Below are 57,671 nucleotides of genomic sequence, written 5' to 3' on the forward strand. Positions count from 1 at the left end.
CCTTGGCCCACTGACCGAGCGTTTCCACGTGCTTGACCTGAACATCGCCGTTGAAGGTAAGTTCGGTATCAACTCCGGCAAAACCGTTCTCTTGCGAAGCGAAGGGAACATTGTGATAGGCGGAGAGGTTCTCGAGATGAATCCAGCTCTGCCATGCAGTGGTCAGCGGGCACTTGTTGCCAGATGCCTTTAGCGCGTCGAGTGCGGTTCCGACCTTGTCCCAGGTCGACAGATCCATTTCCGGATCAAGACCGGCAGCCTTCAGCGCGTCCTTGTTGACGTAAAGGACAGGCGTCGACGAGTTGTAGGGCAGCGAAAGCATCTGGCCTTCGGTGGTGGTGTAGTAACCGGCAACGGCAGCCAGATAGGCTGACTGATCAAACGGCAGGCCTGATTCGGCCATGACTTCATAGACGGGCTTGATGGCACCCTTGGCGGCCATCATTGTGGCGGTACCGACTTCGAAAACCTGAAGAATGTCAGGCTGTTCGCCTGCGCGGAATGCGGCGATGCCGGCATTGAGCGTTTCGGAGTAGTTGCCCTTGTTGGTGGCGACAACGGTGTAGTCGGTCTGGGACGCGTTGAACTTTGCGACCTGCTCGTCGAGAAGCTCTCCGAGGCGTCCGGTAAAGGCATGCCAGAAATCGATCTGAGTGGCGGCGCTGGCTGGCGCGACGCCAGACATGAGTGCAGCGACAACGCCGGCGGCGATGAATTTTTTCATGTGAACTTCCTCCCTTGATGGGAAACGCGTGAAAACGAACGTAACCCGAAAGGGAAACGTAACTCCGGAGCGTCTACCGCGCAAATGAAAACAGTTTTGTGACAGGAAGTGTGGAAAACGAAACCGCGAGCGCACTTTCTCTGCATTGCAAGGCAATCAACTGGATTATCAGAAAAATCCTGCAACTGATTAATTCCCGGCGAGGCGAAAGCGGGCTTTCCATTCCGCTTCGCATTGCGCATCATGTGCACTGCAAAATAAACGCGAAGTGCGAGGGGCACCGATGTACGATTATCCGCTTTTGTGGGAATGGCTGAGCTTTGCCGTTCGCTGGCTGCATGTGATCACGGCAATCGCCTGGATCGGGTCCTCGTTTTACTTCATCGCGCTCGATCTGGGGCTGGTGCAGCGGCCCGGGCTGCCGGAAGGCGCTTACGGCGAAGAGTGGCAAGTCCACGGCGGCGGGTTTTATCACGTCCAGAAATATCTGGTGGCGCCGCCCAATCTGCCGGAGCATCTAACCTGGTTCAAATGGGAAAGCTATGTCACATGGCTGTCCGGCTTCGCGATGCTGTGCGTGGTCTATTATGCCGGTGCGGAGCTCTACCTGATCGATGCCAATGTGCTCGATGTCTCGGCCCCGATCGCAATTTCCATCTCGCTCGCCTCGATCGTGTTGGGCTGGATCATCTATGACACGCTGTGCAAATCGCCGATCGGGCAAAGCACCACGGGGCTGATGCTGGTGCTGTTCGCGGTGCTGGTGGCAATGGCCTGGGCCTATACGCAGGTGTTTTCAGGTCGCGCTGCGCTGTTGCATCTGGGCGCCTTCACCGCGACCATCATGAGCGCCAATGTGGCGATGATCATCATCCCGAACCAGAAGATCGTGGTGGCGGACCTCAAGGCGGGACGGACGCCGGATCCGAAATATGGCCGCATCGCAAAACAGCGCTCGCTGCACAACAACTATCTCACCCTGCCGGTCATCTTCCTGATGCTGTCCAACCACTATCCGCTGGCGTTTGCCACGCAGTGGAACTGGCTGATTGCGGCGCTGGTGTTCCTGATGGGCGTCACCATCCGTCACTGGTTCAACACGGTTCATGCGCGCAAGGGAAAGCCGCACTGGACATGGGCTGCGACTGTCGCGCTGTTTCTTGCCGTGATCTGGCTGTCGAGCCTGCCGCGCGCGGATGAGGTGGTGGAAGAAGCTTCGCTTGCACCGGTGCATGAGCGGTTCGTCACAAACGCACATTTCGAGGCGGTCACCGACATGGTGATGGGCCGTTGTTCGATGTGCCACGCCGCAGAACCCGCATGGGACGGGATCGCCCATGCGCCGAAGAATGTGCGGCTTGATACGGTGGAAGATATCGCCCGCCACGCGCGCGAGATCTACATCCAAGCCGGACGCAGCCACGCCATGCCGCCAGGCAATATCACCTATGTCGAACCGGAAGAACGGGCACTGATCGTCGCCTGGTATGAATCCACCATCGCCGGCGAGACCAAAGCTGGTGAGACAGGGCAATGACAACAAAACTGCTGCGCGGACGGACGCTGAGTTTCAAGTCCCGCCCGCAGGCGCGCGACGATCATGCAAGCTATGTGTATGAGGCCGACGGTGCGCTGCTTGTCGAGAACGGATTGATCACGGCGGCGGGTGCTTATGAAGATGTAAGATCCAAGGCCCCGGCAGATATCGAGATCATCGATCACCGGCCGCACCTGTTGATGGCCGGCTTCATCGATCCGCATATTCACTTCCCGCAGATGCAGGTGACCGCAAGCTACGCCGCCAATCTTCTCGAATGGCTCAACACCTACACATTCGTCGAGGAACAGCGCTTTGCCGATGCGGCGCATTCCGAACGCTTCGCCACACTGTTCTTTGACGAATTGCTTCGGCACGGCACGACCACTGCCGCGGCCTATTGTTCCGTTCACAAGGGCTCGGCTGATGCCTATTTCACTGAGGCCGCACGCCGCAACCTGCTGATGGTTGGCGGCAAGGTGATGATGGACCGCAATGCGCCCGAAGCGCTGACCGACACGGCGCAATCGGGCTACGATGACACCAAGGCGGTGATCGCGGCCTGGCACGGCAAGGGACGCAATCACGTGGCGATCACACCGCGTTTTGCCATCACCTCTACACCGGCGCAGCTTGAAGCCGCAGGAACTCTGGCGCGCGAGCATCCCGACCTTCTGATCCAGACGCATTTGTCCGAAAATGACGCGGAGATTGCCTATACGCTCGAGCTCTATCCCGAGGCCAAGGATTACACCGATGTCTATGCCCGTTACGGCCTCCTGACGGACAAGATGCTGCTCGGTCATGCCATCCACCTGTCGGACAGGGAAATCGGCGCGATAGCCGAAGCCGGTGCCGTTGCGGTGCATTGCCCGACCTCGAACCTTTTTCTCGGATCAGGTCTTTTCGATCTCAAGCGGCTCAAGGAGCACGGCGTTCGAACTGCGATTGCCACCGACATCGGCGGCGGATCGAGCTACTCGCTGTTGAGAACCCTCGACGAAGCCTACAAGATCCAGCAATTGCGCGGCCACCGCCTGCCCCCGATTGAAAACTACTGGCAAGCCACGCGCGGCAATGCCGAGGCGCTTGGGCTTGTGGACCGGATCGGGACACTTGAGCCCGGGAGTGATGCCGACATCATCGCGCTTGACGCCCGCGCAACGCCCGCCATGCAGATCCGGATGGAGACCGTTCAAACGCTGGAAGAAGAACTCTTCCTCATGCAAACAATGGGCGACGACAGGGCTGTCCGGCAGGTCTATGTTGCTGGAGAGGCTACCCAGCAATAGTTCCAGGCGGGCCAATAGATATTATTTTCGCCACTGTCATAATTCCGTCTTAACCCTTCGTTAACACTCTTCATGCAAGCTGTTAGTCAGCAGCGGTCTTTTAGAAGATTGCTTATAAAGTCGCGTGAGCACGGATGTACTGCCACGCGGCTTTTGCTTTTTCCGGAACAGCCGGAGCACTCCCCCCGATACCATTGACTGGCGCGACACCATGATTTGGCATGCCGTTTATGGGACGCGCATCAGACACACTGTGCGTCCATCAATGGCTACAAGACTGAGCGTGCGCCTCAACTGCCGCGGTAGGTGGAGTAGCCATACGCCGAAATCAACAGCGGCACATGGTAGTGGGAACCGGTATCAGCAATACCAAAGCGGATCGGGATCACATCGAGAAACGCAGGATCGGGCAGTTTGTCGCCGGTTGAGCGCAGATAATCTCCTGCATGAAACCGCAGCTCATAAACGCCGCGCTCAAGGTCCAGACCGACAAGAAGCGGAGCGTCGACCCGGCCATCGGCATTTGTGCTGACGGTCTTGAGCAGATGATGATCAAGCCCTTCGATCCGGATGAGTTCGATCACCATGCCGGCTGCCGGGCTGCCACGGGCGGTATCGAGCACATGTGTGGTCAGGCGTCCGGTGGGGATTGGTTGGGCGGACATCGGCGTCTCCTTGGTCACTTTGGTGCAGCGCGCCTTGAACGAGCTGCAGGATTGTTCAGATCGTTGCCGGTTTGTGGAGTCAGGCAGTTTCTATCAGATAAGCCGTATCATAGCTGACTTCTTCAAGATTGGTGCCGCCACCTTCGCGGTCCATGACCAGAAAATCACTTGGTTTGTCGACAGCAATCAGCGGGTGATGCCAGACATTGCGGGCGTATTGCACGCCGACATGACCGGGAACACGGAAAGCGCGTGGTTGACCGGGCCTGCCACCGGCATCAGGAGCAACCACTGCAATCCAGTCGCCTTGCGTGACCGGAAAGAACGCCTGACTGCCAAGCGGATGACGCTCCATCATGTCGACCGCGTAGGGAAACTCTCGCGGCTGGCCACGAAACAGCGAAAGAATGGTTTTCCCGCCCTCCGTGTGTGTATCCGCCATGGCAAGTCCATGAAAGCGTTCGGTGGTGCCGCCGTTGATCATTCGCAATTCTGCCGCCGCGGTATCCAGCACGTTGCCGAACGGCGCAAAAGCCTCAGCAGTCAGCGGCTCAAGTTGAAGCTTTTCCATCGGCTGCTCACGCTTCCGTCAAGATCGACGCAATGCGAAACCCGGCGATTTTTTCCACCTGGCCACAGGCGGTCGCGAATTCCGTTTCCGCATCGTTGTCGACGCGGGTCTCAAAGGCGGCGAGAATGCTGTCCTTGTCGTGCCCCTTGACCGCGATGATGAAGGGAAAACCGAAATCCCTCATGTAGCGCGTGTTGAGTTCCGTGAACCTGGCGTGTTCCTCCGCACTCAGCCGGTCAAGCCCGGCGCCTGCCTGCTCGGATTTGGATTCCTCGGTCAGCCCGCCGGCGATTGCCAGCTTGCCTGCGAGATCGGGGTGCGCGCAGAGCACGCCCATGCGCTCGTCATGACTGGCGGCATTGAACTCCGCACAAAGTGCTTCATGCACCGGGCCCGCCTGCAAAGGAGTGACAATACGACCATTGTCAAAAGCACGTTCAGCGATCCAGGGCGAATGCTCGAACACGCCCCCAAGAAGGCTGACAAAGTCATCACGGCTGCTCATGCCTTCTTCTCCGGATGATGACTGGCATGCCAATGATTGGCGATGTCGATGCGGCGGGTGACCCACGCCTTGTCGTGAGACCTGACGTAATCAAGGAACCTTGCAAGTGCTGCGGCGCGGCCGGGACGTCCGACCAGGCGGCAGTGCAGGCCGATCGACATCATCTTCGGACTGCCCGCAGCACCTTCCGCCATCAGGACGTCGAACGTATCCTTGAGATAGGTGAAGAACTGGTCGCCCGAGTTGAAACCCTGCGGCGTGGCAAACCGCATGTCGTTGGCGTCAAGTGTGTAGGGCACGATCAGATGCGGGCCTTTTGGCCCCTCGACCCAATAGGGCAGATCATCGGCGTAGGAATCAGCTGAATAGACGAAGCCCCCCTCCTCCATGACCAGCTGCAATGTATTAACCGAGGGCTTGCCCTGATAGATCCCGAGGGGACGCGAGCCGGTCACTTCGGTGTGGATCCGGACGCATTCGGCGATGTGGCGGCGTTCTTCTTCCTCTGAGAAATCCTTGTATTCGAGCCAGCGCAGTCCGTGGCTGGCGATCTCCCAGCCAGCTTCGTTCATGGCGGCGACAGCTTCCGGATTGCGCTGCATGGCGAGCGCCACACCATAGACGGTGACCGGCATGTTGCGCTCGGTGAACATCCGCCAGAGCCGCCAGAAGCCTGCGCGGGAGCCGTATTCGTAGAGCGATTCCATGTTGGTATTGCGCTGACCCGGCCAGGGCTGGGCGCCTACGATCTCTGAAAGCAGGCTCTCGGATGCCGGATCTCCATCAAGAATCGAGCTTTCGCCGCCCTCTTCGTAGTTGACGACGAACTGAACGGCGCAATGCGCACCTGTCGGCCATTTCGGGTCAGGCGGTGTCCGGCCATAGCCAATCAGGTCGCGGGGATAAGGTGTAGTGTTCATTGGTCAGCCCATCTCTCGGTTCAGCGAACGGTAGCAGCCCAGCACCAAATGTCGAGACCAGGACTTTGAAGAAAAGCCGCAAACTGTTGCGGCGATTTCAACAGGTTGAGGGCGCGCAGTACCCTAGTGATCAGCTTAAGCTTTAGCCGCCTTGGCTGCGTGGTTGGCAACAGAAAAACTCAAGGGCGTCTCCGGCCCCTCCTCACCGGTGATTTCGGCCACAAGACAGTCAGCCATGCGGTGGGCAATACCGAAGCTGATCTTGAAGCCTCCCGCCATCGCAAGAACACCGGACGCACCTGGGATGGGCCCCAGCATCGGATCACGGCCGACTGCGCGTGGGCGCACGCCGGCCCAACGACGGATGATCGGGGCATGCTTGATCATGGGGCAAAGCTTGCGGGCTCTTTCGACGATCTGATCCAGCCTGTCATCAGTCCCATGCGGGTCATCGAACTTGTTTTCGCTGGTTGAGCCGATGGCGACATGGCCGTTTTCGTGCGCGATCACATAGACGCCGTCATCATAGACAAGCGGCAAGCCTGGCGGGGCCTTTGCATCGAGAAGCGCCGCCTGGCCCTTCACGCCACCGCCCAGCGACGGCGCCTGCAGGCCCATGAGACGCGCGATCAGGGGAAACGCGTCTACTCCGTTGGCCAGCGCCATATGGCCAAAACCGATTGCAGATCCGTCCGAGAGCTTCGCCACCTTGTCGCCCGGGATTATGTCCACGACTGCTGTGCCCAGTCGCAGATCGATTTTCGGCATGACCGCAAGGCTCGACAAGAGTGCAACGAGCAGGCCTGGAGGCGACACGCGTGCCGACAGCGTCTCGTGAACAATGCCGTGTGGAGCGTGCAGGATATTCGGCCAGTCTCCCCTGTCCGCAGTATGGTTTACCTCGTAGCTGAAGCGCCCGCCCCAATTGGCCTTGGCATCCGAGATCCGCTCACTCGCCGTTGCCCGACCGCGTTCGGATGTCACCGGCAACAGCCGACCGACCCGGCGATAGGCGCAATACTCTCCCGTTTCCGATTCCAGCCGTGCGATCTCGTCTTCAAGATCGATCAGGGCGCGGAACTGGAAGTCTTTCTTTCCATTCCAGCGCTCGGGGCTGTGTGGCATGAGCGCGCCCAGAAACCCGCCGCTGGCACCATCGCCCGGGTTGCCGCGTTCGACCAGTGTGACCGACAGACCGGCACGCGCCGCTTTCACCGCGAGCCACAATCCTGCCACCCCGGCTCCAGCGATCAAAAGATCAGGCACAGCTTGACCGCTGCGCGGTGCACCTCTATCGGCAACAGCCATGATCGATCCCCCTGAACCAGATGACGACACTGCCCGTGAGCGCATAGCTCTGTCCTGGCATGAGGGCGATATGCCTTATTCGGAGGAATTTGGCGACTTCTATTATTCCAAGGCGGATGGCCGGGCTGAATGCCGGCACGTCTTTCTGGCCGGAAACGGCCTTCCCGATCGCTTTGCCGGCAGAGAGCAGTTCATCATAGCTGAGCTTGGATTTGGCACAGGGCTCAACTTCATTGAAACGTGGTCAGCCTGGGAAACAGATGCGCCGGAAGGTGCCCGGCTGGAGTACCACTCTTTCGAATTGCGACTGCTTGACCGCGATGACATCGAGCGCGCGCTTGCGGCGTGGCCGGATCTGGGCATCAAGGCTCAAGAGCTTGCGGCTCGATGGCCAGGCCATCCCGATGACGATGTTCGGATCGAGCTCGAGAGCCAGAACAGATTGATCTGCCTGCAGATCCATGCCGGGCTTGCGCTGGAGCAAATGACAGAAGCGAGGTTCTCCGCGGACGCCTGGTATCTTGACGGGTTCTCGCCGGCCCGCAATCCCGACATGTGGTCAGCCGAGTTGATGGGCGCTGTCGCCGACCGGACAAGCGAAGGCGGGACATTTGCCACCTACTCCGCAGCCGGCTGGGTGCGGCGGAACCTGCAGGCGGCGGGCTTCGCGGTGGAGAAGCGTCCGGGCCACACAGGCAAACGCGACATGAGCGTGGGCACTCTCGATCGCGCGCCACGCAGGCTGGTCGAAACTCAACCGTCAAACTGAGCGTTTGCCAACCTGTCAGATGCTCCTGGCGCCCAAGCGGAAACCATTTGCAACGTCCGGCTCAGCTGTCGGTGATTTTTGCAACGATGTCCGCAGGCAACCATTCACGGATCTTTGCTTCGAGTTTTTCAGGGCTGATCGGCTTGGAAAGGTAGTCGTCCATCCCCGCTTCCAGACAGCGTTCCTTGTCACCTGTCAACGCGTGGGCGGTAACCCCCACGATCGGCGTATGGCCAAGTCCGGGATCTTCAGCTTCCGCCTTGCGGATCGCCTGCGTCGCCTGATGCCCGTTCATGACGGGCATCGAAACATCCATCAGCACCAGCGCCGGGCGGTGGCTTTTCCATATGTCAAAGGCGCTGCCTCCATTGTCGACGATCTGGTAGTGCAATCCCAGCTCATCCAGAATTTGGGTAAAGACGATCTGATTGACTTCATTGTCCTCAGCGACAAGCAGTTCAAGGTGGGTGCCTTTAGATGGCTTTGAAGCGGCCCTTGACGCCTGGACCATCGGTTTCGAGGGTGCTGCAACCTTATGCGGAACGGTGCCTTGATCAGCCGAAGGGACTGGCAAGGCCACAGCTTCTGTTTTTCCCCCTGGCTTCGCCTGCGCGGCGACCTGCAAGACCCTTACAATTGTCTCAAGCAGCAGCGAGGAGCGAGCTGGTTTCATCAGTGTGGCCTGCACTGCGCTCTTGCGGAAGTCTGCATCCGTTGACTTGAGGTCCATCGAAGTCAGCATCACGATCGCCGGTTGGTCAGGACCAAACGCCTCCCGGATCGCGCGGGCAGTCATCACGCCGTCCATATCAGGCATGTGGTAGTCGAGAATGATCACATCGACAGGAACGCCATAGTTTTTCGCCGCAGCAAGCACGTCGAGGCCTTCACGGCCTGAAACCGCAGCGCAGGAATCGAAGCCCCAGGCGGTCAATTGTTCAATCAGGATGGAGCGGTTGACGGGATTGTCATCGATGGCGAGAACCCTGGCCCCGGTTACATCGATCGGTGCAATCCGGGCCGGCACGGCACTGGTGCGGTCCACTGGCATATTCAATTCGATCGTAAAAACAGACCCCTGTCCAGCCTCGCTGTCGGCGCGGATGCTGCCCTCCATCAGACTGACCAACCGCGAGGTAATCGCCAGTCCCAGCCCGGTGCCCTCGTGCCTGCGGGTGGACGAGTTATCGACCTGGGAGAATTTGTCGAACACCGCTTCCAGTTTGTCCGGTGGAATACCAATACCGGTGTCGTGCACCCGAACCGTCAGATCAAGGCTGTCTGCTGCGGTGACAGAACCGGTTACCTCGATCAGGACATGACCCGATTCGGTGAACTTGATGGCATTGCCGGCAAGGTTGGTGACAATCTGGCGGAAGCGCCCCATGTCTCCGATCACCCGCGTCGGCATTGCCGGGTCAACGCGGACAATCAGTTCGATGTCCTTTTCCGCGGCGCGGCTCGATATAAGGGATGCAACGTCCTCGACTGTCTCGGAAAAATCGAAGGACGCCTGATCAAGAACGAGCTGGCCTGCGTCAATCTTCGAGAAATCCAGAATGTCGTTGATAATGGTAAGCAGTGCATTACCTGACTTGACGATGACATCGGTGAACGTGCGCTGTCGTGTATCAAGCTCAGTCCGCGCCAGAAGCTCGGCCATGCCAAGAACGCCATTCATCGGCGTCCTTATTTCATGGCTCATATTTGCCAGGAATTCTGATTTCGCGCGATCGGCGGTTTCCGCCTTGACCAGCAGTTCCTGCAGCTCAGTTTCGCGGTGTTTTGCGTCGGTGACATCCGTATAGGTCATGATCATCGCGCCGTTATTGGTCGGCTTCGCGTCAATCCGAAGCCAGCGACCGGACGCAGTCTGTCGCTCGATCGTGTGAGCAATCAGCCTTTCATGGCAATCATTGACCTTCGCGCGAGTAACGGTGGCCGTTTCATCGCTTCCGTAATCTCCGCGGGCCTCGCAAAAATCAAGAAACTCATTGAGGTCTTTGCCCACCACCGCAATTTCCTGCGGGACCTCGAGCATCTCGAAGAATGCGTCATTGGCGAACTCGATCACCCTTCTGTTCGTCACCATCAGGCCCTGCGCCATGGCCCCGGCTGCTCCCCTGAGCAATTCGCTGGCCCGCTCAACTTCGGCTCTGGCAAGGTCCCGTTCCTGCTCGCGCTGTTTGAGTTCGGTGACATCGAAATACGATATCATCCTCTTGCCTTCCGACAGCGCCCGAACGGAGTAGATCATGGTCCGGCCATCGGCGCGGGAGAATTCACGGGGCTCAACAAAACCGCCGCGAATTTCCACCAGCCTGTCCTCAACGTACTTTTCGAAATCGGCTTCGGCGACCTGATAGATGCCGTTATGCCGATTGACGTCGATGAGCTTGCGGAAGGAGGCACCGATAAAATCGGTTTCCGGCGCTATTTTCCAGATCCGGAAGAACGCGCCGTTGATCAGTTCGATATTGGTATCACGGTCGACCACGACCATACCCAGGTGCATGGCCTCAATGACGCTTTCGAGGTCAGACTTGTGAAGCTCAGAGCGCCTTTTTGCGTCTTGGACTTCCCGCTCGCGACGCTTGATCTCACTGATGTCGATCGTCGTTCCCAGTAAGTAGCGTCGACCACCGGGGCCGGTGAAACCAATCTTGCGGTCATTCAGCCTGAGCGTTTCACCTTTTGCGCTGTCCAGCTCGATTTCGCCCTCTATCAAGCTGTGACCGTTCATCACTTCTGCGTCGGCCTTGCGCAGCACTCCGCCCTGCTCGCCGAATATCTGGAAATCATCCCGGCCAATCATGTCTTGTTTGGAAAGACCGGTCAGTTCGCCATGAGCCCGGTTGACGTAGATATAACGGTAGTCCTCATCCTTGACGAAGCTCGAGATGGGCATTTCGTCGAGGATTGCGCGGAACAACTGGTTTTCCGCAGCCTTGGTCTCAAGCGCAGTCTCGCGTTCCTTGAGCTCGGTGACATCGATCCTCAGACCCAGAGTGTAGCCATCTTTAAGGGCGCGGTTGATGAGCCGGATCCAGCGACCATTCTTGAGACGCTCGACAGTGGCTTTGCCATAGTCACGATGGATCGAAATACGATGTTCGATCCAGGCCTTGCGAGCTTCGGGGTCCTCTTCCGCGCTGAAGCTGCAACTGACTTCCAGAACAGCACGGACGGATTGGCCGACCTGCATCGCGTAGTCGGGAGCGGTAAGGGAATCCATCTCAGGATTGACATAAATGAGAACATCGTTCGGATCGTAGAGCACGATACCGACGTCCATGCAGTCAAAGATCTCGTTGAAGCGGTCCAGAAGAGATTTGTCGGCTGAATTGTCGCGTTCATCGGCCTGGTGCCGGTCTTGAAGCCGGACGGCGTCCACTTTATCCGCAGATTGATCCCGCTGAGCATCCGCGTCGACAACCGGCGTTTCATGAGCCGATTTTTTCGCATCCAGCGCATGGTCAGATGCGGGAACGCCTTTCGGCGTGTTTACAGGTGCTGCAACTGACTGATCCCGGTTTGTATGCCCGGTTTCGAACCTCACGCCCGCGATCGGCTCGAAATGACCGATGATGAAGGTCTTGCCGGAATCCTGGCGCTCCCGATGGATGCGGATCCGGTAGCGGCCACCCTTGAGTGGATGAGCGAACAAGGCCACCTGATCCTTGCCGAAAACAAGGCTGCGGCGCTCTTTCTCATCACGATCATTCTGCTCGACAGATTCAAAATGCTGATGGCTTTGCTGGCCGATCAGGGAAGCCGGCGAGCAATCCCACAATTCTGCATAGGCCGAATTGACGGCAAGATAGCGCAGTTCAGAATCCTTGACGAACGCCGGATTAGGGTCGCTCGACACCTGCGCACAGGCATTTGCAAGCGAATCTTCGCTATTGTTGTTGTCAACTTCATCCACCCGGCAGTCCCCATCGATGCAAGCATTCGCCTGATTCTGCATTTACCAAGTTGCACACTGGCCTTGAATAAAGCGTTAACCATCAATTACGGAGTAGCCCCCCCGGCTTTCGCGAAACTGTATCTCGCTTTCAGGTTGCGTGAAGGAGCCCAGTAAATATGCATCTCAGACCGTCTTGCCGGATTGCCCAGTCCGGCATAGCGTCGTGGCTTGAGGCGCCTTTGGCCAATTGCTTGCGGCCAGGCGAGGCAATTTACTGGAACCAGACAGGGCGCACCCAAATGAGCAAGATCGAGGACATCGTTGCCACTGCAATAGAGAATACGGCAGGTGCTCCGGAAAGGCGCAGGCGTGCTGGCGGCGGACGTGGTGGAGACCGCGGCAAAGGCAGGAAAGGTCCTGCCACTCTTCGCTACCGTTCCATCCTCAACACCCAGGATCCGTCGCTCATTCTGTCAGAAGAAGGGCTGGAGGCCATCCATGAAGCCTCACTGACTGTGCTTGAGCAGATCGGGATGGATTTCATGCTCAAGGAAGCGCGTGACCGTCTTGAAGCTGCTGGCGCTCATGTTGTCGCCGGAACAGAGCGGGTACGGCTGGATCGCGACTTTATCATGGATCTGGTTGCCAAGGCGCCGGGGCCATTCACGCTGCATGCCCGCAATCCGGAGCGCAATATTGAAATCGGCGGGCAAAACATCGCTTTTGCCCAGGTCGCCTCCGCACCTTATTGCTCGGACCGCGACAATGGCCGGAGAACAGGAACCCAGGAAGACTTCCGCAATCTGATCAAGCTGGCTCAATCCTACGACATCATCCACATGACCGGCGGCTACCCTGTAGAACCGACCGATATCCATGCCTCGATTCGCCATCTGGATTGCCTGTCTGATCTGGTCAAACTGACAGACAAGCCGTTCCATGCCTATTCCCTGGGCAGGGAGCGCAATCTTGATGCACTCGAGATCGTGCGCATCGGCCGAGGCGTTACCGCTGAGCAGCTCGAAGCCGAGCCGTCCCTGTTCACGATCATCAATGCATCTTCTCCGCTTCGATACGACGCTCCGATGTTGCAGGGCATCATCGAGATGTCGGCGCGCAATCAGGTGGTGGTGATCACGCCGTTCACGCTGGCCGGCGCGATGGCTCCGGTTACCATAGCCGGCGCACTGGTGCAGCAGAATGCAGAGGCGCTTGCAGGCATCGCCTTTACGCAGCTCGTCCGGCCCGGCGCGCCGGTGGTCTATGGCGGGTTCACCTCCAATGTAGACATGAAATCTGGCGCGCCAGCCTTCGGAACACCCGAATACATGAAAGCAGTGATGGCCGGCGGGCAACTGGCCCGGCGGTACGGGGTGCCCTACCGCACATCCAACACCTGCGCGGCCAATACGCTCGACGCCCAATCAGCCTATGAATCGATGATGTCGCTTTGGGGCGTAGTTCAGGGCGGCGGAAACTTCATCATGCATGCGGCTGGCTGGATGGAAGGTGGACTGACTGCATCGTTCGAGAAATTCGTGATGGATGTCGACATGCTGCAAATGGTCGCCGAGTTTCTGGCACCGCTCGACACCAGCCCGGATGCACTTGCCATGGATGCAATTTCGGAAGTCGGCCCTGGCGGGCACTACTTCGGCACGGCACATACGCTGTCGCGCTACGAGAGCGCGTTTTATTCACCCATCCTTTCGGACTGGCGCAATTTCGAAAGCTGGAGCCTTGCGGGTCAACCGACGACCTACGACCACGCCAACCGGGTCTGGAAGGAAACACTGGCGAATTATGAGGCACCACCGCTGGATGAGGCAATCTCAGACGAACTCGACGCCTTTGTCGCAAAGCGCAAAGAAGAAGGCGGCGTGCCGACGGACTTCTGATCAGGCGATCACGCGTGTTTTCCGATTGGTCAGCCAGACCCCAATCACGACAATCAGGGTGCCGATGATCATCGGCACCGTCAGCGCCTCGCCAAAGAGAAACCAGCTTTCAATGGCAACTGCGGGCGGCACCAGATAGGTCAGCGACGCGGCGCGCGACACCTGACCGCGGCGGATAAGATACAACAGGAGCATGATCGAGACGAGAGATAAGCCAAGCACAGACCATGCCATGGCCAGCACAAACTCCATGGTCCAGTCTATCCGCAGCGGCTCGATCAACAGCGCCAGCGGCATGACCACCAGGAACCCTCCGACATACTGGAGCGCGGCGATGGCGCGCAGGTCGCCTTCCTGGAGATAGCGTTTCTGATAGATGGTTCCTGCCGTGACCGAGGCCATGGCGAACACATTGACCAGCAACGGCACAAGCGCAATTTGCAACATCGAGGAATCGAGCGCCAAGAGTCTCGGCAGGATCGCAACGCTCAGACCTGCAAAACCAAGGATGACGCCGAATTGTTGAGGCCGCGTCAGACGCTCTCCCACGATGAGCGGTGCGGCAAGCGCGGTCAGAAGAGGCTGCAGGGCGGCGATAAGACCCGAAACCGACGACGGTACCCCTTGCGAGATCGCCCACCAGACGCCGCCAAGATAGATGCCATGCAGGAAAACGCCGGAAACGATTCCATGCAGCCAGCCGGAACGGGTCGAAGGCCAGGCTGCACGGCTTGCAAAGGTGATCAAGCCAAACAGAAGTGCAGCAAGCGTGAAACGCATACTCAGGAACGTGAGAGGATCTGCGTGCGGGCTCGCATATTTGGCTACAATCCATCCGGTGGACCAGAGCAAAACGAAAAGAGCCGGCGCAATACGGTCGAGAGTCATGAGAGGTTCAGCCTCTTTGCAAGCGACGCCATCCGCTGAGGAAAGCACGTTGCGGAGCGATAAACCCGGCCCAGCAGAGAAGCAAGCCAACAGTCCGGTAATGTGTACGACTGAAGCTCAATTGCAACATCGCCCGAAAAAATGCATCCACACCCGGAACAAAGAGAAATCCTGCATCGTTCTTGCTTTCTGTCCAATGATGCGATCTTATGATCTCAAAAAGGGGAGCACCAAACACGTGCCTTTCGATGAAATGCTGAATGCGGAGAGCCTTCCGAGAGCACCCTACAATGGGTACTTCAACTGGCATTCGGAACAGAAGACGTCGGAGCTGATCAAGAAGTCCCGCGACGCGGAAAACATCTTTCGGAAGACCGGCATCACCTTTGCGGTCTATGGAAAGAACGATTCGTCGGAACGGCTCATTCCATTCGACATTGTGCCTCGCATCATCTCCGGCTCCGAATGGCGCAAGCTGGCGCAAGGCATTGAACAGCGCGTTATGGCGCTGAACTCGTTTCTTGATGACATCTATCACAAGCAGGAGATCATTAAGGCGGGCCGCGTGCCACGCGCATTGATCGAGCAGAATGATGCATTCCTGCCCGAAATGATCGGGATGCGTCCTCCCGGAGGCGTTTACACGCACATCATCGGCACGGACATCGTCCGCACTGGCGAAGGCCAGTTCTATGTTCTGGAAGACAATGCACGGACACCATCGGGCGTATCCTACATGCTCGAAAACCGTGAAACGATGATGCAGATGTTTCCCGAACTGTTTCATCTCAACAGGGTCCGGCCGGTCGAGAACTACCCGAAACTCCTGCGCCAGAGTCTTGCTGCAGTGGCGCCGCCCGGCTGCGCTGGCAAGCCGCGGATCGCGGTATTGACCCCAGGCATCTTCAATTCCGCTTACTATGAGCACGCCTACCTCGCCGACCAGATGGGCGCCGAACTGGTTGAAGGCTCGGACCTGCGCGTGGTCAACGGCAAGGTCGCGATGCGAACCGTTCAGGGCTATGAGGCAATTGACGTCCTCTACCGTCGGGTCGATGATGATTATCTGGACCCGCTGACGTTCCGCCCGGATTCGACGCTTGGCGTGCCCGGCATCATGGATGTCTATCGTGCTGGCAACATCACAATCGCAAATGCGCCAGGCACGGGGATCGCGGACGACAAGGCGATCTATTCCTACATGCCGGAAATTGTAGAGTTCTACACCGGCCGCAAACCGATGTTGGAGAATGTGCCAACATACCGCTGTTCCGAACCTGATACACTGAAATATGTGCTGGAAAATCTGGCTGAACTTGTGGTCAAGGAAGTCCATGGATCAGGCGGCTACGGCATGCTGGTGGGACCGGCTGCGAGCAAGCGCGAACTGAGCGAATTCGCAGCCAAACTCAAAACAAGGCCAAGCAATTACATCGCCCAGCCGACGCTGTCGCTGTCAACGGTGCCGATCCTCACCAAGAAAGGCCTCGCACCACGACATGTCGATTTGCGGCCCTATGTTCTGGTTTCCAATAAAGTTCAGATCATTCCAGGCGGGTTGACCCGGGTGGCTTTGAAAGAAGGATCTCTTGTGGTCAATTCCAGCCAGGGAGGCGGCACCAAGGATACATGGGTGCTGGAGGATTGAACATGCTGGGAAGAACTGCAAACGGCCTGTTCTGGATGTTTCGCTATATCGAGCGCGCGGAAAATACCGCACGCCTGATTGATGCCGGCCTGAGAATGTCCCTCACCCGTATGGACGGCCAGGAAGAAGACTGGGAATCTGTGCTGCGGAGCTCGGGCGTGTACAGCGCCTATTGTGCTTCAAATTCCGAAGTCACCAGTGCGGATGCGGTCAATTACCTGCTGCGCGACAAGTCCAATCCATCGAGCATTCTGTCGGCGATCGAAGCTGCCCGAAACAACGGCCGCATGGTGCGAACGGCGCTGACACGGGAGGCATGGGAAGCGACCAACGAATGTTATCTCGACATCAAGGCGCAGCTTGCCCGGAAGGTCTCGAGTGCAGACATGCCGGCGGTTATCGATAACATCAAGCAGCGAACGGGCCTTATCCGTGGTGCGTTTCACGGCACCATGCTGCGAACCGAACGATACAATTTTTCACGCATCGGAACCTTCATTGAGCGCGCTGACAACACCTCGCGTATTCTTGATGTGAAATATTATGTCTTGCTGCCTGCGAGTTCATATGTCGGCTCGTCGCTGGACAATGTGCAGTGGGAATCGATCCTGAGATCCGTTTCAGCACACAGGTCCTACGGTTGGGTCTATGATGACGATTACAAGCCTTCAAATATCGCAGACTTTCTGATCCTGAACGGCCGCATGCCGCGATCGCTGGCTTACTGCTACGACAAGATCAATGCCAACCTGTCTTACCTCGAAAGGCAATACGGCACGCGGCCATCCTGCCACGATACTGCGGCTGCGACGCAAGGGATGCTGCGGGAGCGGGAAATCAAGGAAATTATGGATACAGGCCTGCACGAATTTCTCCAGGATTTCATCAGCCAGAACAGCCGGGTTGCTGCCGAAATCGCCGAAGACTACCGGTTCTATCAGGACTGATTTCATGCAGCTCAAAATTTCCCACGTGACCGAATATGCCTATGCACAGCCTGTGCGATATGCACTGCAACGCCTGAGGTTAACGCCGCAGAACAGCCCGCTGCAAACAGTCAATTCATGGGCCATGGAAGTCGAGGGCGGAACAGTCGAGGCTCAATATACCGATCATTTCGGCAATGTGGTTGAATTGGTCAAGGCCAGCCGTGACACCAAGGCTATCAGGGTTGTCGCATCCGGCGTTGTGGAAACCTTTGACAAGATCGGCGTTTCCGGCCCGCATAAGAGCTACATGCCGTTGTGGCTGTATCAGAGGGAATCGGCGCTCACCAAACCGGGCAAGATGATCCGCGAACTCGCCCGTGGCATCGGAAAGGGTGAACCGCTTGACCAGCTTCACAGCCTGAAAACCGCTTTGCATAAAGCCATGGCCTATGTTCCAGGTGCAACACAGACACAGACTGTAGCAGAGGATGCGCTGGCCTCCGGAAAAGGTGTTTGCCAGGATCACGCCCAGACATTTGCAGCAGCAGCTCGCGTAATGGGATTTCCAGCGCGGTACGTCTCGGGCTACCTGATGATGGAAGAGACGCCCGATCAGGCGGCGAGCCACGCATGGGCTGAAGCCCATGTCGACGGGCTGGGCTGGGTAGGGTTTGATCCCGCCAACGACATCTCGCCTGATGAGCGCTATGTCCACATCGCCTACGGCCTTGACTACAAGGACGCCGCGCCGATTTCCGGAATCCGCACCGGAACCGGTGAAGAACTGCTTGCAGTTCGCATAACAGTAGAGCAATAAGAATCGATCAGCATCTTTCAGAGGTCGATTCGCGAATCATGACTTATTGTGTCGGGCTTCGCCTGAACAAAGGCCTCATCTTTATGTCCGACACCCGGACAAACGCTGGCGTCGACAACATTTCAACCTTCCGCAAGATGTACACCTGGTGCAAACCCGGTAACCGCTTGATTACGCTCATGTCTGCCGGAAATTTGGCGACCACGCAGACAGTGGTCAGCATGCTTGAAGAGCACAGCAAGGCCGCCGAAGACCGGCATCCGGACATCATGGAAGCGCCATCGATGTTTGAAGTGGCGCGTCTGGTCGGCGAGACTGTGCGCGATGTGATCAAGACCGCATCGGATGGCGGACACCAGAGCGAGTCCACTTTCAGCGCCACGTTCATTCTTGGAGGTCAGGTCGCGGGCGGCGCCATGCGGATGTTCCTGGTCTATCCGGAAGGCAATTTCATCGAAGCCACCGATGACAATCCGTTCTTCCAGATCGGCGAGCACAAATACGGCAAGCCAATTCTGGTGCGCGCTTACGATCCAGACATGAGCTTCGAGATGGCGACAAAGCTGCTCTACGTCTCGTTCGATTCGACATTGAAATCGAACCTTTCGGTGGGTCTGCCGCTCGATCTGCAATTTTACGATCGCGACAGCCTGACCAAAGGCTACGAGAAACGCATCCAGGCCAGCGACCCCTATTACCGCAAGATATCGGACGGTTGGTCGGACGCATTGCGCTCGGCGTTCAACAGTCTGCCGGATTTCGCCCGCGACTAAGTTGCGGCTGGATCGACCCGGGTTATTGCGCCGCCGTGGCTGCTCGAAGTCCGCCGGTTTCCTCGATGAATGCCACCACATCCTCGATACCGGCACCACGCCGCATGTCGGTAAACAGGTGTGGTCGGCCTTTCCGGCCAGCGGACGCATCGCGTTCCATGACTGCAAGATCCGCGCCGACATGGGGTGCGAGATCCATCTTGTTGATCAGCAGAAGATCCGACCGGGTGATCGCCGGCCCGCCCTTGCGCGGGATCTCCTCGCCCTGACAGACCGAAATCACATAGATCGTCAGATCGGCGAGATCAGGCGAAAACGTTGCGGCAAGATTGTCCCCGCCGGATTCGATGAAGATGATGTCCAGATCAGGATGACGCTCGTTGAGCGCATCGATGGCGCGCAGATTGAGCGACGCGTCCTCGCGGATTGCCGTATGCGGACATCCGCCGGTCTCGACACCGATCACCCGGTCGGACGGCAACGCCTGCATGCGGACCAGCGCCTCGGCGTCCTCCCGGGTGTAGATGTCATTGGTGATCACGCCGATGGAATAGGTGTCGCGCATCGCCTTGCACAGCTTGTCGGTCAGCGCGGTCTTGCCGGAGCCAACCGGACCGCCGATGCCGATGCGGAGAGGGCCATTCGATGAAGTCATGACAGAAACAACCGTGGCTGGAGGATCTCGTGGTTCATGGAGGCAATATCGGCGATAAAGGCCGCGCCGCCAAGATCTTCCAGTGTCGAGCGGGCGGCGCGCTCAGCGGTCTGCTCGACACTGATCTCAAGGCCGGCAAGGGCTTTTGCAGCGCCATCCTGACCGACCACTGACAGCCTTATGGCACATTGCAGCTGATTGGATACAAAGGCGTGCAGATAGGCGCCGACAGTCAGGCGCGGGGCGATCCCGTCAATTCCGGCAGCAACGCCAACGGCCACCGGCAGCGGCGTTGCCCTGCCCGGAAAGTGACCGGGTTCGACCCAATGCGAAACGGCCTGAACAAACGAAGTCCCCTGCCCCACCGTTTCGTTAAGCCGTTCCTGGCCAACACACAGAGCCTTGCAGAGCGAGGACAGCTCGGCGAGTTGCCCCCTGTCGTCCTTGCAGCGGTGCGCCTCCACCAAAATGACAGCGTCGTTCCACTGTGCCCCTTGGGTCAGCTGCACGTTGATCCAGTCCGAAAGCGAGGTGCTTTCAATGACGTGGCCGGCGTGGACCGCTTGTTCCAGGCCTGCGGAATAGGCAAATCCGCCAATCGGGAAAACCGGAGACAGCCAACTCATGAGCCGCAGAAGTGCTGTTGCATCGCTCATTTCGCAGCCTCGCGGCGCAGCCACTCCGCCACAGCGTCCGCCATGGTTGAACCCGCATGGGCTTTCATCCACGCCATGAAGGAGCGGTTGAACTTGAAGCGTTCGCCAATGGCCGCATTAAAAAAGCGGCGCACATTCTGGGTGTTGCGATAGTCGGCGTCGATCACGGTATCACCCGTGATCGGATCGCTGTGCCAGTCGCGTCTTTCAGTCATGACTATGACCATGATCGTGGTCGTCATGGTGGTGGCTGGCATGCACACCGCCGTAGGCACCGCCTTCAGGCACAAACGGCGCCTCTATGTCTTGGACCGTTGCACCCAGGCCAATGAGCATGTCGCGGATCACATGATCACGCCTCAGCCGGATCATCGTTTCGGTGATTTCCGCCGCAAGATGGCGGTTGCCGATCTGCCAGGCGAGCGACAGCAGATGCCGGGCGTCACTGCCCCGCACCTCCATCAATGGCTCAGGTTCAGCGCGGACCTCGATGATACGGCCATCATCAAGCACCAATCCGTCACCATGGCACAACAGCCGCGCCTGCGGCAGATCGAGCAGGAAGGTGATCGTTGACCCATTCTCCAGCCGGTCTGAAACCATGCGCATGCGCCGGCGATGGCGCGCAGTCTCATCCAGCGTGATGGTGGCGGCGGGCGTATCAAAACCCCTTCTGACCGAATTGGCTGAAGGAAGCGTCATGCAGTTCCCCCCAGCTCGATCAAAACAGGAAATACCGTTGCGCCATCGGCAACACGGTTGCCGGTTCACAGGTCAGCAGTTCACCATCGGCCCGAACTTCATAGGTTTCCGGATCAACTTCGATATGGGGCAGCGCGCTGTTGAGCAGCATCGAGGATTTGGAGATGCCGCCGCGGGTGTTTTCGACGGCGCACATCTGCTTGGCCGTGCCCAGCTTGTGGGACAGTCCGTCCTCGATTGCCGCCTGGCTGACGAAGGTGACGGACGATTCGGTCCGCGCCCTGCCGTAAGCACCGAACATGTTGCGATAGTGCACCGGCTGCGGCGTTGGAATCGAGGCGTTCGGGTCGCCCATGGGTGCAGCCGCGATCATGCCGCCCAGCAACACCATGTCAGGTTTGACGCCGAAGAAGGCCGGGTTCCACATCACCAGATCGGCGCGCTTGCCGACTTCGATAGAGCCGATGTGCTTGGAAACGCCCTGCGCAATGGCCGGGTTGATAGTGTATTTGGCGATGTAACGGCGGACGCGGAAATTGTCGTTGTCGCCATTCTCTTCCGGCAAGGGCCCACGCTGGCGCTTCATCTTGTCGGCGGTCTGCCATGTGCGGATGATGACCTCGCCGACGCGGCCCATGGCCTGACTGTCCGACGCGATGATCGAGAACGCGCCGATATCGTGCAGAATGTCTTCGGCCGCGATCGTTTCCTTGCGGATGCGGCTTTCGGCGAAAGCAATGTCCTCGGGGATCGAGCTGTCGAGATGATGGCAGACCATCAGCATGTCGAGATGCTCGGCGATGGTGTTGACCGTGTAGGGCCGGGTCGGGTTGGTCGAGGACGGGATGACGTTCTTGAGCCCGCAGACCTTGATGATGTCGGGTGCATGGCCGCCACCGGCGCCTTCTGTGTGGAAGGCGTGAATGGTACGGCCCTTGATGGCATCGACCGTGCTTTCTACAAAGCCGCTCTCGTTGAGCGTGTCGGTGTGGATCATCACCTGGACGTCGTACTGATCGGCAACTGAAAGACAATTGTCGATGGCCGCCGGCGTGGTGCCCCAGTCCTCATGCAGTTTGAGCGCACAAGCGCCGCCAAGGATCATTTCCTCAAGGGCTGCAGGCTTCGAGGCATTGCCCTTGCCCGACAACCCGATGTTCATCGGAAACGCATCCATGGCCTGGATCATGCGACCAATGTGCCAAGGACCCGGGGTGCAGGTGGTGGCCAGCGTGCCGTGCGCCGGGCCTGTGCCGCCGCCAAGCATGGTGGTCAACCCGCTCATCAGCGCTTCCTCGATCTGCTGCGGGCAGATGAAATGAATATGGCTGTCAAAACCGCCGGCGGTGAGGATCTTGCCCTCTCCGGCGATAACTTCGGTTCCTGGTCCGACGATGATGTCGACGCCTGGCTGGGTGTCGGGATTGCCAGCCTTGCCGATGGCTGCAATGCGGCCGTCGCGCAGGCCAATGTCAGCCTTGAAGATGCCGGTATGATCCACCACCAGCGCATTGGTGATCACCGTATCGACTGCACCGTCAGCGCGGGTCACCTGGCTTTGACCCATGCCGTCGCGGATCACCTTGCCACCGCCAAACTTGACCTCTTCACCGTAGGTGGTGAAATCCTTCTCGACCTCGATGAAAAGTTCAGTGTCGGCAAGCCTAACCTTGTCGCCAACGGTCGGGCCATACATGGCGGCATAGGAGGCGCGGGTGATCTTGGCGGGCATAGGCGATCCTCGTTTCGTTTAACAGGCACTCGTCTGAACAAGCAAAAGACGGGCCATCAGCGCGTGACAAGCGCCTGCTTGAGCACTTCGATGCGTTCGCGGGTCAGTCGGGCAAGGCAGAGGCTGCCGACCATTGGCTGGGCGGTTCCACCGAAAACTTCGTAGGCCTCGTATTCGCATTGCGCATCACGGAACGTGATCCAGGCACGCTGGGCCGTGCGAAGCGCTTCGAGCGTCGTTGGGACGCCGCGCTCACGCGCCATTTCGGCAACGTATTCGTCATTCTCTTTTGCTTCAGCCACGATCTTTGGCCAGATCTCATTGAGGTCCGCATCCGCCTGCTCATAGTCAACGCCGGCGCAGTAGGTCATTTCCATCTGCGTCTGCGGATCGATGCAGTCCGGCTTGTCATCGGCGAGCGCAGAACCACCCCAAAGCGTGCAGACAAGCACCAACGGCAACAATCGCGCCCGGCGCGGTGTGGTACCATTCATGGTGCGATCCTTTTTGCCAGCCGCTTGCGGTTGGACCGCGCCTTGGTGGTGAGAGATTTGGTGGCAGCAGAGACAATCTGGTCTGCACGCCCGCCCGTCAATGCAGCACTCGTGGCTGCGCTAGCCGCTTTGGCAAAGGCCGGAAGCTTTTCCGAAAGCATGCGTTTGTTTTCCGATTTTGTCACCGGCCAGAGACCGGCTATTCCCATCATGCGCATGGTGACAACGGCCTGCGTCTCAAGCGCCAGAGAGCCCATTTCCATACTGGTTTTCCAGATATCGAACGGATTTGACTTGTGCTTTGCCATCAGAGTTTGCCCATGATCTCCTGGCGAAAGCCATAAACCTCGCGACCGCCCGAGAGCGGCACCAGCGTGACATCGCGTTCCTGGCCGGGCTCAAACCGCACGGCGGTACCGGCAGCGATATCAAGTCTTTGACCGCGCGCCTTGGCGCGGTCAAAGCTCAGGGACGGATTGGCTTCGAAGAAATGGTAATGGCTGCCGACCTGAACCGGGCGGTCGCCAGTGTTGGCGACCTTCAGCGTTAACGTTGCAGCACCCGTGTTGAGTTCAATGTCGCCTTCCGGCGTCAAAATTTCACCTGGGATCATCTGCGTTTTCTCCGTATCCGATTGCAATCAGCCAGCAAAAGCCAGCGCCAAACCTGCGACGGCGGTTGCGACACCTGCCGAGCGGGTCAAAAGTGATTTTCCATGTCCCGCCTGAAGACGAGCGAAGCCAACGCCAAGCGCAATGCCGGTGGCGTGCAGAACCGCGGTTGCAAGCATGAAGCCGACGGCAAAGCTCATAGCCCCTGCCTGCCCCAATTCGCCGCCGTGGGCATGACCATGAAAGAATGCAAAGAAAGCCACGCTGGCTGCCATGCCGGCAACGGAAAACGGCAGCGCCATAGCCACCATCAGACCGATGAAGATGATCGAGGCCAGGATCACCGGCTCGACGAAGGGAAGCGGCATGCCAGCGATGGCTGCGGCAAATCCAAGGCCCATCGCGCCGACGAAGGCTGCAGGGACAATCAGCATCTTGCGTCCACCAAGCGATGCCGCCCAGAGGCCAACCGCCACCATCACCAGAACATGGTCGAGGCCAAACAGGGGATGCGAGAACCCGGCAGCAAGCGAGCCATGTTCGGCAGGATTGAGGTGGGCGAAAGCTGGTGCCGTAACGGCGGCAATTGCTGCTATGGCAATGAATATGCGTTTGATCATCTTGAAAGTCCTTCTTTAGTCAACACGGCGCCCTCGATTGGTCACGCCGACAGGATGAATGCACGAAGCGTGCGGACTGATATTTCCCATTCGCGATGCGCGATGTCGAGGGGGCAAATTCTGCTCACTGCAAACTCCCCTCACCTTATCGGTTCGTGTACGGTCACCAGTTTGGTGCCGTCGGGGAACGTGGCCTCGACCTGGATGTCATGGATCATTTCGGCGATACCCTCCATCACCTGGTCGCGGGTGATCACATGAGCGCCGGCTTCCATGAGATCGGACACCGCGCGACCATCACGTGCCCCTTCGACAACGAAATCGGTGATCAGCGCGATGGCTTCGGGATGGTTGAGCTTGACGCCCCGCTCCAGCCTCTTGCGCGCCACGATGGCGGCCATCGCGATGAGCAGTTTGTCTTTTTCCCTTGGTGTCAGGTTCATGGCGTCTCTTTCATATCGACCAGACTTTCGGCATGCCGCCCAGCGGATTAAGCAGGCGAATTAATGGTACAAGGACTTTGCGCAATTCATAGCTGTCTCTGGCTACAATCCGAGCAAGAAGCTTGCCAGTTTCAGGCTTTTTGCCGTCAGGACTGCTGGACAGCAGAAAGCTCGCACCGCCAAGATCGCCGATCAGCTTGCGGGCATCCGCCAGCCTGCCTTCGGCTTCCGGCGCGATCATAAGCACCGTCGCCATAGCCAACCCGCCTCCGGCCACAGCCATGCGCGCCAGGGTACCGGCGATATCGGGACCGAGGCGCATATCCTCGGCATGAAGCAAATGCCCTTCCTTCACGATACGCCAGCGATCACGGAAATGCCCCTCGGTAACGGATTCCTTCATGGCAAGGCGGCCAAAGACCACCGGCTCGACCATCAGGAGCCGCGATCCCTCAGCCATATCCACGTCTATGGACCGCGTGAGCCGTGCGCGATCAAACAGGATGGTTTCCTGCGGCAGCCAGGCCAGGGAACTTTCGGGGTTGAGTTTCAGCTTGACCATAACCTGCGCTTCGCTGGTACCGTGCGCCTTGTAGGTCTTTTCGCAGGCCTGGGTGGCGAGCGTCATCGCGGCCCCCTCGCCCGCCTCGAAGGTCCAGTCCATGCGGTCGCCGCCAGTCAACCCACCTGCGGTGTTGATCAGCACGGCCTCAAGCGGAGATCCGGGCGGAACACGCGGGATACGAATACGAGCCGAGCCTTCCTGAAACAGACGATCAATGCGGCTTTCACCGGCCGACCGCTTGACCGAAAGACGGCCAGCTCCGCGCGTCCGCTGCATGGCAACACTGTCTTGCGGTGTCGGAAGCGGAAACAAGGAGGTCATGGGCGTCCTTTAAACTGCGGGACCCGATCATCGGAAAAGCCATGCCCGGGCGCAAGTGCTTTCATCGACCATGCATCGGAAACCCACGCCGCCCCCTTTAGATGATCAAAAGGCAGGCACACCGGTTAAAATTTACGCATCCAACGCAGCAAGCCGCATGGGCTGTTCCAAGCCGGCGATTCGGCATTTGCAGCGGTCGCTGCAGCTCTGCGCATTCGGGAATTGGCAGCCCGGCATCCAAGAAAGCGCGGATGGCAAAACGATTGTGCAAAAAAATTTCAGGGCAGACGCAACCAAAACCGGACTTGCGGCGTTGATGAGGCGAAACAGACAAAGAATGATACGAAAGGACTGACCATGTTGATATCGACCCTTGCACTTGCAATGAGCATCTCCATGATGGTGTCCGCCATCGTTATCCTCTACAATGAAACTGTGGCCCGGAAGCAGACTTCACCATTCGAGTGAATTTGCCTCCAAGTAAAAAATAGCACCCCATGATGGAGCCTTTGATGACCAGACTCGTTCTTTCCACCCTCGCAGCAATATCCCTTCTGGCAGCAGCCGGTTGCACGACAACCGAGCAGCGGGCAGCAGGCGGCGCAGCTGTCGGCGCAGGAGGCGGCGCACTTATCGCTGCAGCAACCGGCAACAATGTTGCAGGTGGTGCCCTGATCGGCGCAGCTGCTGGCGGTCTTCTCGGTGCGGCTACCACTCCCGGCATGTGCCGTTACTCCGACGGCCGCGGCGGCAGCTACGAAGCCCGCTGCTAATACCGGTTATGATTTGAAGTTAGATGCAGTCCCTGACCATAGTCGGGGGCTGCATTTTTCGTTGACGACCAGAGATGGTGCCAAACGTAGCTGGCGTGCTATCCAGCCAGAAAATCCGGATCATAGCCGAGGCTGCGACTGCCACCATCCTTGAATAACAGCATCAAAGCACTTTCTTCGGCCCTCACATCGCCCACGCAGCTCTCGTCAGACCCGGATGCGCAGGCGCCTATCACCTGGCGAACGGTTATTGTCTGACCGGTTGAGAGCGCAAAGGCAGTCGGAATGCCTCGGCGGCTCAAATCGTTTTCCCTGCAAGAGTCTGCATGTCCGAGCGGGGACGCGCGTGCGTCCTCAATCCCCAGAACACCAGTGTGGCGGCCGGACCAGGGCGCATAGTCGCGCCCGCCATTGCTCATCCACAGCATCGTGACAGGAAGACTATCGGGGCGCTTGAGCACAATGATCCTGTCCTGTTCAGCCTTGCGGCTGGCAACAGTCCAGCCCAGCGCACGTCCCGGCGCCTCTATAAGTGTCAGGAAATCCTCGTGCCCCTCAGCTAGCGGATAGACGGTGAGATCTGCGGTTCCGCCGTCTGCCAGCGGAAAGGCCTGCAAGTCTTCAGTCTCGGCGGGGTAGGCAAGAATGGAACGGCCACGTTCCGGATCGGTTTCCAGCGCTTCGGGCGGTGTCTGAGCGCCCTGCTTGGGAGAGAAAGCGATCTCGCCGCCATCGGCCATATGCACCATGACATGGTGAGCAGCAGAGACCCCGCCCGCGCCTCCTGTGAACCGGTGCTCCTGGTAGACAAAGGGGTGACCGGTGACCAAGGTGATCCGCTTTTCGACGGAGGCTCCCATGACATGCCTTTGGAGCCGGAAAATGACCGTGATACGATCATCTTGCCTGATGGTTTCGATGTGGTCCCAGGCACTGTTGGCTGGCCAACCGTGCGATGGCCCCTCCTCCGCGTCGTTCCGGCCAAACGGCGCACAGAAGAAATCTCCCGAAAGACGCTTCACGTTCGGTGCGGTCCCATCGGGGAACTCGGCCGCCGGCTCATCAACCCAAGGCGCGCGGTGAAGTGGAGACAGAATGCGGTCGCCGTCCTTGATCTTCAGATCAACGATATGGCCGACACTCAAGTCAATGCTGAGAGAAACGGGGTCGAGTTCGAAGGAATGCAGGGCCATGGTCAAATCCGTTGGGGCTGCAGCTTTCCTATCGCTACTGATGCATAGCTGGCAACTGCGCCCGTCAAGCGAAGTTGCCAGTCCGGGGTTTGTTGCAAGCGCCCGGTCTGTTAATGGCTTCGGTCTTAATCAAGGCGTTCGGTCCGAGCCAGTTCGCCTCACTCCGGAGACTGCATGTCAGCCACCACCAAAACCGATGTTGTTGTGCTGGGCGCTGGCGCTGCAGGCATGATGTGCGCCATCGAGGCGGGTCGTCGAGGCCGCTCGGTGGTAGTGATCGACCATGCACAGGCACCGGGCGAGAAAATCCGCATTTCCGGCGGCGGCCGCTGCAACTTCACCAATCTGCACTGCACACCGGCGAACTTCATTTCAAACAACCCGCATTTTGCCATCTCGGCGCTGAAATCCTTCACCCAGCACGATTTCATCGATCGGGTCAAAGCCCGCAACATTGCCTTTCATGAGAAAACTCTGGGTCAGCTGTTTTGCGACGGATCGGCACGCGAAATCATCGCCATGCTGACCGATGACATGCGCGAGGTCTCGGCGCAGCTGGAACTGACAACAGCCATTTTGGAGATCAGCCGTGTGGATGGCGGGTTTCAGACACGCACCAGCGCGGGCACCTGGCAATCGCAGTCGCTGGTCGTTGCCACAGGTGGCAAATCCATCCCCAAGATGGGCGCAACCGCACTTGGCTATGACCTAGCCAAGCAGTTCGGGCATGCGGTGACCGAAACCCGGGCCGGGCTTGTGCCTTTCACCTGGGCATCCAACATGCATGACAGCTGGGGCAGCCTGTCGGGTCTCTCGCTTGATGTGCATGCGTCGTGCAATGGCGCGGCATTTGGCGAAGCCATGCTGTTTACCCATCGCGGGCTCTCCGGGCCGGCGATGCTGCAGGTCTCATCCTACTGGCGCGAGGGCGACAGTGTCGCCATTGATCTGACACCCGGAACTGATCTTGCAGCGCATGTGAAAGCGGAACGCGCGTCTCGTCCCAAGGCATCGATCTGGACCGCTCTGGGCGAGGTTCTGCCCAAGCGGCTGGCGCAGCAGCTCGGCAATGAGGCCGGGGAGACGGCATCACGGCTGGCGGACTTGAGCAATGTAGCGATAGAAGAGATAGTGGCCGGCCTGCGGAATTTCCGTATCATGCCCGGCGGAACCGAGGGCTACCGCACGGCGGAAGTCACGCTGGGTGGGGTCGACACGGCCAGGATCAATCAGAAAACCATGGAGAGCAGCCTGGTTCCGGGGCTGCATTTCATTGGGGAAGTGGTGGATGTGACCGGTCATCTCGGCGGGCACAATTTTCAATGGGCTTGGTCTTCCGGGGCCGCAGCCGGCCGCAGCGCCTGACGCGCTGCATCAGACAAGAAAAAAGCGAAGGAGACAGCGATGCGAGTATTGTTCACCGGAGGGTCCGGCAAGGCCGGCAAACATGTGGTGCCCTATCTCGTTGATCGCGGTCACCACGTGGTCAATGTAGACCTCACGCCGCTCGATCATCCAGTCGTCGACAATCTGACCGCCGACATCACCGATTCAGGTCAGATGTTCAATGCCATGACCAGCTACGCCAATTTCGATGAGCTGGAGCCCGGAACCGGCGTGCCGAAATTCGACGCTGTGGTTCATTTCGCCGCCGTGCCGCGGATTCTTATCCGCCCAGACAACGAGACATTCCGCATCAACACGGTGGGCACCTACAACGTGATCGAAGCAGCGGTGAAACTTGGCATCCGCAAGATCATCATCGCCTCGTCGGAAACCACCTATGGCGTGTGCTTTGCCGATGGCGAGGTCAGCCCCGCATCGCTGCCGGTGCAAGAAGACATGGATGTCAATCCGATGGATTCCTACGGCATGTCCAAGGTCGTCAACGAACAGACCGCGCGCAGTTTCCAGCGCCGCTCGGGCTTTGACATCTACGCGCTTCGTATCGGCAACGTGATGGAGCCCGACGAATATGACCGGTTCCCCGGCTTCTTCGTCGATCCTGGCGTCCGTCGCCGCAACATCTTCTGCTATATCGACGCGCGCGATCTGGGCCAGATCGTCGATCGGTGCCTTGAGACCGACGGGCTCGGATATCAGATCTTCAACGCCGGCAATGACACCAACTCGGTCGACATGCCGACAGCAAAGATCGCCGAGCAGTTTTTCCCCGGCGTGCCGTTTACCCGCGAGATGGGCGAGCATGAAGCGTTGTACTCAAACCTCAAGATCCGCGAGATGCTGGGCTTTAAGGAAGACCACAACTGGCGCAAATATGTGAAGTAGCCCAATGCCTGAGCCTCTGCCTATCATGGCAGGGGCACGCCGAGCGCGAACCTGAACAGGCTGTAGAAACCAGCCATGATGAAGACGCCGGAAGCCGCGAATACGACCGCGCTTCTGGCGTCCCAGCCCTCATGCCGCGCGGCGATCAGGCCGCCGGCGAAGGCAATTGCCGTGGCGGGCAAAAAACCGCTGACCGGCATGAGGAAACCGCATGCAAGCATGGTTGCCACCAGCAGCAGCCTGCGCCACCAGTCGCCGCTGCCGAAACCATTGTCCTGGCTGGGCCGCAGCCAGGAAGCGATGATCACCAGCACGGAACAGAAGATCAACGCATAGGCGACAAAGGTCGGGAAAACCACGGAATCGCTGTCTGAATAAGTCGTCACATCGTAAAGCGTGATCAGGCCGATGCCGATGAAAAGGCTCGCGACAATCATTGTCCCGACGTCTTTCCTCGTGGATCTGGTTGCTGTTTCAATCATTTGCATTGGCCTGCAGTTTGAGAAGACGTTTGGCCCGCCTGTCCTGAATCACCGGGTAGATCAGTGACAGGATGGTGAAGGCGATGATCGCCAGCGAGATTGGCCGGCCAAAGAACATGCCGGTGAGGTTGCCGGTGGCATCGCCGATGATCCAGGCCTGCACGAAGCCCTGCTCGGCAATCGGGCCGAGGATGAGCCCAAGCACGATAGGCGATGCGGCAAAACCGAAGCGCGACAGCACCCAGCCAACTGTTCCCAGCACAATCATGATGATGACATCGGAGATCGAATTGCGAATGGCAAAGGTGCCGATTATGGTCATGAAGCCAACGGCGGGCACCAGAATGGTCTTGGGGATGGTAACAATGGTCTTGTATGCATAGCGCCCGATCAGCAATCCCGTCGGCAGCATGAGGATGGTGGCGATGAACAGACCAAAAATGAAGGTGTAGACAATAGAGCCGCCGCTCTCAAACAGCGTCGGACCTGTTCGCACACCCTGAACCAGCAGCGCTCCAAGAATGACCGCATCCGGTGGCGTCCCTGGAATTCCCAGCACCAGCGTCGGGATAAAGCCGCCACCGACAGTGGCATTGTTGGCAGCTTCTGTCGCCATGACGCCGTCTGGCTCACCCTCGCCGAACCTCTGCCCAGGCTTCGCGGTGCGCTTGGCCTCGGAATAGGCCACGAGGCCTGCAACAGAGCCACCTGCGCCCGGCAGGATACCGATCACGGTGCCGATGATCGAGGAGCGTAAGAGATTCAAACGCGAGCGCCAGGCAATGATGGCACCTTCGCGGAAACGGACCGCGCGACCGCCCTCCTCGACCTTGAGATGGCGCTCGGGCGTTGCCACCAGGTCAATCAGTACCGGGATGCAATAAAGACCGATCAGCGCACCGACCACCTCGATGCCGCCGATCATTGTCGGGCTGCCGAAGGTCAGGCGGATGTCGGCCGAAATTTCAGCAACGCCGACACAGGACAGGAGCAGACCGAGGGCTCCACCGGCGAGCCCCTTGAGCACATTGCCGGTCGATAACGAGGCGATCAGCGACAGGCCAAAGATCGACAGCCACAGATATTCGACCGGCCCGAAGGCCAGCGCGACCGAGGACAGGGGCGGTGCCAGCAGCAGCAGCGCCAGAGCTCCGACCATCCCGCCAAAAACACTTGCATAGCATGCGATTGCGACCGCGAGATCACCGTCGCCACGCTTGGCCATGGGATAGCCGTCAAACGTGGTGCCGATGGCCGAGGGTGTGCCCGGCGTGTTGAGCAGGATGGCGGAATAGGCCCCGCCATAGATCGCGCCCGTATAGATGGCGCCAAGCAGGATCAGCGCCGACGCTGGCGCCATGGAAAAGGTGATGGGAACCAGCACCGCGACCGCCATGGTCGCCGATAGCCCCGGTATCGATCCAATGATCGTACCGGCGACAACACCAAACAATGCGAGTGCCAGATTGGTCAGTGTCAGAGCGTTGGCCAGATGTTCAAAATCCATAGGGGATTTTCCATTCAGCTTGGGCGCGATATCCCGCTCGCAGGCCAGTCACCGCAGTCAGCGGCCCGCAGCGCGCAGGGTGCCACACTTCATGAAAGGAGCACCCAGACCAAAAAGGCCCGGGTGCAAAGCGATGGATCAGTTGAGCAGGCCTGCTTCCGTTGCCGCCTCGATATACTCGTCCTGGCGGGCTTTCATGAAGTCGGCCATGCCATCGATGCCAACATCAAGCAGGGCAAAGCCGCCATCAAGCATCTGCTTGCGGAAGGCCTCATCGGCGTTGATTGCGCCGAACACGTCAGAAAGCGCCTTGACGGTTTCGTCCGGTGTGTCCTTGGGAACAGCCATGCCGCGATAGGCGCCGCCGACCATGTCAAACCCGAGTTCCTTGAAGGTGGGCACGTCCGGGAACAAGGGATGGCGTTCTTCCATGGCGACTGCCAGCATCCGGACCGCGTCTCCCTGGGCAGCTCCTACCGTGGTGTAGCCCCATTGCGCCTTGACCTGCTTGCCGAGCATGGCGGTGACAGACGCGCCGGTGCCCTTGAAAGGCACATAGGTGGTCTTGATGTCGGCCATCTTGTCAAAACGGATCTGCGCCAGATGGTTTGCTGTTGCCTTGCCGGACCCCGACATGGTCAGCGCGCCTGGATTGGCCTTGGCATCGGCAATCAGATCGGCCAGCGTCTCGTAGGGACTATCGGCAGTCACCACGATCGCATCTGGCGTGTAGTGGAACATGTAGAATGTCTTGATGTCTTCCGTGGTGTAGCCGACATCCTTTTGCGCGGGCTGAATAACGATATGCGGCAGGTTGACGCCCATGATCGTGTAGCCATCGGTCGCCATCGAATTGAGCTGGGCCCAGCCGACCGCGCCACCGCCACCTGGCTTGTAGGAAACCACGAGGTCCTGACCGAACTTGTCCTTGAAAAACGGCTGCTGGAACCGGGCGGAAATATCGGACTCGCCTCCAGGTCCAAACGGAATGATGTATTCGACCGATTTGTCCGGAAACGCCATGGCGCCGGTCGCAGCGACCAGCGAGACCGCAGAGGCGATCACCAATATCTTGACGGTTTTCAGATTAAGCATGCTTTCCTCCCGAGAAAATTCAATATGCAAGCGCTTTCATTTGCGCACAAAATGTAGCCGGCGGTATCCCTCTCCCATCCTTCTCCCAAGATCGGTCAGCCGTCGGCTCAATCATTTAAGCACCTGAAATTTCGTTTGTCATGCGCGTTGTGGGAAAATTGAATACGAGGCAAATCGCATATTCAAAGGCCGCCCCCGCTTCCATCGTCGACCCTGTTCCCGCGAAGCCCGTCGGGGCCGTGAACTGAGTGGACAGACTGGCATAGCAGGCAAACCTCGAAGCCGACGTCGGCGAATTTACCTCTCGCGACCTCAATCTGTAGGCTTTTGCAAACGATCCACGTCTTGACGTCAGTCAGCTTCTAGGCGCGGTCGATGTCGAACACCTGCTCGATGGCGATAAAGGGGGTCGCATAGACAGAGCCAGACACGGTCTCGTTCCAAAGGGGTTGCGAGCAGACAGCGTTTGGCACCGGTTACCTGCAGCAATCCCGCCTTAGGTGTTTATTACATACTTCTGAATTAGCATTGTTTTGAAACAATGCAGCTTCTGATGCTGCTGCCGAACGCACAGAACTCAAGCCAGATAACAAGTGGACTACGATGCCGAGCAACTCAAATCCCGAATTACGGCGTGCGCGCCTGCTGTCACGACCGACTATCCTGGCTGCGGGAATTGCGCTTGCTGTTATCGTGGCAACCGGAGTGTTTGCCGAATACCAGAACCGCATTGTTCACTATCAGAGTTCCCAGGCGAAAGTCAGCGAACAGCTTGGACTGGTGCGTGCAAAACTGGAAGGCAACATCAACAGCAATATTCAACTGATCCGCGGACTGGTTGCGGTCATTGCAACGCAGCCAGACATGGACCAGGTGCGCTTTGCAAATATCGCCAGGGGACTGGTTGGGGAACACTCGCAATTGCGCAGCATTGCTGGCGCTCCCGGCATGGTCATCAGCCTGATGTATCCGATAGAGGGCAACCAGCAGGCCATCGGCCTTGATTACCGAAAGAACGAAAACCAGCGCGAAGCTGCAATGCGCGCGGTGAGCTCGGAGCAAATGGTGTTGGCCGGACCAGTCAACCTGCTCCAGGGCGGACAGGGATTTGTTGGCCGTTTTCCGGTTTTTGTACGGGACGATACCGGCAGCAAGGCGCTGTGGGGGCTGGTGTCGGCCGTGGTCGACGTGGAACGGCTCTACACAGCGAGCGGCCTCCTGTCTGCTGACCTGCCTATCAGGATTGCCATCCGCGGAAAGGACGCGACTGGTGGCGAGGGCGACATTTTCTTTGGCGATCCGCAAATCTTCAACGATGATCCGGTGATATCAGAGGTTTCCATGCCAAGCGGAAGTTGGCAGATTGCAGCCATTCCCGCAGGCGGCTGGTCCAGCACACCCGAGAACGCCTGGCCGATACGGTTTCTCATCCTGCTTGCCGGACTGCTGGTTATCCTGCCGATCTCGATTGCCGGATACCTGAATGATCTGCGCCATACCCACATGCAGGAACTCGCGCGGCGGCAGCGAGAGCTTCAGCGGCTTTCAGAACGCTACCAGCTCGCCCTCGAAACGTCCAGGATCGGTGTTTGGGAGCTCAACCTGGGCACGTTGGAACTGACATGGGACAGCCGGATGAAGGAACTCTATGGTGTTTCCAGCGATGTCGGGCAAGTCACGCTTGACACCTGGCGCGCGGCGGTTCACCCCGAAGACCGTTTGCCAGCCAAGATGGCTTTCGACCTGGCGGTTAAAGAGCACCAAACTTTCCACTCCAACTTTCGTGTGATCACGAGCGAAGGTGTGACGAAGTGGATTCGCTCCATCGGCGCCGTGCACACAGACCTCGGCGGCCAGCGTTACATCGTTGGGGTGAATTGGGATGTATCGGCAGACATCGAGCTCAACGCTAGCCTGCTCGCAGCCAAACAAAGCGCCGAGCAACGCAACAAGGAGCTTGAAGGAGCACGCGCCCAGATGGAGCGCAACTCGCTACATGACAGTCTGACCGGACTGCCAAACCGCCGGTTTCTGGACAAGAAGCTTGCTGGCGCAAAGGCCGGGGACACCGTTACCGCTTTGCTGCATATCGACCTCGACCGCTTCAAGCAAATCAACGACACACTGGGCCATGCTGCGGGAGACGCTATGCTTACCCATGCGGCCTCGGTATTGTCGAGCAGCGTCCGCGCCGGCGATTTTGTCGCCCGGATTGGCGGCGACGAATTCATCATTGCCATTGCATCCGCGACCAGCGAGGCGCAACTGGCGGCGCTTGCCAGCCGGATCATCATGAAAATGCGCGAGCCCGTGCCCTACGAGGGACACGAATGCCGTTTCGGCGTCAGCATTGGGATAGCTATGGCTGACCCGGACAAGACGCATTGCGGAAAGCGGCTGCTTATCGATGCTGACATCGCGCTCTACCGGGCCAAGAGCAACGGACGCAACCGCCACGAGTTTTTCAATGCCTCGCTTAAAGCCGAAATCATCCGCACCAAGCGCGTCGCAGATGACATTCTCAACGGCCTAGACCGGAACGAGTTCATTCCGTATTTCCAGCCGCAATTCGACGCAAAGACGCTCGATATTGTCGGCGTCGAGGCGCTGGTGCGGTGGATCCATCCAAGCGAGGGAGTGCTGGCGCCGGACGCATTTCTCAATACCGCGGGCGAACTCAATGTTGTGCCGCAAATTGACCGCGCCATCCTTGAGCAGACCTTGTGGCAATCTACCCGCTGGAAGGCGGCAGGTCTCTCGATACCCAAAATGTCGGTTAATGTTTCGGCGGGCAGGCTTTACGATGATGACCTCATCGAAAGCCTGAATGGCCTGGCATTCGATCCTGGAACGCTCTCGTTCGAGTTACTCGAGTCGATCTTTCTAGACGACAAGAACGAAACCATCATCGCCAACATTGCGCGGCTCAAAGCGCTTGGCATCGACGTTGAAATCGACGATTTCGGCACCGGGTATGCCTCAATCGTCAGTCTTTTGCAGGTCAAGCCGACACGTCTGAAGATCGATCGGCAGCTGATTGCGCCGGTTGTCGAATCGCAAAGCCAGCGCAATCTCGTTGCCTCGATTATCGACATTGGCCAATCTTTGGGCATAAAGGTGGTGGCCGAAGGCATCGAAACGATGAAGCACGCCGCCATATTGCGCGATATTGGCTGCGACACACTTCAGGGCTATGCCTTGGCCCGTCCGATGACTTCGGACCAACTGATGGCATTTGTCCGCAACGAAAGCTGGCGGCAGGTAGCCTGAGGCTTTGCCTGCGGGCCTTCCGCCGACACCGGCAAAACGAGCAAGCGACAGCCGGGAAACCGTGCGGCCCTTATGACGGCATAGGTGCGGACCCCTTCGGCGTCATGCAAATAGATCTTCGCCAGACGCGCGGCGCATCCGATCCAGCCTCCTTCAAATCCGGACCGAAGAACGCATTCCTGGGATTGAGGGCGCGAGGCGCTGGGGGACAAAGGCCCCGTGGAGCTGGTGCTACTCGTGACCTTTCCAACTCCGCCTGCCTGGTAAATCGAGCGCCTTCGCACCTCCTCTTGCATTCTTTGTCGGCGCCGACATTGGCTCGTTCGCGAGCTCAGCTATCTAACCCAGGTGCTTCCAGAACCCTTGCTTCTTGCCGTGCCCATATTTGAGCCCGGCAACGTAGGCGTCGTGGGATTGGGCGTTGCCGAAATCATCAATGTGCGGAGCAAGAGCCTGGCATTCCGCGAGATGCCGCGCTGCGTGCTTGTAGCGGCTGGATCGTGCACGGCTAAGCGTGAAGTCGATCATGGAACGCAACAAGATGGTTGCCGCGAGCTGATGCTTCTCTTGCAGGGCCTCGGCGGCCGCCGTCATCAATTCATAGAGGTCACCATCGAGCTCAACCTGCCGTGTCGTGACAAGCTTTGCGGCCTCTTCCAGTGACGGCCAGCGCAGGAAAAAAGCGAGAGCCCGATTGGCGTCCGGGAAAGCCTGAACGTAACCGTATGCTCTTTCCTCGGCTTCCATGTCATCGAAGTCAGGCAAACGGCGCAGGAAGTCGCGCAGGTGCTGGTCGTTCAGTGAATGCTCGAAACAGCTCCAACGATAAGCCTGCGCCTCGTCGCCGCGCTCCAGGGTTTCGAGCGTCTTGACGCGGGCCAGCTGCCATTCGACGGGAACGTCGGTTCGGCCCCGCGTTTCCACCCGATCGAGCGCCGTGAGAGCCTCTTCGGCTCGGCCAGCCACAAGCAGACGATTGGCAATGTCTGCTGCGATCATTGGAACCTTACGCGTGTTCTCAGGCTGCTGAGCGATGTAGGCGTCAACGTCACCAAGCGCATCGGCGATTTCCTGAAAGGCAACACGCACCGTCAGTTCCCGGTGATTGCCGTAGAAGTCGTCATCGTAGACCGGCCCCTTACTGCTCCAGCCGATGACCTGCCGCTCGTGCTGGGCTGATTTGTCCTTTGGCTCCTTCGCCAATTGCTCAAACAAGGACTTCAGCTGTTCCAACCCGTCCTTCCCGAGCGCCGGCGCCATCGCCGTGATCAGTCGGTCATATTGGCCATACCCATTGTCCTGCACTGCAGCGAAGATCTTGTCGGCAAGGAAATCGGTATTTACACGGGCCAACCTGGCGATCACGCCGGCATCCGTGCAGGCCTGATGGAAAATTTCGATCAGAGTGCCGCTGCCGTCGTCCGATCGGGCGAAGATTGAATCACCCAAGGCCAGGAACTGCCAGACAAGCTCAAAGGCTTCCGCCGGATCCTGAGGTGCGAGCGTATCGACGATCGTCATCCGCTGCGTCTCGAGATCCTTCTTGAGCGCCTTCACCTTGCGCCAATTGATGAAGGTGCGGGCACGGGCAATGCTTACAAGCCGCTTCCGCACCTCGCGGGCCACCTCGGCGCTGCCGTGATTACCTGCGAGTTCAATGCGGAGCCGCCGCTTGCTCGCCGCGCTGCCGGTGCTGATTTCGATCAGCAACTCGGCCAATCTTTGCGTGCCGAGTGCTTCGAGGTTCTTTGCGTTAAGTGTCGTTTTCGATGCCATTGATACCGCTGTCGATTGCATGAGGACACTACCCCAAGGACAAATATGAGTCCAAGAACTTCAAGCCGTTACCAGGTCAGCCTCTAGCGCGTTCAGGGCGAGCGCCACCATCGACCCGCCTCCAAGACGTGCCAGCTAATCAGACGCCGACTTTTTTCGGCCAGACGGCTTCATCCGAACGCGCAAGGTTTTCCCATCCCCCTGGTCGAGCTCGAAGGCGCCGGTCTTCCGGACGAGATCGCTCAGCTTGCGAAAACCGTAAGTTCGAGGGTCGAAGTCGGAGGAGAGGTTGGCCAGCTGCGTTCCCAGGGCGCCGAGAGGAACCCAGCCGTCTTCACTCTCCATCTGCGTGATGATCTTCCGCAATACCGGTGTCGCAGCACTTGGTGGCTGGAGCGATTTTGACGCGTCCGCGGCGTCGCTGTTCTCGGATACGAGTTCGGGCAGCAGGTTCTCGGTGTAGGTGAACCTGCGGCAAGCCTGCCGGAAGCTCTCTGGCGTCTTCTGCTCGCCAAAGCCGAAGACATCGACGCCCTGTTCGCGGATGCGTGATGCCAGCCGGGTAAAGTCGCTGTCGGACGAGACCAGGCAGAACCCATCAAAGCGACCGCTGTGCAGAAGGTCCATCGCGTCGATGACCAGGGTGATGTCCGAGGCGTTCTTGCCGCTCGTGTAGGCAAATTGCTGTTGCGGGATAATCGCATGCCGGGCGAGAACCTCCGTCCAGCCCTTTGACCGGGGGCTGGCGAAGTCGCCGTAGATCCGCCGGACACTCGCCTCCCCGATCTTGGCGATCTCCTCAAACAAGCCATCGACGATCTTGGCTGATGTGTTGTCGGCGTCGATCAAGACGGCGAGACGGGGTGTGCGTGGTTCTGTGTGTATGGTCATATGCGATGCCTTATGCGACTGCTTCGTAGAAGCTTCAAACGAAGACTCAATATCCGAGCGAGTTTCGCGGTCGAGTATCCGCAGTTTCTTGCAATCAATATTGGCGGATTTTAGCGAGCATGCCCGCGTGCGCCACCTGGCGAAGAATGCATCTGCATAGAGAATGTGTGAACCCCGGCACAGCCCCCCACTCGCCGCGCGTCACTCCATCCTGCAGTGAAACAGTGCCGCCACAATCCCGGCACACGCGGCGCAGCGACAGGTTTCGACCCTGTGACACATGCCTGAGGAGAAGCCACAAATCGGCCTGATAAACCCATTGATGCGCCGCGCGTGATCGGCTAGAAGACCGGGTATCAGCTGCTTTGCGGCGCGAGTTTCATTCCGTAGGCCGGGATGAACAAAGCGAGCCAAGCGCCACGGATGCACCCGTAGCTCAGCTGGATAGAGTGCTGCCCTCCGAAGGCAGAGGTCACAGGTTCGAATCCTGTCGGGTGCGCCACTGATCTGCCCTTAATCTACAAGGGCTTAGCCAAGTCCAGTCCCCCTCGTGAATACACCTTTCGTGCACCGGTCACAATCTGGTCACAACGAAAGGAATTACGCTCATGGCGTCCCTTAGAAAACGCAATGACAAGTGGCAGGCACAAGTCCGCCGGGTTGGCTACAATCCACGTTCACAGAGCTTCCACAATCGAACAGACGCGCAACGCTGGATACGCCAAACCGAAATAGAGTTCGACCGGATGGCATTGGCCTACGACCCGGCAACACTCGAAAAGATCACGGTGGCGGACCTTCTCGCGCGCTACAAGAACGAAGTGACGCGGCAAAAACGCGGGCATGCCAACGAAGCCAAGCGCATCGAAGAGTTCTTGCGGGCGAAATGGACCGCACTCACCCTCGCCCGCATCACACCTCAGGTCTTTACCCAGCATAGAGACAAGAGTTTGCGGACCGTAAAGCCCGACACAGTCATACGGGAGCTAGGCATGCTGCATGTGAATTAGCAACTCATCGTAGATCCAGAAGCTAGCCAACGGTGAACATGGGCCGAAATTACCAACGAGGATTTAGCAACTTTGGGCGACGAACGGTAATTCGCTACATCAGGCACCAAGGTCGGCTGTGTGGACACCTGATCCATTCAATCGGGGTAGCAAAACAATGATTTTCATATCATTTCCTGTCCGTCGTCAGATATGGCGTAAAGAACGCTGTCGCCTTCTTTGCACTGAGCGCCGTCTGAAAACTTCGATGCCTTTTTGATACTAAGCTTCTGTCCCCAGCGGGCTCCAAAATAGAATTGTCCAGTTTCGAATGGCCGATTCATCGGGTGCGCAGCAATATAGATGCAAGGGCGTCCCCGCATCTCCGAGTTCGGAAACAAGCAAACTGTGTATCATGTTTCGCTACTTAGCATTCATCGGTCGCACGTCAGATGCTGGCCTAAGGATGGGGCTATGAATGACGTTCTTCTCTGCTCTTTAAGGGCGCGGCCGGCCGCCCGAAACATGGGTACATAAATTAAACAACGCTAATTTAATCTAAGTTTAATATGCATTCCTCATTATGGAGCCCGTTGCACGTGTTGTTTTGTAGAGTTGAAGCACTGGCAAAATCGTGGGTTCGGCAGGGCATTATGCGCATGTAGTTTTCGTGTAGATTGAGAGAAGTTCTTGTTATGTTGAGCATCCTGTATCCCGCCGACCATGCTGCGGAAGAGACATTTCCGCAAAATACAACGATTTTCAGAAATGAATCCATGCCATCTGTGCATGTGATAGGTCGTGAAGCTTTCATTGAAGACATGTCGCTTATCCTGGGGCCGCTAAACTACGCCGCCGAAACTGCCGAATTCAGCTTTGATGCGCTCAAGACTAAGGGCTCACAACCAATTTTCGTGATTGATGGGTCGATACCTGGCGCGTTTGAGACCTGCGAAAGCCTTGGTGATAGCTTTCCAATAATTCTGGTTTCTTCTGAAACAACATTCTCCTTCCGGGCACGGTGCGCCCGCTCGAATGTGAATACGATCATCAGTGACCCGATTGCTCAGGCGGAACTCATTCACTGGCTGGAGCATTTCGGCGGGCAGCAATCCGAACTACCAGCCTCAATTTTGCTGGTCGATGACGATCCGCTCGCTTCTGCGGTTTATGCCGAGCTGCTGCGGGCTCACGGTATGGTCGTCTCGATTCTGAACGAGCCGCTCAAGATAATCGAGACAATCGACAGCGCCAATTTCGATATCATCATCATGGATCTGCAGATGCCCGGGACTGATGGCATCGAGATTGCCAAAATCATTCGGCAGTTCCAAAGCCATCTTTCGATACCCATCCTCTTTCTATCCTCGGAAGAAGACAAACAGATTCAGATGAAAGCGCGCCAGTTCGGGGGCGATGATTTTATCTCCAAGCAGACAGATCTCGATGTGCTTGTCTCGATCATTCATCTACGCGTGCAGCGCGCAAGGATGATGCGCTCTCTCATCGAGCGGGACGGTTTGACAGGCCTACTTAACCACAAGCGTTTCAAAGAGCGCGTAGGGCATGAAATGGCGCGCTTCAAACGCACGGGTCAGCCGTTCTGCGTGGCCATGATCGATGTTGATCATTTCAAGAAAGTGAACGACACCTGGGGACACCCGGTCGGCGACCAGGTTCTGTCAATCCTCGCACGAACCCTGGTGGGCTGGGTGCGCAAGACTGATGTGGTGGGTCGTTACGGTGGCGAGGAATTCGCTGTTCTTCTGCTTGATACCTCTCCGGCAGCGGTCGTTGAAGTCCTGGATAATTTCAGGAAGCATTTTGCAAAAATTGTCTTCGATGGCCGACCCGAAACATTTTCGCTGACACTGAGTATCGGTGTCGCCGGCACCGGGTCACAAGACGACCCAGCCACGCTTTTTGCCGACGCCGACAGTGCACTTTATCAAGCCAAGAACAACGGACGCAATCAGCTTGTCATCGCCCCCAAAACCGAGCCTTCAGCAAAATCAGAAGGTCAGGGAGTAACTCGGGTGAAGGCCGTCAATGACGCCCTTTGAACCGCATCCCCATTATCGTTCCAACTGCATGCGCAGGTATTGTCACCGACGGATTGGATCAAGCCAATGAACCTTACATATGAGAGAGCTCACGAGACAACTGCAGACGGCGGAGGCATAATCCTTGACGGACGCTCGATATGCATTGTCGATGACGACAGTCTGTTCCGGTTGCATCTTTCAGCACTTTTGGGTCAAGCCAATCTCAGGACGATGGAGGCAGAGGATAGCCGCAGCCTGAACGCGGTTCTGTATAAGGAAATGCCCGATTGCATTCTCCTCGATTACAATCTCGATTCCGAGAACGGGTTCCGGCTTCATGAGCAATTGAAGTTGCGCTTCCCCAACCTCGCGCCTGTCATCATGTTGTCGGCTGATGAGTCGCAACGGACGGCGATCAAGGCGTTTCGCATGGGGCTTTATGATTTCCTTCCCAAGCGCAATCTGCGGATAGATGAGATCACGGCTGCCGTCAGGAAATCCATCGCCAAGCATGAAGTGGAAACTGCGCGGGATGGCGAGATCTCCGCGCTTCGCAAGAACGCCATGCTTGACGATCTGACAGGAATGTACAGCTCTGACGAACTTGGCAAAAAGCTCCAGCTGCTCTCAAGTGCCGCCAATCTTAGCGGCAAGCGATTTGCGATTTTGTCCATCCGCTTGGCCGAATACACAAAGATCTCGACGAGTTTCGGGGTTGCGAATGCGGATGAGGTCCTTCGCGGTTTCGCAGGAAGAATTCGCTCAAACCTGCGACAGGAAGATTTCTGTGGCCGCTTTGATCAAGACACCTTCCACTACGTCATGGACCGCCACACGTCGCAAGCAAGTCTGCAGGAGCAGGTAGAGCGGTTTAGAGAGCAGCTCACCTTTTCACACCACATCAAGTCGGTGGAGCTCAAGATATCGCCCTCGCTCGCGCTTGCCGTTTCCGGCGTGAATGGCGATCGCGTTCAGATGTTGCAGGTCCTCTCCGAGGAGCTTGATCGCCAGCGCGATGCCCGCGGGCTCGGAGAAGCGGCAGAAGACTGGAGTTCGCTGCCTGGGTCAGAACCGGCCGCTGCCGGCGCTCAAGAGCCCGCCGAGCGGCGTAAGTCTGTCCGCATGCGAACCTTGAAGCCGGCCTTTATAGCGCTGGAAGAATGGTCATCGAAAATCAATTGCACGGTGCGCACTATATCTGAAGGCGGCGCGCGCATCCGGCTTGAACGCCCCCTGGCTTTGCCGGAATTCTTTCTGCTCAAGATCGCTACCTCGGGGCAATTGCGGCGCGTTCGGAAATGCTGGCACGTCAATGATGAAATCGGCGTCGAGTTCTGTGACGAGACGAAATAATCCAACCATTGCGCAATCACGCCAAGCCGGCGCGCACGGGGGGTTGACCAAGTCAAGTATGGGCGTTCCCTAGTCTCAACAGGAGATAAATCCAATGTCCAATCAGACGGCGCATGCAACCAAGCTTGAACAATTGCCGGAAGCAGCGCGCGACCGGATCCAGCAATTGCGGCTTCTCTTCATCGAGCGGTCAATGGAACAGCTGGCGCAAATCCGGCATTTGCTGGATGAACGGGCAGGAGCTGAAGATCCACGCACCATGGATGCAGACCTCATAAAACTGGCCCATTCCATGGTTGGCGCTTCGGGGATCTTCGGCTTTCCGGGCATCGGAAACGCGGCGTTCAAGCTCGAAAACATCCTGCGAGAAGCTGGTTACAGCGAGGCGGATTTCGAGCAGGCGGCCGACGAACTGATTGCCGAGCTTACGATGCTCGGCTGACCCAGCTGCATCTCCTCGTCTATCCCGGGACCGGCATCGCCAATGTTTGGTTTGATCCGGTACACGACACAATTGCCAGCAACGAGGGTTCGGCAATCAGCCTTTGACTGAAGCAAGCAGAGCTCTGGCTTGCTCTGGCAACGTCATCGGATCGAATGGTTTTGAAATCACTCCAAGCGCGCCCAGAGCAATAAATCGCTCAATATCTTCTGGCTGGGATCTCGCGGTTATGAAGACCACGGGAATTGTTGCGTTCACCGGGTTCTGCCGCAGCCGGACCATTGTTTCGGGTCCATCTATGCCCGGCATCATTGCATCGAGCAAGATCAGATCTGGCAACCAGTTCTGTAAGGTTTCCAAAGCCTCGGGGCCAGAAGAACAACTCTTGACCGTGATATCCGGATCAAGCTCAAGCGACATGACCGCAATTTCACGAATGTCGTCCTCGTCATCGACATAAAGCACGTTGATGGGCTCAGTCATTCATTACTCTCCTTCTGCGGTTCACCATGGCTTTGTTGGAACGAATCCAACCCGATTCATCCACTCGTTGAATACGAAAAACGCCTTCCCATCATTGTCCGGCCCAATTGCGACGTCGAAGACACCCCGGCAACTTTCATGCTGCGACGAGGCTTTCGATCTTATCAATGATACGGCTTTCCGTTGCACGGGATTTGACCATTACCGACGCAACTGTCTGTTCGATGTCGCTTGATACTTCAGTGGCTGACAAGATCATGATCGGAATGGATGGCCCTTCCAGTTCGGAGATCATCTTGAGAAGCTTGAGCCCCGAACCGTCTGGCAACTCAACATCCAGAACGACGAGATCAAAGCGCATCTCGCGGAGCAATCGTTCGGCGTCGTTCGAGGTGCTCGCCGTCACCACTTTGACCTTTCCCTGAAGCGTCAGAGCGAGAATCCGGCTGAAATCCTTGTCATTCTCGACATGCAGAAGCGTTGGCACCTGCCGATCTTGGTAATCCAACAGGTCGCGCTGAACCTCCGGTTGATCTTCTGTGCCTGCCGACTTGTTTTCCACCAGCGTTGGCAGTTCGACCCAGAACGTCGACCCCTTACCCAACTCTGTGTCAAAACCGATCTTTCCGCCCATCCGCTCCATGATCTGCTTGCTGATATGAAGGCCCAGGCCGCTGCCGCCCTTGACCCGGGTCGAAGATGAATCGCTCTGAGAGAACTTGCCAAAAATCTGGGGTCGGAACTCGTCAGCAATTCCGGCTCCGTAATCCTTCACTGAAATACGGATCCTGTCGTTGACGCAGTGAGCGGAGACCTCGACTTCTCCGTCCCTGTTGGAAAATTTGGCCGCGTTGGAGAGGAGATTTGCCATGACCTGGGAGAGCCGCGCTGCGTCTACATTCACCTTGTGTCCTTGTTCAATCTCTGACGCTTTCAAAATGACGCCAAGCTTTTCGGCATACGGCTGATTGACCTCGATGGCCTGGTGAATGATTTGATCAAGGTCTTCCGGTTTCATTTCAAATCGCATCTGGCCTGACTCGATCTTGTCGATGTCAAGAATGTCATTGATGAGAAGGGTGAGCCGTTCACAATTCTTGTACGCGATATCGACGAGGCGATTTGCCTTTTCCGGCAACTCCTTTGCCATGGGTCCAGCGACCAGACCGAGTGCACCGCGAATAGACGTCAGCGGCGTGCGCAATTCGTGGCTCACAATGGAGACAAAATCCGATTTCAGGCGTTCGACTTCCTTGCGCTTGGTGATATCGAGCACCACACCGAGATAGCCGGTTATGGTCTGCGATTCGTCGCGCAGCGCGGTGACGGTCAACATCACTGGAAATCTGGATCCGTTCTTGCGGATATATGTCCATTCATTTTCGTCCATGCCGAAGAGGTCGACTTTGCGGGCAAACACGTCAAATCCTGGTTCAACCGGACTATCGAGCTCGGCGGACAGGACTCGCGCCCGTTCGCCAACCTCCTCCGGGTCGTGCCACAAGGCAGGCGTTTGCCTTCCCATAACCTCCTCGGCTGAATAGCCAAGCGCCTTTTCTGCGGCCTCATTGAACAAGACCACGTTGCCATGCAGGTCTGTCGCGATAATCAGGTATTCGGTGCTGGCGAGAATGGCTGACTTCATGGTGTTGGATTCACGCAAGGCCTGGGCTGCAGCCATCGCGGCACTGGTATCGCGGATGGTTCCGACGAACATGCGCTTTTCATCAAGAACCATTTCGTTGACGGAAAGATCGATCGGAAAGACGGAGCCGTCCTTGCGCATTGCGCTGACCTGCCTGCCCAGGCCTATGACTTTTGGATCGCCCTCCCTAAGAAACCTGCTCATGTAGCCGTCGTGGTCGGCATGATAAGGTGGTGGCATCAGCATCGTGACGTTTTTTCCGAGAACCTCATCGAGAGAATAACCGAAAATACTCAAACCGGCCGGATTGATCGTTTCGATAAGACCCGCTGCATTGATCGTTATGACACAGTCGGAAACCGTGTTCATGACCGTGGAATTCCGGGTTGCCTCCTGCGAGATACGTTGATTGGACTTTTGCAGATAAGACGTCTTGAGCCGGGACAGCAGCGTCATATGCGCGGTGACCGCCGACAGAATGGAGATCAGAAATCCAGCAATCAGGGCGACGTTGGGCAGCGAAGTGTTTTGCGATGCGAGGAATTTCGCTGTCGGAATGATCTCGACATTCCATTTCTTGTCGAGGATTTGAACTGTCTTTTTCAGCTTCCAGTCTTCAGCCAGTTCACTGGTCATGTTACCGAAACGGTTCAAGACCTGACCGTCGAAGACAACGCGGAATTGGTATCGGTCCACGGCCTCCGGCGAGATCGTGTCGCCAAAAAACTCACCGACCGAGAACACACTTGCCAGGTAGCCTGCGGATTCTCCGCGTACCCTGAGCGGCATGAAAGCAATGAAGGCGGTTTCCTGGTCCGTCACTTTGACAGGCGAACTCAATACGGGGATGTTCCTTTGAATCGCGCTGCGCGCAAGCCCGATATTTGCGCCTTCCAGGACGGAATACAGCCAGACCAGCCGCTCGTTACGAGCAGCCTCCTCAGCCTGAATCACTGTGCCATTCGCATCGACCCTCACCAGAGCCCTGAGACCCATAAGATCCTCAATGTAGGCTCGTGCATCAGCCTGCCAGAAAAAGATTGGCTGATCAGCATCAAGCTCGGTTCTGCCGATCATGCGCCTGAGCGCCGAGAGCTTGCCATCGGTCTCTGAAGCAATCAACAGATAGATCTTGCTAGTTTCGCTGGTCAGAAGAGCCTGCAGATGACCCAACTCTTTTTCTATCAGCGCCCGGTAAAGCGAAACCGATCCAGCCGCGAGAACCAGAAAAACCACGGCAGGGAGGATAAGGGCTCTGCGGCCCATCATGCTCTCGATAGTTTCGGTTCGATGGATATTCGTCACCACCAGAAACATCGCCAGCAGAAACGTGATCAGGAAGCCGCCGGTCAGGATCAGAATCGGATTGCTTGTACCGGCGTTCTGTTCAAAACCTGGCGTGCTCTCCCAGACAATCAGCCAGCTCTGTTGCATGATATCGATCTGCTCCCGCTTGGAAAATGCGGGCTCATATTCGGTGTTTTGAACTTTCCGGCTGTCATAGATAAGAGCTTGAGGGTCGTCGGAGCTGCCGTCGTAGATGCGGAAGTTGAGAGTATTGCCCTGGCTCTGGGTCAATTCATTCATGAAATTCTTGGCAATGAACGCAGCATAGATCCAGCCGTCAAACTCGGTCCATTTCTTGGCTGGCGGCCTCGAGTTCACCATTTCCTTGTACATCGGGTGCAACAAGAGGAATCCAGGCGTCTTTTCAGCATCCTGCACGAGAATGATGCGTTTTGTGATTGCCGGCTTGCCTGTTACCCTTGAGAGGTCGGCAGCCTGCTTTCTGTTCGCCTCAAAGGCTATATTCAGTCCCAGGGCCTGCTTGTTTGCCTTTTCCGGCTCTATATAGGTTATGATGTAATCACCACCCTCGACATCTTTAGGATGGATATCGAAATCCTTGGCTCCATCGGCACGCGTTCTTCGCAGATAGCTTTCCTCTTCATCCCCCGCCAGGGAAGTGATCCATCCTATTCCGCTGATGCCCGGAAAGTTGTCTTGAACATGCAGCTGCTCGACATAACGGCGCCACTCATCTCGCGATATGTGCTCAGAGCTCTGGAAGTAGGCAACACCGCCCTGAAGAGCGTTCTGATAGGAATCAATCCTGCTCAACAATGCCTTCTTGCTTTCTACGGCAAGCGATTCAAACTGGATCTCACCCCTTTCGGCAGCGGACTGTGAAGAGATTTTCCAGGCATAGAAAGTCAGGCCGAGAGGAATAAGCAAGATCAGCATTGCTGTTACCGGCAGATTGCCCACTGCTGAACCGCGCCACGAGAGCCGTTTCGGGTTGCCAGGCGCAATCAGCATCAATGGCAGGAACACGATGATGCCGAATATGTCCCCGGACCACCATGTAAGCCAATTATCGACAATCTGGTCTGGTCTCAGAACGCCACCGACATACAAGGCAGAAATCCCCACTGTGGCAGCGACAAGACAGGCTATGGGACCGGCAATAACGAACAGCACAATGACTTGCTTGAGCCGGTCAAAACTCAGCGGAAGCCCCAGAAAGCGCTTCACCAGCGCGTATCCGGCCACGGCTTGCAGACTTGATCCTGCAGCGATAGCAAATGCCGTCAGCGCTTTTGCGAGGTCCAGCCCGGACTCGAGGGAAAAGGCGCTCGATATGTAGCAGTTGATCAGAAACGAGCCCAGCAGAATACCCGGCCAATGCCGCCACCCACAAATGACCAATACGCCGAGAGCAATGCCCGACGGTGGCCAGATGACGGTGGCGAAGCCGGGCGGGACAGCGAGAAACAGGCCAAGCCGGCCGAATACAAAATAGAGCCCGGCAATCAGAAGGATCCGTACCAGATACATGCCAATACTGTTTCTCTTCATGACTTTGCGTCGCTTTCAAATTGGGATCGTCTGAATGAACCAAGCGTTGTAATTTCAATATGATGGCTCAACATTAAGATATACTTATATTAAGTCAGGTCTCCGATGCTGTGGAATGAAAAACGACAATTGCGCCACTGCTGCCGACCGGGGCACAAATGCAAGGTCAGCCATAGCGGGAACCTCACATCGCTCATCATGGTCAGACGAATTATCGGACTGGGAAGTAACGGAACAGGTTGTTTTCTGTCGTGGTCAAAGGGTAGGAAACCGCCCTGCCCCACTTAAGCAAGTTGTCTGGCAATACCGCAACCTTCAGTCACGCTTCCCTCGGATTGAGAACTCAATGTGTGAACTCAACCTGGTCATGTCTCTTGGCGTGATGTCAGAATTCTTCCCAGTTATCGTCCTTGAGAGCCGTATTTCCGATCGCGACACTCCTGGGCTGAGAGACCGCTCGTGGAGCGGCGTGCCCCGCACTCGATTTTTGTGAAGCACCGAATGTTGGGGTGGCAGAACGATTGCGATCCTCCGGACCCCTAAGATATGCTGCCGAGCCCGGCTCGCGAATGGCAGAACGACGGTTCAACTGGAATGTGCCCACCAGCTCTTCAAGCTGAGCTGCGCCGCGGGCCAGCGCATCACTGACCGAACTCACACCTGAAACCATTGAAGCGTTTTGCTGAGTCATCTGGTCCAGCGAGTTCACGGCAGAATTTATTTCGGTGAGGCTCGTAGCCTGTTCCGCCGCTGCGGTCGCGATCGCTTCAACATTGCCGTTGATTGATTCCACAAAGTTTTCGATGCGATGCAGTGCAGTGCCGGTTTCCCCGACAAGGCGGACGCCTTCCTTGACCTCGACCGACGACTTTGCGATCAGGGCGGATATCTCTTTCGCAGCGGTAGCGGAACGCTGGGCGAGTTCGCGTACCTCTTGCGCGACCACCGCAAATCCCTTTCCGCTTTCGCCGGCTCGGGCAGCCTCTACACCCGCATTCAATGCAAGCAGGTTCGTCTGGAAAGCAATCTCGTCAATAACGCTGATGATGTTGCTTATTTCTTTGGATGCGCCTTCGATACGATCCATGGCAGAAACTGTCGCCTTGACCACGCCTACCGATTCTGATGCCGCTTCCCGGGTTTCATGCACGAGGCTGCGGGTGTCACTTGTGCGCGTACTTGATTCCTTCACCGTGACCGTGATTTCCTCCAGCGCCGCCGACGTTTCTTCCAGTGCCGCTGCCTGCTGCTCCGATCGGTGCGCAAGGCTATTGGCACTTTCTTTCATCTCGGCGCTCTTTGAAGACAGCTCTCCGGTTTCGTTGAGAACCTGAACGAGGGTTTCCTGAAATTTTCCGATCGCCATGTTAAAATCATTACGAAGGTGCTGGAACTCAGGCGTAAACGGCTCATCGATGGTCATTCGAATATCACAATCGGCAAGCCGTCCCAATCCGCCTGCCACTTCTTGAATGGCTTTCACGCGGCCAGTCACGTCGGTCGCGAATTTCACGACCTTGATAACTGATCCGGTGTCATCGAGAATGGGATTGTATGTTGCCTGAATATGGACGGCTTTTCCGCCCTTTGCGATTCGTTTGAACTCATCACTGTGGAACTTGCCGCTGCGAAGAACTTTCCAGAAATCGGTGTATTCCTCCGTTGCGACGTAGGACGGGTCGCAGAAGATCGAATGGTGTTTGCCGACGACTTCCTCCAGTTTGTAGCCGAGAACACTCAGAAAGTTCTCGTTTGCGGTCAGGATCTCGCCGTCGGGAGTAAATTCAATGATTGCCTGAGCCCGCGAAAGCGCGTCCAGCTTGCCATTGCTGTCAAGCTCGCGGCGTTTTGCGCCTGTAATGTCACTGGCAAACTTGATCACCTTGTAAGGTTTTCCGCCACGCATGACCGGATTGTAGGAGGCCTCGATCCAGATTGCCTCACCCGATTTTGTAAAGCGCTTGAACTGACGGCTATCGAACTTCCCCGAATTAAGGCTTTTCCAGAAGCTCGCATACTCGGGCGAGTTTGCTTCTTTGGGATCAACAAAAATTCTGTGATGCTTGCCGATGATCTCTTCGGCGCTATAGCCCAGGACTTTGCAGAAGTTCTCGTTGGCGGACAGGATCGTTCCGTCAAGGTTGAATTCGATCACCGCCTGGGAGCGCCCGAGTGCTTCAAGGATGTTTTTCTGGTCAGCAGATTTCAGGAATGAGATTGACATTACGGGTTCCCTTCACATTCGCACCAAATTTATTTACGCGTATCTAATTTATGGTTAACGCATAGTGCTTAGTTTGAGGGGATTAATGGACCAGAATTACAATTGCCTCTAAGTAATAATACTTATAAGCAGATACGACAATCATCACTGCTTCTTTGAAGGATATTACATTATTGGGGCACAATTCATGTATTTGAGAAAGCGCGACTGACAATCCCATGCACGACCATGAATAGGGAAATACGGCAATCGTGACGACAGATATACCTGTTAGTATTGACTTGGAGACGAATGTTTCCCACTTCCACATCACGCTCCCGACAGGTGGACAACACACTCGCCTGGCAGTTCGATGTGGATGCGCCAGACACTGTCTGGGTGACGGACTTAACCTACATCAGAACGCTAGAAGGTTTTGCGTAACTGACGGTCTTGATCGATGTCTACTGCCGCCGTGTTGTGGGCGGGGCAATGCAGAGCCGTCAGACGACGTATGTAGTCTTGCAGGCTCTGCTCATGGCCGTGTGGCGTAGAAAGCCGAGCAACCGGGTGCTGATCCATTCGGACCAGAGCGATTAGAACCAGAGTCCTCGGCGCTGGAGGCAGAAAGCCAAAGCGCAAAAATTTGACCACTCTGCCTAATTCAACAAGAGAGATTCCACTTTCTCATTGAAATTGTTCAGGTTGAGATCTGACTTGTCGAGCATGGCAGCGACCGTCTTGGACTTGAATTCGACCGCCATCGAGACTGTTACATTCGCGGAGATGACAACGATTTTCCCCTTGAAGCCGCGCTCTCGCAACATTGGGACCGTTTCCGAGTAACTTTCATACGGGTGCAGACGGTTATCAAGGAAAACAATGTCAGGATCATCAAAGCGCAAGAGATCAAGCGCTTCTTCTATATTCAATGCGAAATCAAGCTCAAGATCATCGCACATTGTTGCATAGCACTGGAACAGCTTATGCTGATGAATGTTGTCATCGATGAGAAGCAGTTTTTTCATTCACTGATACCTCTGGTCTTCTTTTTAATTGAAAGTCATAACTCCTTTACCTACTCAGCACCAACTAGGAACGCACTATTATATCAACACTCTCGTCTGCGTTTTCACGCAAGCTAAGGCGCGAAACAGACTTGCATACATTTTCGATTGCCTGTCGCCCCAATGGTTTGTTGACGAAAAAGCTGGCTCCCGCATTGAAGGACAAACGGATGTCTTCTGGATCTTCCGAGCCGCTGCAAATACCCATGATGACGTCGTCCTTGGCCTTGTCGAGAATGCTTGCAATGATCTCGGTGCCCTTCATCGCGGGCATGTTCAGATCAACGAACGCCAGCATGATCGCATCGGCGGGCTTGGCATCAAGCGCTGCTCGGAAGGATGACATGCCACTATGATGCACAAGGTTTATTCCAATTCGCTGCTTCTTGAGGAGCAGTCGGCTGACAAACACCTCATCATTGGAATCCTCAACGAAGTGAATATCGGATAGGCTAACCTCATTCATCGTTCTACCTCCTTGGACGGAAGCCAGATAACGAAAGCAGCGCCTCCAAGTTCGCTGGCTTCGCAGCTAATCTTGCCGTGATACTGCAACACGATCTTCTGCACGATGGACAGTCCGAGGCCGGTTCCATCGATTTCGTCGCGCCGCTCAAGCCGGCTGAACAACTGGAATATTTCGGTTCGGGATTTCTCCGGTATGCCGGGACCGTTGTCTTCAAGACGGAAAGTCCAACCGTCTTTCGACTTTTCCGCAGTCAACTCGATCAACGGTTCGTCCTTGTCGGAGTACTTGAGCGAGTTTCCGATCAGGTTCTGGAAAATCTGCATGAAGTGGACGCGGGCGCCATAGATCTTGGGCAATTTACCGAATTTGACTGTCGCTTTGCGCTCCTTCACGGCAAGCGACAAAACCCCCAGCACATCATGAACCACGTCATTGAGATCGATGTGATCTCGGGTGATCTTGGCGTCAATTCTCGAATAGGCGAGCAGACTGTCGATAATGGCTCTGAGCCGGGCCGTGTTGTTGCCGATGCGACCGATCAGTTCGGCGCGCAGTTTGTCGTCGGCCTCGAAATCCTCGCTGGTCAGCAACTCGGTCATGGATTCGATCATCCGAACCGGTTCCTTCATGTCATGGGAGCAGACATAGGAGAATCTATTGAGCTCTTCATTCGACCGCCCGAGCTCCGCCACTGACTTTGCAAGTTCCTCTTCACGCAGCCAAATCTCGGTAATATCCTGAAAAACAATGAAGATCCCGACGATATTGCCCTCGGGGTCCCTGGTTGGCATGCCGCTGGATTTCACCTTTCGAACCTCACCATCGCTGCGAACGAGGCGAGCTTCGCAAGTAAACCGACGTCCTGTCTTGATGGCATAGCGGACAGACAATTTAACCCGCTTGAGATCATCGGGGTGATAAAACAGGTAGGCGCTTTCGAGTTCAGAATGGCCGTCTTTCTCGCTTACACCAAGAATCTTCAACGCCTCTGAAGAGCAGCTTATTATCTTGCCCTCGGGATCAATTTCCCAGTGGCCTACCGACGAAAGAGCGATTGCAAGTTCAAGGTGATCTTTCTGAACGGCAACGGAATTCTGGATCTCCCGCTCTTCAGTTATGTCACGTGAAGCCCCGACCATCCGGATGGCGGTGCCGTTCTCGTCCCAAATCGCCTGGCCATAGGAATGCACCCAGACGGCAACACCATCGCTCCTCATCAACCTATGCTGGATATTGTAATCGCACTTTCCGGCCAAATGGTCATCGCGCGCAGAAATGACTCGCTCGAGATCATCTGGATGGACGCTCGCGACACCATCCTCGATCGCGCCACCAAATCCATCCTCTGGTATTTTCATGATCTCCATCAACTCGGGAGACCAATAGACCTCGCCCGAGACGATATTCCAATCCCACACCCCGGCTTTTGACGCCTTGGTCGCCTGAGCCAAACGAACTTCGTTTTCGGCAATCCGCGCCTGATCCTCGCGTGCCTCTGTTACGTCTTGCAGCATGGAGTATATCTTGAGATCTCCGCGCTTGGCGTCTCCGGTGCTGATCAGGCTCTTCTGCGCCCAGATTTCCTTCCCCGACTTGAAACGGAGTTTTCTCTGAACACCAACCTGAGGCAAACCGGTCGTCAGGAGTGCTTGGTGGTCTCCCTTCATTTCAGTGCGGGTAGGTTCGTCGAAGTAATCAAAGAAGTTCGAGCCGACAGTCTGTTCGGGTGTCGATTCAAGCAAGGAAGCACTCATGCGGTTGGCGCGAAGAATGGTTCCATTCTGGTCACGAACCATAATCGCAGCGGGCACATTGTCGAAGATCAACTGCAGCTCATTCCGCGTCGAGGTCAAAGCCGCGGTGTTGTCGTTGATCAGAACAATTGCTCCAATAATCTCACCGCTGCTCGTCAAATGCGGAACGACACTCAGGATCGCATTGTCTTCCTCGGTCTCGACATAAGCTTCACAAGGACTGCCAGTCATCATCGCCTTTTCGAGAATTTCCATCAGGTCTGGAAAGCCGGGTCTCAATCTGCATCTGCTGACATGCGGCAAGGCGATGTCCGGAGATATCTTGAAATAGGTCTCCGAGACCTTGCTTGCATTGGTTATGACCAATCCGCGATCAACCACCAGCAACGGAATGGAGATGTTCTCGAGAATGCTCGACAGGCTCTGATTGACGACATTTAGCTGTTGGGCATTGACCTGCAGCTCCTCATTGACCGTCGACAATTCCTCATTTGTCGACTGAAGTTCTTCGTTGGATGTTTCCAGTTCCTCGTTGGTTGACTGAAGCTCTTCGTTGCTCGATTGCAGCTCCTCGTTGAGAGCTTGCATTTCCTCATTTGAGGTCTCGAGCTCCTCTACCGTCTGTTGCAGGTTTTCTTTGGTCGTGGCCAGCTCGTTGCCAAGCTCGCTGATTTGACGTGCCAATTCCGGAGCGACCTGATCCTTAGCATCAATGTCCTTGGACGGAAGGGTCTCATGCCACTCGGCAAACACTACCAGTGCGTGAACGTCTTGGTTCTCGCCAGCGTCGACCGGGTAAATGTTGATGCGGGTCATACGCCTGCAGTCGGCCTTGTCACTCCGCGCTATGCCATGATAATTTTGCTTTTTGCGAATGACGCCCGGAGTAGCGGCCTGAATGTCCTGCCGATAAGGGTCGCGCAACAGTGTTGCCACTCTTGTATCGACCGCGCCAGCAGCCAACTTTGCATACCGGTCCATGTTTCCGAAAACCCGCACGATATTCAAATCGGCATTTAGCAGAATAGCGTTGGGACCAATCGCGTTGACCAGTGAATCAAACTTCTTGGTCGCTGCAATCAATTCAAGTTTACGATTTTCGACGATTTTCGAGGACTCGCCGCGCTGAACATTGAAAGGTGTCTGATAAAGTGCCTCGCGCGGCGGTCGTTTCTCTCCCGATGGTCGCTGGAAGAAAATATGCTTCTCCTTGTCTGCGGGCCTGAATAGCTGTTCTGAGGCGGTGACGGCTTCTGCCTTGCCCAGAAACAGCAATCCTCCGGGCACAAGTGAGTAGTGGAACCGGGCAAAAACCTCGGCCTGCAACGACGCCTGAAAATAGATCAGCAGATTGCGGCAACTGATCATGTCGATGTTCAGGAACGGAGGGTCCTGAGAGATATTGTGATAGGAAAAGACAATCTTCTCGCGAAGGCTTTTCTTGACAATGTACCCCGTTGGCGCACGGTCAAAATACTTCTGGATGTACTCGGTTGGAACCTGTTCCATCGCTGCGTGGCTGTAAAATCCGCGCCTAGCGACTTCGATTGCCTTCATGTCGATGTCGGTCGCAAAAATTTGCAACCGCAGACTTTCAAGGTCCTTCGCTTGGGCCGCCTCCGCAAACACCATCGCCAATGAATAGGCTTCCTGCCCTGTTGCTGACCCTGCCACCCAGACCCTGATCTGCTCCCCCTTCTTGGCCTTGACGATCTTTGCGATATACCCCCGTATCGAATCGAACTCGTGCGGATCGCGAAAGAACGACGTGACTGAAATTAGTAGCTCCTTGAACAGGAGATCAATTTCTTCGGGCGTATTCTTGGCAATCTCCACATATTCATCAAGCGTTTCAACGCGCCTTGAAGCCATGCGCCGCTCTACACGGCGCTGAAAGGTAGCTGTCTTGTAATGAAGGAAGTTTACCTTTGTTCTGCTGAGCAGCAAGCCGACCAGTTCTGCTGTGCCGTCCAGGCTGAGCGGTGATGCTCTCAGCGCGTCCAGATCGCGCGGCATCTTGAGGATCTTGGGAAGTTGGGCACCGATTTCTTCAGGCGACATGACCAGATCGATACATCCGGTCTCCATAGCCGACACGGGCATTCCGGAATATTTGGCCGTCAACTCGTCCTGGCAAATCATCACTCCGCCTGCAGCTCTGATCGCTGCGGTCCCAATGGCCCCGTCCGATCCAGTGCCGGAAAGGATGATTCCGATACTGTATTTCCCCTTCTCCGCACCGAGTGTTTTGAAGAACGTATCAACGGATGGCTTCGGTGCGGCTGGTTCTCGGCTGGGATCAACCAGCCGCAATTTACCACCATCGACAATGATGTTCCTGTTAGGCGGGGTGATGTAGATTACGTTGGGGCGCGGAACGACATTGTCGGTCACATCCACAACTTTCAAAGATATGTCACGGCCGATAATCTCCGTGAGCATGCTCTTGTGCTGAGGCGCCATGTGCTGGGCAACAATATATGCTGCAGGAACATTGGGGGGGAGATTGCGAACCAGCCCGCGGAGCGCCTCGAGCCCGCCGGCGGACGCACCAATTCCAATCCAGAATTTGGCAATTGCGCCTTTCGGTTTTCTTTTGTTGACCGCCGAGTCCAATTGTTCAGCCCTCTCCCATTTTCAATAGAGTTGCAAGATTTGCCAAACAAAATTTAGATATTTAGCCATAACTAAATATACATTATTATAGAAATCGGAATATACGTAAAAATGCCTAAAATTATCAATATTTTAACCAAACAAGAATACTGATTCATGCATATATATTTTATATGTATAATATTATGATGCTTTTTTTGATTTACTATTGTTATTTTTGACTATTTTATTTTCAAATTGATTCAAAAATCAAAAAATAATTTCAAATACTTGCATATCAATTTCAAGCGGCATCAACACGATGTCCGAGAAACGCCAGTCGACCGACTACCAAAATTGCGGTTCAGGTCAGCCTCTCCATTCTGCTCAGGACTTGATGCGGCTTCTTCGGACAGAAGTTCCATTATCTTTGGCAGCGGAACGGGCCGATGAAACAAGTAGCCCTGAGCTATATCAAAGCCGGCAGTGGCAACCATTTGCAGATCGTCTAAAGACTCGACACCCTCGGCCACGCTCT

At 56.6% G+C, this 57,671-nt stretch carries 48 protein-coding genes, 1 tRNA gene and 1 pseudogene (2 of these 50 cut by a window edge); 18 read left to right on the forward strand and 32 right to left on the reverse strand.

Translation table 11 applies throughout. From position 1 onward, the window contains the following. Positions 1 to 724 carry the 5' portion of a sn-glycerol-3-phosphate ABC transporter substrate-binding protein UgpB gene (gene ugpB, locus WNZ14_RS18835; protein ID WP_342870148.1) on the reverse strand. The gene continues 587 nt to the left of window position 1, outside the view, so the window shows 724 of its 1,311 coding nt (coding positions 1-724); its start codon is at positions 722 to 724; its stop codon lies off the left edge, out of view. Between the two features lie 283 nt (positions 725 to 1,007). Between ugpB and WNZ14_RS18840 the strand changes: the two genes are divergently transcribed. Further along, positions 1,008 to 2,261: a urate hydroxylase PuuD gene (locus WNZ14_RS18840; protein ID WP_342870149.1), complete on the forward strand. Its 1,254-nt coding sequence runs from the start codon at positions 1,008 to 1,010 to the stop codon at positions 2,259 to 2,261. Then, positions 2,258 to 3,553 carry a guanine deaminase gene (gene guaD / locus WNZ14_RS18845; RefSeq protein ID WP_342870150.1) on the forward strand — a complete coding sequence of 432 codons (1,296 nt, stop codon included), beginning with the start codon at positions 2,258 to 2,260 and terminating at the stop codon, positions 3,551 to 3,553. The genes WNZ14_RS18840 and guaD overlap by 4 nt, the downstream gene beginning before the upstream one ends. Before the next feature lie 290 nt (positions 3,554 to 3,843). Here the strand turns inward: guaD and uraH are convergent, their stop codons facing one another. From uraH to WNZ14_RS18870, 5 genes are all read right to left on the reverse strand, one after another. After that, a complete protein-coding gene (uraH, locus tag WNZ14_RS18850) occupies positions 3,844 to 4,218 on the reverse strand; it encodes a hydroxyisourate hydrolase (protein WP_342870151.1) in 375 nt (124 codons plus the stop codon). 79 nt (positions 4,219 to 4,297) lie between these two features. Further along, the gene (locus tag WNZ14_RS18855; protein WP_342870152.1) at positions 4,298 to 4,789 is read right to left on the reverse strand and encodes an ureidoglycolate lyase; all 492 of its coding nucleotides are present in this window, start codon (positions 4,787 to 4,789) and stop codon (positions 4,298 to 4,300) included. A 7-nt stretch (positions 4,790 to 4,796) separates the two neighbouring features. Then, entirely contained in the window at positions 4,797 to 5,294 is a 498-nt protein-coding gene (gene uraD, locus WNZ14_RS18860) for a 2-oxo-4-hydroxy-4-carboxy-5-ureidoimidazoline decarboxylase (protein ID WP_342870153.1), read from the reverse strand. Continuing rightward, positions 5,291 to 6,214, reverse strand: a complete 924-nt coding sequence (puuE, locus tag WNZ14_RS18865) for an allantoinase PuuE (protein ID WP_342870154.1) — start codon at positions 6,212 to 6,214, stop codon at positions 5,291 to 5,293. The genes uraD and puuE overlap by 4 nt, the downstream gene beginning before the upstream one ends. 135 nt (positions 6,215 to 6,349) lie before the next feature. Beyond that, positions 6,350 to 7,522 carry an FAD-dependent oxidoreductase gene (locus tag WNZ14_RS18870; RefSeq protein WP_342870155.1) on the reverse strand — a complete coding sequence of 391 codons (1,173 nt, stop codon included), beginning with the start codon at positions 7,520 to 7,522 and terminating at the stop codon, positions 6,350 to 6,352. Here WNZ14_RS18870 and mnmD point away from each other — a divergent pair. Further along, the gene (gene mnmD / locus WNZ14_RS18875) at positions 7,521 to 8,291 is read left to right on the forward strand and encodes a tRNA (5-methylaminomethyl-2-thiouridine)(34)-methyltransferase MnmD (protein WP_342870156.1); all 771 of its coding nucleotides are present in this window, start codon (positions 7,521 to 7,523) and stop codon (positions 8,289 to 8,291) included. The genes WNZ14_RS18870 and mnmD overlap by 2 nt on opposite strands. A 61-nt stretch (positions 8,292 to 8,352) precedes the next feature. On the opposite strand, the gene WNZ14_RS18880 is transcribed toward mnmD, so the two are convergent. Beyond that, positions 8,353 to 12,219, reverse strand: a complete 3,867-nt coding sequence (locus WNZ14_RS18880; protein WP_342870157.1) for a PAS-domain containing protein — start codon at positions 12,217 to 12,219, stop codon at positions 8,353 to 8,355. 281 nt (positions 12,220 to 12,500) lie between these two features. On the opposite strand from WNZ14_RS18880, the gene WNZ14_RS18885 reads away from it, so the two are divergent. After that, positions 12,501 to 14,099 carry a trimethylamine methyltransferase family protein gene (locus WNZ14_RS18885; protein WP_342870158.1) on the forward strand — a complete coding sequence of 533 codons (1,599 nt, stop codon included), beginning with the start codon at positions 12,501 to 12,503 and terminating at the stop codon, positions 14,097 to 14,099. On the opposite strand, the gene WNZ14_RS18890 is transcribed toward WNZ14_RS18885, so the two are convergent. Then, positions 14,100 to 14,987: a DMT family transporter gene (locus WNZ14_RS18890; protein ID WP_342870159.1), complete on the reverse strand. Its 888-nt coding sequence runs from the start codon at positions 14,985 to 14,987 to the stop codon at positions 14,100 to 14,102. It abuts the gene before it with no gap. 199 nt (positions 14,988 to 15,186) lie between these two features. On the opposite strand from WNZ14_RS18890, the gene WNZ14_RS18895 reads away from it, so the two are divergent. From WNZ14_RS18895 to WNZ14_RS18910, 4 genes are read left to right on the forward strand one after another with little or no spacing between them, the layout of a single operon-like run. Continuing rightward, on the forward strand, positions 15,187 to 16,635 hold the full coding sequence (locus tag WNZ14_RS18895; RefSeq protein WP_342870284.1) for a circularly permuted type 2 ATP-grasp protein: 1,449 nt from the start codon (positions 15,187 to 15,189) through the stop codon (positions 16,633 to 16,635). A 2-nt stretch (positions 16,636 to 16,637) separates the two neighbouring features. After that, positions 16,638 to 17,582, forward strand: a complete 945-nt coding sequence (locus WNZ14_RS18900) for an alpha-E domain-containing protein (RefSeq protein WP_342870160.1) — start codon at positions 16,638 to 16,640, stop codon at positions 17,580 to 17,582. 4 nt (positions 17,583 to 17,586) lie between these two features. Beyond that, positions 17,587 to 18,381 carry a transglutaminase family protein gene (locus WNZ14_RS18905; RefSeq protein ID WP_342870161.1) on the forward strand — a complete coding sequence of 265 codons (795 nt, stop codon included), beginning with the start codon at positions 17,587 to 17,589 and terminating at the stop codon, positions 18,379 to 18,381. A gap of 38 nt (positions 18,382 to 18,419) precedes the next feature. Next, complete coding sequence (locus WNZ14_RS18910; RefSeq protein ID WP_342870162.1) at positions 18,420 to 19,154, forward strand: proteasome-type protease; 735 nt, start codon at positions 18,420 to 18,422, stop codon at positions 19,152 to 19,154. Positions 19,155 to 19,176: 22 nt separating this feature from the next. Here the strand turns inward: WNZ14_RS18910 and ureG are convergent, their stop codons facing one another. The 11 genes from ureG to WNZ14_RS18965 all read right to left on the reverse strand — a co-directional run bounded on the left by ureG (position 19,177) and on the right by WNZ14_RS18965 (position 25,953). Beyond that, entirely contained in the window at positions 19,177 to 19,809 is a 633-nt protein-coding gene (gene ureG, locus WNZ14_RS18915; protein ID WP_342870163.1) for an urease accessory protein UreG, read from the reverse strand. Further along, entirely contained in the window at positions 19,806 to 20,465 is a 660-nt protein-coding gene (locus WNZ14_RS18920) for an urease accessory protein UreF (protein WP_342870164.1), read from the reverse strand. The genes ureG and WNZ14_RS18920 overlap by 4 nt, the downstream gene beginning before the upstream one ends. Next, the gene (locus WNZ14_RS18925; RefSeq protein ID WP_342870165.1) at positions 20,462 to 20,680 is read right to left on the reverse strand and encodes a DUF6434 domain-containing protein; all 219 of its coding nucleotides are present in this window, start codon (positions 20,678 to 20,680) and stop codon (positions 20,462 to 20,464) included. Before WNZ14_RS18925 ends, WNZ14_RS18920 begins: the two co-directional genes overlap by 4 nt. After that, the gene (locus tag WNZ14_RS18930; RefSeq protein ID WP_342870166.1) at positions 20,673 to 21,167 is read right to left on the reverse strand and encodes an urease accessory protein UreE; all 495 of its coding nucleotides are present in this window, start codon (positions 21,165 to 21,167) and stop codon (positions 20,673 to 20,675) included. Before WNZ14_RS18930 ends, WNZ14_RS18925 begins: the two co-directional genes overlap by 8 nt. Positions 21,168 to 21,186: 19 nt before the next feature. Next, positions 21,187 to 22,899, reverse strand: a complete 1,713-nt coding sequence (ureC, locus tag WNZ14_RS18935) for an urease subunit alpha (RefSeq protein ID WP_342870167.1) — start codon at positions 22,897 to 22,899, stop codon at positions 21,187 to 21,189. Positions 22,900 to 22,955: 56 nt separating this feature from the next. Further along, positions 22,956 to 23,393 carry a lysozyme inhibitor LprI family protein gene (locus tag WNZ14_RS18940; protein ID WP_342870168.1) on the reverse strand — a complete coding sequence of 146 codons (438 nt, stop codon included), beginning with the start codon at positions 23,391 to 23,393 and terminating at the stop codon, positions 22,956 to 22,958. Continuing rightward, a complete protein-coding gene (locus WNZ14_RS18945; protein WP_342870169.1) occupies positions 23,390 to 23,701 on the reverse strand; it encodes a hypothetical protein in 312 nt (103 codons plus the stop codon). Before WNZ14_RS18945 ends, WNZ14_RS18940 begins: the two co-directional genes overlap by 4 nt. Then, the gene (locus WNZ14_RS18950; RefSeq protein ID WP_342870170.1) at positions 23,701 to 24,006 is read right to left on the reverse strand and encodes an urease subunit beta; all 306 of its coding nucleotides are present in this window, start codon (positions 24,004 to 24,006) and stop codon (positions 23,701 to 23,703) included. The genes WNZ14_RS18945 and WNZ14_RS18950 overlap by 1 nt, the downstream gene beginning before the upstream one ends. 27 nt (positions 24,007 to 24,033) lie before the next feature. Next, entirely contained in the window at positions 24,034 to 24,624 is a 591-nt protein-coding gene (locus tag WNZ14_RS18955; protein ID WP_342870171.1) for a HupE/UreJ family protein, read from the reverse strand. 140 nt (positions 24,625 to 24,764) lie between these two features. Beyond that, a complete protein-coding gene (locus tag WNZ14_RS18960; RefSeq protein ID WP_342870172.1) occupies positions 24,765 to 25,067 on the reverse strand; it encodes an urease subunit gamma in 303 nt (100 codons plus the stop codon). A gap of 10 nt (positions 25,068 to 25,077) precedes the next feature. Beyond that, a complete protein-coding gene (locus WNZ14_RS18965; protein ID WP_342870173.1) occupies positions 25,078 to 25,953 on the reverse strand; it encodes an urease accessory protein UreD in 876 nt (291 codons plus the stop codon). A 509-nt stretch (positions 25,954 to 26,462) separates the two neighbouring features. Here WNZ14_RS18965 and WNZ14_RS18970 point away from each other — a divergent pair. After that, positions 26,463 to 26,726: a hypothetical protein gene (locus WNZ14_RS18970; protein ID WP_342870174.1), complete on the forward strand. Its 264-nt coding sequence runs from the start codon at positions 26,463 to 26,465 to the stop codon at positions 26,724 to 26,726. A gap of 98 nt (positions 26,727 to 26,824) precedes the next feature. Here the strand turns inward: WNZ14_RS18970 and WNZ14_RS18975 are convergent, their stop codons facing one another. Further along, on the reverse strand, positions 26,825 to 27,919 hold the full coding sequence (locus WNZ14_RS18975; RefSeq protein ID WP_342870175.1) for a hypothetical protein: 1,095 nt from the start codon (positions 27,917 to 27,919) through the stop codon (positions 26,825 to 26,827). Positions 27,920 to 28,093: 174 nt separating this feature from the next. Between WNZ14_RS18975 and WNZ14_RS18980 the strand changes: the two genes are divergently transcribed. Continuing rightward, entirely contained in the window at positions 28,094 to 29,284 is a 1,191-nt protein-coding gene (locus WNZ14_RS18980) for an NAD(P)/FAD-dependent oxidoreductase (RefSeq protein ID WP_342870176.1), read from the forward strand. Between the two features lie 39 nt (positions 29,285 to 29,323). Beyond that, entirely contained in the window at positions 29,324 to 30,208 is an 885-nt protein-coding gene (locus WNZ14_RS18985) for an NAD(P)-dependent oxidoreductase (protein WP_342870177.1), read from the forward strand. Between the two features lie 23 nt (positions 30,209 to 30,231). Here WNZ14_RS18985 and WNZ14_RS18990 read toward each other — a convergent pair whose 3' ends face one another. From WNZ14_RS18990 to WNZ14_RS19000, 3 genes are all read right to left on the reverse strand, one after another. Next, the gene (locus WNZ14_RS18990) at positions 30,232 to 30,645 is read right to left on the reverse strand and encodes a tripartite tricarboxylate transporter TctB family protein (protein WP_342870178.1); all 414 of its coding nucleotides are present in this window, start codon (positions 30,643 to 30,645) and stop codon (positions 30,232 to 30,234) included. 37 nt (positions 30,646 to 30,682) lie between these two features. Next, positions 30,683 to 32,197, reverse strand: a complete 1,515-nt coding sequence (locus tag WNZ14_RS18995; protein WP_342870179.1) for a tripartite tricarboxylate transporter permease — start codon at positions 32,195 to 32,197, stop codon at positions 30,683 to 30,685. A 138-nt stretch (positions 32,198 to 32,335) separates the two neighbouring features. Next, complete coding sequence (locus tag WNZ14_RS19000) at positions 32,336 to 33,292, reverse strand: tripartite tricarboxylate transporter substrate binding protein (protein WP_342870180.1); 957 nt, start codon at positions 33,290 to 33,292, stop codon at positions 32,336 to 32,338. A 603-nt stretch (positions 33,293 to 33,895) separates the two neighbouring features. Here WNZ14_RS19000 and WNZ14_RS19005 point away from each other — a divergent pair. Then, a complete protein-coding gene (locus WNZ14_RS19005; RefSeq protein WP_342870181.1) occupies positions 33,896 to 36,562 on the forward strand; it encodes an EAL domain-containing protein in 2,667 nt (888 codons plus the stop codon). Between the two features lie 339 nt (positions 36,563 to 36,901). Here WNZ14_RS19005 and WNZ14_RS19010 read toward each other — a convergent pair whose 3' ends face one another. Together WNZ14_RS19010 and WNZ14_RS19015 are read right to left on the reverse strand one after the other, a co-directional pair. After that, a complete protein-coding gene (locus tag WNZ14_RS19010) occupies positions 36,902 to 38,338 on the reverse strand; it encodes a DUF6880 family protein (RefSeq protein WP_342870182.1) in 1,437 nt (478 codons plus the stop codon). A gap of 135 nt (positions 38,339 to 38,473) precedes the next feature. Next, positions 38,474 to 39,223 (reverse strand): NYN domain-containing protein, encoded by a 750-nt coding sequence (locus WNZ14_RS19015; protein WP_342870285.1) that lies wholly within the window; start codon positions 39,221 to 39,223, stop codon positions 38,474 to 38,476. A gap of 431 nt (positions 39,224 to 39,654) precedes the next feature. Here WNZ14_RS19015 and WNZ14_RS19020 point away from each other — a divergent pair. From WNZ14_RS19020 to WNZ14_RS19040, 5 genes are all read left to right on the forward strand, one after another. Continuing rightward, positions 39,655 to 39,731, forward strand: a tRNA-Arg gene (locus WNZ14_RS19020). A gap of 106 nt (positions 39,732 to 39,837) precedes the next feature. Beyond that, complete coding sequence (locus tag WNZ14_RS19025; RefSeq protein WP_342870183.1) at positions 39,838 to 40,239, forward strand: hypothetical protein; 402 nt, start codon at positions 39,838 to 39,840, stop codon at positions 40,237 to 40,239. A gap of 674 nt (positions 40,240 to 40,913) precedes the next feature. Continuing rightward, a complete protein-coding gene (locus WNZ14_RS19030) occupies positions 40,914 to 42,281 on the forward strand; it encodes a diguanylate cyclase (RefSeq protein ID WP_342870184.1) in 1,368 nt (455 codons plus the stop codon). 66 nt (positions 42,282 to 42,347) lie between these two features. After that, positions 42,348 to 43,616: a response regulator gene (locus WNZ14_RS19035; RefSeq protein WP_342870185.1), complete on the forward strand. Its 1,269-nt coding sequence runs from the start codon at positions 42,348 to 42,350 to the stop codon at positions 43,614 to 43,616. 94 nt (positions 43,617 to 43,710) lie between these two features. After that, complete coding sequence (locus tag WNZ14_RS19040; protein WP_342870186.1) at positions 43,711 to 44,058, forward strand: Hpt domain-containing protein; 348 nt, start codon at positions 43,711 to 43,713, stop codon at positions 44,056 to 44,058. A 96-nt stretch (positions 44,059 to 44,154) separates the two neighbouring features. Here the strand turns inward: WNZ14_RS19040 and WNZ14_RS19045 are convergent, their stop codons facing one another. The 3 genes from WNZ14_RS19045 to WNZ14_RS19055 all read right to left on the reverse strand — a co-directional run bounded on the left by WNZ14_RS19045 (position 44,155) and on the right by WNZ14_RS19055 (position 51,269). After that, entirely contained in the window at positions 44,155 to 44,541 is a 387-nt protein-coding gene (locus WNZ14_RS19045; RefSeq protein ID WP_342870187.1) for a response regulator, read from the reverse strand. Positions 44,542 to 44,677: 136 nt separating this feature from the next. Then, positions 44,678 to 49,045, reverse strand: a complete 4,368-nt coding sequence (locus WNZ14_RS19050) for a CHASE domain-containing protein (protein ID WP_342870188.1) — start codon at positions 49,043 to 49,045, stop codon at positions 44,678 to 44,680. Between the two features lie 385 nt (positions 49,046 to 49,430). Beyond that, the gene (locus WNZ14_RS19055; protein ID WP_342870189.1) at positions 49,431 to 51,269 is read right to left on the reverse strand and encodes a methyl-accepting chemotaxis protein; all 1,839 of its coding nucleotides are present in this window, start codon (positions 51,267 to 51,269) and stop codon (positions 49,431 to 49,433) included. A gap of 324 nt (positions 51,270 to 51,593) precedes the next feature. Between WNZ14_RS19055 and WNZ14_RS19060 the strand changes: the two are divergent. Next, positions 51,594 to 51,839, forward strand: a pseudogene (locus tag WNZ14_RS19060) (DDE-type integrase/transposase/recombinase); the annotation flags it as partial. 68 nt (positions 51,840 to 51,907) lie between these two features. On the opposite strand, the gene WNZ14_RS19065 reads toward WNZ14_RS19060, so the two are convergent. The 4 genes from WNZ14_RS19065 to WNZ14_RS19080 all read right to left on the reverse strand — a co-directional run. After that, complete coding sequence (locus tag WNZ14_RS19065; RefSeq protein WP_342870190.1) at positions 51,908 to 52,276, reverse strand: response regulator; 369 nt, start codon at positions 52,274 to 52,276, stop codon at positions 51,908 to 51,910. 64 nt (positions 52,277 to 52,340) lie between these two features. Then, entirely contained in the window at positions 52,341 to 52,781 is a 441-nt protein-coding gene (locus tag WNZ14_RS19070) for a response regulator (protein ID WP_342870191.1), read from the reverse strand. Then, positions 52,778 to 57,154, reverse strand: a complete 4,377-nt coding sequence (locus tag WNZ14_RS19075) for a CheR family methyltransferase (RefSeq protein ID WP_342870192.1) — start codon at positions 57,152 to 57,154, stop codon at positions 52,778 to 52,780. The genes WNZ14_RS19070 and WNZ14_RS19075 overlap by 4 nt, the downstream gene beginning before the upstream one ends. Before the next feature lie 293 nt (positions 57,155 to 57,447). Then, on the reverse strand, positions 57,448 to 57,671 hold the 3' end of the coding sequence (locus WNZ14_RS19080) for an EAL domain-containing response regulator (RefSeq protein WP_342870193.1). The gene runs 1,081 nt beyond the window's last position; the window shows 224 of its 1,305 coding nt (coding positions 1,082-1,305); the start codon falls outside the window, past its right edge; it ends in the stop codon at positions 57,448 to 57,450.

It is taken from the genome of Hoeflea sp. AS60, from assembly GCF_038900115.1.
Lineage (GTDB): Bacteria > Pseudomonadota > Alphaproteobacteria > Rhizobiales > Rhizobiaceae > Hoeflea.

What these genes read in the sequence shown, in the direction of transcription:
- WNZ14_RS18905 (WP_342870161.1), top strand. Translation starts at nt 17,587, where the DNA reads ATGCAGCTCAAAATTTCCCACGTGACCGAATATGCCTATGCACAGCCT.
- WNZ14_RS18940 (WP_342870168.1), bottom strand. Translation starts at nt 23,393, where the DNA reads ATGAATGGTACCACACCGCGCCGGGCGCGATTGTTGCCGTTGGTGCTT.
- WNZ14_RS18990 (WP_342870178.1), bottom strand. Translation starts at nt 30,645, where the DNA reads ATGATTGTCGCGAGCCTTTTCATCGGCATCGGCCTGATCACGCTTTAC.
- WNZ14_RS18925 (WP_342870165.1), bottom strand. Translation starts at nt 20,680, where the DNA reads ATGACTGAAAGACGCGACTGGCACAGCGATCCGATCACGGGTGATACC.
- WNZ14_RS18840 (WP_342870149.1), top strand. Translation starts at nt 1,008, where the DNA reads ATGTACGATTATCCGCTTTTGTGGGAATGGCTGAGCTTTGCCGTTCGC.
- WNZ14_RS18945 (WP_342870169.1), bottom strand. Translation starts at nt 23,701, where the DNA reads ATGGCAAAGCACAAGTCAAATCCGTTCGATATCTGGAAAACCAGTATG.
- WNZ14_RS19025 (WP_342870183.1), top strand. Translation starts at nt 39,838, where the DNA reads ATGGCGTCCCTTAGAAAACGCAATGACAAGTGGCAGGCACAAGTCCGC.
- WNZ14_RS19030 (WP_342870184.1), top strand. Translation starts at nt 40,914, where the DNA reads ATGTTGAGCATCCTGTATCCCGCCGACCATGCTGCGGAAGAGACATTT.
- WNZ14_RS19065 (WP_342870190.1), bottom strand. Translation starts at nt 52,276, where the DNA reads ATGAAAAAACTGCTTCTCATCGATGACAACATTCATCAGCATAAGCTG.
- uraH (WP_342870151.1), bottom strand. Translation starts at nt 4,218, where the DNA reads ATGTCCGCCCAACCAATCCCCACCGGACGCCTGACCACACATGTGCTC.
- WNZ14_RS18960 (WP_342870172.1), bottom strand. Translation starts at nt 25,067, where the DNA reads ATGAACCTGACACCAAGGGAAAAAGACAAACTGCTCATCGCGATGGCC.
- WNZ14_RS19005 (WP_342870181.1), top strand. Translation starts at nt 33,896, where the DNA reads ATGCCGAGCAACTCAAATCCCGAATTACGGCGTGCGCGCCTGCTGTCA.
- WNZ14_RS18885 (WP_342870158.1), top strand. Translation starts at nt 12,501, where the DNA reads ATGAGCAAGATCGAGGACATCGTTGCCACTGCAATAGAGAATACGGCA.
- WNZ14_RS18870 (WP_342870155.1), bottom strand. Translation starts at nt 7,522, where the DNA reads ATGGCTGTTGCCGATAGAGGTGCACCGCGCAGCGGTCAAGCTGTGCCT.
- WNZ14_RS19050 (WP_342870188.1), bottom strand. Translation starts at nt 49,045, where the DNA reads ATGAAGAGAAACAGTATTGGCATGTATCTGGTACGGATCCTTCTGATT.
- WNZ14_RS18890 (WP_342870159.1), bottom strand. Translation starts at nt 14,987, where the DNA reads ATGACTCTCGACCGTATTGCGCCGGCTCTTTTCGTTTTGCTCTGGTCC.
- ureG (WP_342870163.1), bottom strand. Translation starts at nt 19,809, where the DNA reads ATGACTTCATCGAATGGCCCTCTCCGCATCGGCATCGGCGGTCCGGTT.
- WNZ14_RS19000 (WP_342870180.1), bottom strand. Translation starts at nt 33,292, where the DNA reads ATGCTTAATCTGAAAACCGTCAAGATATTGGTGATCGCCTCTGCGGTC.
- uraD (WP_342870153.1), bottom strand. Translation starts at nt 5,294, where the DNA reads ATGAGCAGCCGTGATGACTTTGTCAGCCTTCTTGGGGGCGTGTTCGAG.
- ureC (WP_342870167.1), bottom strand. Translation starts at nt 22,899, where the DNA reads ATGCCCGCCAAGATCACCCGCGCCTCCTATGCCGCCATGTATGGCCCG.
- WNZ14_RS19010 (WP_342870182.1), bottom strand. Translation starts at nt 38,338, where the DNA reads ATGGCATCGAAAACGACACTTAACGCAAAGAACCTCGAAGCACTCGGC.
- WNZ14_RS18910 (WP_342870162.1), top strand. Translation starts at nt 18,420, where the DNA reads ATGACTTATTGTGTCGGGCTTCGCCTGAACAAAGGCCTCATCTTTATG.
- WNZ14_RS18930 (WP_342870166.1), bottom strand. Translation starts at nt 21,167, where the DNA reads ATGACGCTTCCTTCAGCCAATTCGGTCAGAAGGGGTTTTGATACGCCC.
- WNZ14_RS18985 (WP_342870177.1), top strand. Translation starts at nt 29,324, where the DNA reads ATGCGAGTATTGTTCACCGGAGGGTCCGGCAAGGCCGGCAAACATGTG.
- WNZ14_RS19040 (WP_342870186.1), top strand. Translation starts at nt 43,711, where the DNA reads ATGTCCAATCAGACGGCGCATGCAACCAAGCTTGAACAATTGCCGGAA.
- WNZ14_RS18855 (WP_342870152.1), bottom strand. Translation starts at nt 4,789, where the DNA reads ATGGAAAAGCTTCAACTTGAGCCGCTGACTGCTGAGGCTTTTGCGCCG.
- WNZ14_RS18965 (WP_342870173.1), bottom strand. Translation starts at nt 25,953, where the DNA reads ATGACCTCCTTGTTTCCGCTTCCGACACCGCAAGACAGTGTTGCCATG.
- WNZ14_RS19055 (WP_342870189.1), bottom strand. Translation starts at nt 51,269, where the DNA reads ATGTCAATCTCATTCCTGAAATCTGCTGACCAGAAAAACATCCTTGAA.
- mnmD (WP_342870156.1), top strand. Translation starts at nt 7,521, where the DNA reads ATGATCGATCCCCCTGAACCAGATGACGACACTGCCCGTGAGCGCATA.
- WNZ14_RS18895 (WP_342870284.1), top strand. Translation starts at nt 15,187, where the DNA reads ATGCGATCTTATGATCTCAAAAAGGGGAGCACCAAACACGTGCCTTTC.
- WNZ14_RS19035 (WP_342870185.1), top strand. Translation starts at nt 42,348, where the DNA reads ATGAACCTTACATATGAGAGAGCTCACGAGACAACTGCAGACGGCGGA.
- WNZ14_RS18920 (WP_342870164.1), bottom strand. Translation starts at nt 20,465, where the DNA reads ATGAGCGATGCAACAGCACTTCTGCGGCTCATGAGTTGGCTGTCTCCG.
- WNZ14_RS18995 (WP_342870179.1), bottom strand. Translation starts at nt 32,197, where the DNA reads ATGGATTTTGAACATCTGGCCAACGCTCTGACACTGACCAATCTGGCA.
- WNZ14_RS18955 (WP_342870171.1), bottom strand. Translation starts at nt 24,624, where the DNA reads ATGATCAAACGCATATTCATTGCCATAGCAGCAATTGCCGCCGTTACG.
- puuE (WP_342870154.1), bottom strand. Translation starts at nt 6,214, where the DNA reads ATGAACACTACACCTTATCCCCGCGACCTGATTGGCTATGGCCGGACA.
- guaD (WP_342870150.1), top strand. Translation starts at nt 2,258, where the DNA reads ATGACAACAAAACTGCTGCGCGGACGGACGCTGAGTTTCAAGTCCCGC.
- WNZ14_RS19070 (WP_342870191.1), bottom strand. Translation starts at nt 52,781, where the DNA reads ATGAATGAGGTTAGCCTATCCGATATTCACTTCGTTGAGGATTCCAAT.
- WNZ14_RS18950 (WP_342870170.1), bottom strand. Translation starts at nt 24,006, where the DNA reads ATGATCCCAGGTGAAATTTTGACGCCGGAAGGCGACATTGAACTCAAC.
- WNZ14_RS18900 (WP_342870160.1), top strand. Translation starts at nt 16,638, where the DNA reads ATGCTGGGAAGAACTGCAAACGGCCTGTTCTGGATGTTTCGCTATATC.
- WNZ14_RS18975 (WP_342870175.1), bottom strand. Translation starts at nt 27,919, where the DNA reads ATGGCCCTGCATTCCTTCGAACTCGACCCCGTTTCTCTCAGCATTGAC.
- WNZ14_RS19045 (WP_342870187.1), bottom strand. Translation starts at nt 44,541, where the DNA reads ATGACTGAGCCCATCAACGTGCTTTATGTCGATGACGAGGACGACATT.
- WNZ14_RS18980 (WP_342870176.1), top strand. Translation starts at nt 28,094, where the DNA reads ATGTCAGCCACCACCAAAACCGATGTTGTTGTGCTGGGCGCTGGCGCT.